The organism is Lacticaseibacillus saniviri JCM 17471 = DSM 24301, from assembly GCF_001311785.1.
Lineage (GTDB): Bacteria > Bacillota > Bacilli > Lactobacillales > Lactobacillaceae > Lacticaseibacillus > Lacticaseibacillus saniviri.
Map to the genome: position 1 here is coordinate 1 of NZ_BBBX01000016.1, position 55,992 is coordinate 55,992.

Annotated in this window: 69 protein-coding genes and 13 pseudogenes; 14 read left to right on the plus strand and 68 right to left on the minus strand. The window is 46.5% G+C overall.

Going from position 1 to position 55,992, the window contains the following annotated elements; all coding sequences use genetic code 11:
* Positions 1-63: 63 nt before the first annotated feature.
* The 6 genes and pseudogenes from JCM17471_RS08700 to JCM17471_RS08725 all read right to left on the minus strand — a co-directional run bounded on the left by JCM17471_RS08700 (position 64) and on the right by JCM17471_RS08725 (position 3,895).
* Positions 64-864 carry an alpha/beta hydrolase gene (locus JCM17471_RS08700; RefSeq protein ID WP_162208375.1) on the minus strand — a complete coding sequence of 267 codons (801 nt, stop codon included), beginning with the start codon at positions 862-864 and terminating at the stop codon, positions 64-66.
* 295 nt (positions 865-1,159) lie between these two features.
* Positions 1,160-1,402, minus strand: a complete 243-nt coding sequence (locus JCM17471_RS08705) for a DUF2187 family protein (RefSeq protein ID WP_054777567.1) — start codon at positions 1,400-1,402, stop codon at positions 1,160-1,162.
* A gap of 90 nt (positions 1,403-1,492) precedes the next feature.
* A complete protein-coding gene (locus JCM17471_RS08710) occupies positions 1,493-1,714 on the minus strand; it encodes a hypothetical protein (RefSeq protein ID WP_162208376.1) in 222 nt (73 codons plus the stop codon).
* Entirely contained in the window at positions 1,684-2,082 is a 399-nt protein-coding gene (locus JCM17471_RS08715; RefSeq protein ID WP_054777569.1) for a hypothetical protein, read from the minus strand. The genes JCM17471_RS08710 and JCM17471_RS08715 overlap by 31 nt, the downstream gene beginning before the upstream one ends.
* 92 nt (positions 2,083-2,174) lie before the next feature.
* Positions 2,175-2,969: an SDR family NAD(P)-dependent oxidoreductase gene (locus tag JCM17471_RS08720; protein ID WP_054777570.1), complete on the minus strand. Its 795-nt coding sequence runs from the start codon at positions 2,967-2,969 to the stop codon at positions 2,175-2,177.
* A gap of 108 nt (positions 2,970-3,077) precedes the next feature.
* Positions 3,078-3,895 (minus strand): annotated as a pseudogene (locus tag JCM17471_RS08725) (aldo/keto reductase).
* Positions 3,896-4,024: 129 nt separating this feature from the next.
* Between JCM17471_RS08725 and JCM17471_RS08730 the strand changes: the two are divergent.
* A complete protein-coding gene (locus tag JCM17471_RS08730; protein ID WP_054777571.1) occupies positions 4,025-5,149 on the plus strand; it encodes an Mbeg1-like protein in 1,125 nt (374 codons plus the stop codon).
* Here JCM17471_RS08730 and JCM17471_RS08735 read toward each other — a convergent pair.
* Both JCM17471_RS08735 and JCM17471_RS08740 read right to left on the minus strand, forming a co-directional pair.
* Positions 5,137-5,604 (minus strand): annotated as a pseudogene (locus JCM17471_RS08735) (DUF8821 family protein). The gene JCM17471_RS08730 and the pseudogene JCM17471_RS08735 overlap by 13 nt on opposite strands.
* A gap of 16 nt (positions 5,605-5,620) precedes the next feature.
* Positions 5,621-6,118: an NUDIX hydrolase gene (locus tag JCM17471_RS08740; protein WP_054777572.1), complete on the minus strand. Its 498-nt coding sequence runs from the start codon at positions 6,116-6,118 to the stop codon at positions 5,621-5,623.
* A gap of 50 nt (positions 6,119-6,168) precedes the next feature.
* Here JCM17471_RS08740 and JCM17471_RS08745 point away from each other — a divergent pair.
* The 7 genes and pseudogenes from JCM17471_RS08745 (at position 6,169) to phnW (ending at position 12,724) form a co-directional block, all read left to right on the plus strand.
* Positions 6,169-7,132 (plus strand): annotated as a pseudogene (locus JCM17471_RS08745) (S66 family peptidase).
* A gap of 343 nt (positions 7,133-7,475) precedes the next feature.
* Complete coding sequence (locus JCM17471_RS08750) at positions 7,476-8,498, plus strand: phosphate/phosphite/phosphonate ABC transporter substrate-binding protein (RefSeq protein WP_054777573.1); 1,023 nt, start codon at positions 7,476-7,478, stop codon at positions 8,496-8,498.
* A gap of 15 nt (positions 8,499-8,513) precedes the next feature.
* Positions 8,514-9,245 carry a phosphonate ABC transporter ATP-binding protein gene (gene phnC, locus JCM17471_RS08755; RefSeq protein WP_054777574.1) on the plus strand — a complete coding sequence of 244 codons (732 nt, stop codon included), beginning with the start codon at positions 8,514-8,516 and terminating at the stop codon, positions 9,243-9,245.
* A gap of 144 nt (positions 9,246-9,389) precedes the next feature.
* Positions 9,390-10,034, plus strand: coding sequence for an ABC transporter permease subunit (locus JCM17471_RS08760; RefSeq protein ID WP_225354227.1), 645 nt, complete (start codon positions 9,390-9,392; stop codon positions 10,032-10,034).
* The gene (locus JCM17471_RS08765) at positions 10,031-10,777 is read left to right on the plus strand and encodes a PhnE/PtxC family ABC transporter permease (protein ID WP_225354228.1); all 747 of its coding nucleotides are present in this window, start codon (positions 10,031-10,033) and stop codon (positions 10,775-10,777) included. The genes JCM17471_RS08760 and JCM17471_RS08765 overlap by 4 nt, the downstream gene beginning before the upstream one ends.
* A gap of 111 nt (positions 10,778-10,888) precedes the next feature.
* Positions 10,889-11,509 carry a phosphonoacetaldehyde hydrolase gene (gene phnX / locus JCM17471_RS08770; protein WP_054777576.1) on the plus strand — a complete coding sequence of 207 codons (621 nt, stop codon included), beginning with the start codon at positions 10,889-10,891 and terminating at the stop codon, positions 11,507-11,509.
* A 125-nt stretch (positions 11,510-11,634) separates the two neighbouring features.
* A pseudogene (gene phnW / locus JCM17471_RS08775) lies at positions 11,635-12,724 on the plus strand (2-aminoethylphosphonate--pyruvate transaminase).
* A gap of 85 nt (positions 12,725-12,809) precedes the next feature.
* On the opposite strand, the gene JCM17471_RS08780 reads toward phnW, so the two are convergent.
* Both JCM17471_RS08780 and JCM17471_RS14110 read right to left on the minus strand, forming a co-directional pair.
* A complete protein-coding gene (locus JCM17471_RS08780) occupies positions 12,810-13,685 on the minus strand; it encodes an alpha/beta hydrolase (protein ID WP_054777577.1) in 876 nt (291 codons plus the stop codon).
* A gap of 68 nt (positions 13,686-13,753) precedes the next feature.
* Positions 13,754-14,126, minus strand: a pseudogene (locus JCM17471_RS14110) (winged helix-turn-helix transcriptional regulator).
* A 139-nt stretch (positions 14,127-14,265) separates the two neighbouring features.
* Between JCM17471_RS14110 and JCM17471_RS08790 the strand changes: the two are divergent.
* Positions 14,266-15,447 (plus strand): NADH-dependent flavin oxidoreductase, encoded by a 1,182-nt coding sequence (locus JCM17471_RS08790; protein WP_054777578.1) that lies wholly within the window; start codon positions 14,266-14,268, stop codon positions 15,445-15,447.
* 385 nt (positions 15,448-15,832) lie between these two features.
* Here JCM17471_RS08790 and JCM17471_RS14580 read toward each other — a convergent pair.
* Together JCM17471_RS14580 and JCM17471_RS08800 are read right to left on the minus strand one after the other, a co-directional pair.
* A pseudogene (locus tag JCM17471_RS14580) lies at positions 15,833-16,787 on the minus strand (NAD(P)-dependent oxidoreductase).
* Positions 16,788-16,956: 169 nt separating this feature from the next.
* Positions 16,957-17,430 (minus strand): TetR/AcrR family transcriptional regulator, encoded by a 474-nt coding sequence (locus JCM17471_RS08800; RefSeq protein WP_054777579.1) that lies wholly within the window; start codon positions 17,428-17,430, stop codon positions 16,957-16,959.
* 137 nt (positions 17,431-17,567) lie between these two features.
* Between JCM17471_RS08800 and JCM17471_RS08805 the strand changes: the two genes are divergently transcribed.
* The 3 genes from JCM17471_RS08805 (at position 17,568) to JCM17471_RS08810 (ending at position 19,983) form a co-directional block, all read left to right on the plus strand.
* On the plus strand, positions 17,568-18,098 hold the full coding sequence (locus tag JCM17471_RS08805; RefSeq protein ID WP_054777580.1) for a YhgE/Pip domain-containing protein: 531 nt from the start codon (positions 17,568-17,570) through the stop codon (positions 18,096-18,098).
* Positions 18,095-18,232, plus strand: coding sequence for a hypothetical protein (locus tag JCM17471_RS13490; protein WP_082395273.1), 138 nt, complete (start codon positions 18,095-18,097; stop codon positions 18,230-18,232). Before JCM17471_RS08805 ends, JCM17471_RS13490 begins: the two co-directional genes overlap by 4 nt.
* A gap of 248 nt (positions 18,233-18,480) precedes the next feature.
* Positions 18,481-19,983 (plus strand): YhgE/Pip domain-containing protein, encoded by a 1,503-nt coding sequence (locus JCM17471_RS08810; RefSeq protein WP_054777581.1) that lies wholly within the window; start codon positions 18,481-18,483, stop codon positions 19,981-19,983.
* 67 nt (positions 19,984-20,050) lie between these two features.
* Here the strand turns inward: JCM17471_RS08810 and JCM17471_RS14120 are convergent, their stop codons facing one another.
* The 22 genes and pseudogenes from JCM17471_RS14120 to JCM17471_RS08875 all read right to left on the minus strand — a co-directional run.
* Complete coding sequence (locus JCM17471_RS14120; protein ID WP_156321659.1) at positions 20,051-20,212, minus strand: hypothetical protein; 162 nt, start codon at positions 20,210-20,212, stop codon at positions 20,051-20,053.
* A gap of 121 nt (positions 20,213-20,333) precedes the next feature.
* On the minus strand, positions 20,334-21,017 hold the full coding sequence (locus JCM17471_RS15345; protein ID WP_225354231.1) for a restriction endonuclease: 684 nt from the start codon (positions 21,015-21,017) through the stop codon (positions 20,334-20,336).
* Positions 20,978-21,709, minus strand: a complete 732-nt coding sequence (locus tag JCM17471_RS15350) for a hypothetical protein (protein ID WP_225354232.1) — start codon at positions 21,707-21,709, stop codon at positions 20,978-20,980. Before JCM17471_RS15350 ends, JCM17471_RS15345 begins: the two co-directional genes overlap by 40 nt.
* A 41-nt stretch (positions 21,710-21,750) precedes the next feature.
* Positions 21,751-22,203, minus strand: coding sequence for a hypothetical protein (locus JCM17471_RS15355; RefSeq protein WP_225354233.1), 453 nt, complete (start codon positions 22,201-22,203; stop codon positions 21,751-21,753).
* Positions 22,204-22,611: 408 nt separating this feature from the next.
* A complete protein-coding gene (locus JCM17471_RS15360) occupies positions 22,612-23,322 on the minus strand; it encodes a DEAD/DEAH box helicase family protein (protein WP_225354234.1) in 711 nt (236 codons plus the stop codon).
* Positions 23,323-23,343: 21 nt separating this feature from the next.
* Entirely contained in the window at positions 23,344-24,723 is a 1,380-nt protein-coding gene (locus JCM17471_RS08820; RefSeq protein ID WP_318630616.1) for a site-specific DNA-methyltransferase, read from the minus strand.
* Between the two features lie 25 nt (positions 24,724-24,748).
* On the minus strand, positions 24,749-25,198 hold the full coding sequence (locus JCM17471_RS16595; protein ID WP_238059667.1) for a hypothetical protein: 450 nt from the start codon (positions 25,196-25,198) through the stop codon (positions 24,749-24,751).
* The gene (locus tag JCM17471_RS15365; RefSeq protein WP_225354235.1) at positions 25,185-25,430 is read right to left on the minus strand and encodes a DUF4391 domain-containing protein; all 246 of its coding nucleotides are present in this window, start codon (positions 25,428-25,430) and stop codon (positions 25,185-25,187) included. The genes JCM17471_RS16595 and JCM17471_RS15365 overlap by 14 nt, the downstream gene beginning before the upstream one ends.
* A 131-nt stretch (positions 25,431-25,561) precedes the next feature.
* On the minus strand, positions 25,562-25,927 hold the full coding sequence (locus tag JCM17471_RS15370) for a DUF4391 domain-containing protein (protein ID WP_225354236.1): 366 nt from the start codon (positions 25,925-25,927) through the stop codon (positions 25,562-25,564).
* Between the two features lie 22 nt (positions 25,928-25,949).
* A complete protein-coding gene (locus JCM17471_RS15375; protein WP_225354237.1) occupies positions 25,950-27,974 on the minus strand; it encodes a C-terminal helicase domain-containing protein in 2,025 nt (674 codons plus the stop codon).
* Positions 27,975-28,003: 29 nt separating this feature from the next.
* Positions 28,004-28,888: an SNF2-related protein gene (locus tag JCM17471_RS15380; protein WP_225354238.1), complete on the minus strand. Its 885-nt coding sequence runs from the start codon at positions 28,886-28,888 to the stop codon at positions 28,004-28,006.
* A complete protein-coding gene (locus JCM17471_RS15385) occupies positions 28,885-29,205 on the minus strand; it encodes a phospholipase D-like domain-containing protein (protein WP_225354239.1) in 321 nt (106 codons plus the stop codon). Before JCM17471_RS15385 ends, JCM17471_RS15380 begins: the two co-directional genes overlap by 4 nt.
* Before the next feature lie 754 nt (positions 29,206-29,959).
* On the minus strand, positions 29,960-30,241 hold the full coding sequence (locus JCM17471_RS08835) for a hypothetical protein (RefSeq protein WP_054777582.1): 282 nt from the start codon (positions 30,239-30,241) through the stop codon (positions 29,960-29,962).
* Complete coding sequence (locus tag JCM17471_RS08840; protein WP_054777583.1) at positions 30,238-30,615, minus strand: DUF4435 domain-containing protein; 378 nt, start codon at positions 30,613-30,615, stop codon at positions 30,238-30,240. Before JCM17471_RS08840 ends, JCM17471_RS08835 begins: the two co-directional genes overlap by 4 nt.
* A 260-nt stretch (positions 30,616-30,875) precedes the next feature.
* Positions 30,876-31,781 (minus strand): P-loop NTPase family protein, encoded by a 906-nt coding sequence (locus JCM17471_RS08845; RefSeq protein WP_054777584.1) that lies wholly within the window; start codon positions 31,779-31,781, stop codon positions 30,876-30,878.
* A 340-nt stretch (positions 31,782-32,121) separates the two neighbouring features.
* A pseudogene (gene rpsI / locus JCM17471_RS08850) lies at positions 32,122-32,513 on the minus strand (30S ribosomal protein S9).
* 13 nt (positions 32,514-32,526) lie between these two features.
* Positions 32,527-32,973, minus strand: a complete 447-nt coding sequence (rplM, locus tag JCM17471_RS08855; protein ID WP_054777586.1) for a 50S ribosomal protein L13 — start codon at positions 32,971-32,973, stop codon at positions 32,527-32,529.
* Positions 32,974-33,082: 109 nt separating this feature from the next.
* Positions 33,083-33,866 (minus strand): annotated as a pseudogene (gene truA / locus JCM17471_RS08860) (tRNA pseudouridine(38-40) synthase TruA).
* Positions 33,867-34,000: 134 nt separating this feature from the next.
* Complete coding sequence (locus JCM17471_RS08865) at positions 34,001-34,750, minus strand: energy-coupling factor transporter transmembrane component T family protein (RefSeq protein WP_054777587.1); 750 nt, start codon at positions 34,748-34,750, stop codon at positions 34,001-34,003.
* A gap of 36 nt (positions 34,751-34,786) precedes the next feature.
* The gene (locus JCM17471_RS08870) at positions 34,787-35,653 is read right to left on the minus strand and encodes an energy-coupling factor ABC transporter ATP-binding protein (protein WP_054777588.1); all 867 of its coding nucleotides are present in this window, start codon (positions 35,651-35,653) and stop codon (positions 34,787-34,789) included.
* A complete protein-coding gene (locus JCM17471_RS16600; protein WP_369395849.1) occupies positions 35,629-35,934 on the minus strand; it encodes an energy-coupling factor ABC transporter ATP-binding protein in 306 nt (101 codons plus the stop codon). The genes JCM17471_RS08870 and JCM17471_RS16600 overlap by 25 nt, the downstream gene beginning before the upstream one ends.
* Positions 35,935-36,021: 87 nt before the next feature.
* Positions 36,022-36,575 (minus strand): annotated as a pseudogene (locus JCM17471_RS08875) (ATP-binding cassette domain-containing protein); the annotation flags it as partial.
* A gap of 63 nt (positions 36,576-36,638) precedes the next feature.
* Between JCM17471_RS08875 and JCM17471_RS08880 the strand changes: the two are divergent.
* Positions 36,639-37,406: an acetoin reductase gene (locus JCM17471_RS08880; protein WP_054777589.1), complete on the plus strand. Its 768-nt coding sequence runs from the start codon at positions 36,639-36,641 to the stop codon at positions 37,404-37,406.
* 59 nt (positions 37,407-37,465) lie between these two features.
* Here the strand turns inward: JCM17471_RS08880 and JCM17471_RS08885 are convergent, their stop codons facing one another.
* From JCM17471_RS08885 to rpsJ, 34 genes and pseudogenes are all read right to left on the minus strand, one after another.
* Complete coding sequence (locus JCM17471_RS08885) at positions 37,466-38,164, minus strand: SLAP domain-containing protein (protein WP_054777590.1); 699 nt, start codon at positions 38,162-38,164, stop codon at positions 37,466-37,468.
* Positions 38,161-39,189, minus strand: a complete 1,029-nt coding sequence (locus JCM17471_RS08890; RefSeq protein WP_054777591.1) for a leucine-rich repeat domain-containing protein — start codon at positions 39,187-39,189, stop codon at positions 38,161-38,163. Before JCM17471_RS08890 ends, JCM17471_RS08885 begins: the two co-directional genes overlap by 4 nt.
* Before the next feature lie 137 nt (positions 39,190-39,326).
* Positions 39,327-39,584 (minus strand): GlsB/YeaQ/YmgE family stress response membrane protein, encoded by a 258-nt coding sequence (locus tag JCM17471_RS08895; protein WP_054777592.1) that lies wholly within the window; start codon positions 39,582-39,584, stop codon positions 39,327-39,329.
* A gap of 125 nt (positions 39,585-39,709) precedes the next feature.
* Positions 39,710-39,937: a hypothetical protein gene (locus JCM17471_RS08900; protein ID WP_054777593.1), complete on the minus strand. Its 228-nt coding sequence runs from the start codon at positions 39,935-39,937 to the stop codon at positions 39,710-39,712.
* The gene (locus JCM17471_RS08905; RefSeq protein ID WP_054777594.1) at positions 39,934-40,806 is read right to left on the minus strand and encodes a hypothetical protein; all 873 of its coding nucleotides are present in this window, start codon (positions 40,804-40,806) and stop codon (positions 39,934-39,936) included. The genes JCM17471_RS08900 and JCM17471_RS08905 overlap by 4 nt, the downstream gene beginning before the upstream one ends.
* Positions 40,807-41,095: 289 nt before the next feature.
* Positions 41,096-41,475, minus strand: a pseudogene (rplQ, locus tag JCM17471_RS08910) (50S ribosomal protein L17).
* A gap of 21 nt (positions 41,476-41,496) precedes the next feature.
* Positions 41,497-42,434 (minus strand): annotated as a pseudogene (locus JCM17471_RS08915) (DNA-directed RNA polymerase subunit alpha).
* 73 nt (positions 42,435-42,507) lie between these two features.
* The gene (rpsK, locus tag JCM17471_RS08920; RefSeq protein WP_054777595.1) at positions 42,508-42,897 is read right to left on the minus strand and encodes a 30S ribosomal protein S11; all 390 of its coding nucleotides are present in this window, start codon (positions 42,895-42,897) and stop codon (positions 42,508-42,510) included.
* A gap of 18 nt (positions 42,898-42,915) precedes the next feature.
* Positions 42,916-43,281 carry a 30S ribosomal protein S13 gene (gene rpsM, locus JCM17471_RS08925; RefSeq protein WP_054777596.1) on the minus strand — a complete coding sequence of 122 codons (366 nt, stop codon included), beginning with the start codon at positions 43,279-43,281 and terminating at the stop codon, positions 42,916-42,918.
* Between the two features lie 31 nt (positions 43,282-43,312).
* Positions 43,313-43,429, minus strand: coding sequence for a 50S ribosomal protein L36 (gene rpmJ, locus JCM17471_RS13495; protein WP_003567518.1), 117 nt, complete (start codon positions 43,427-43,429; stop codon positions 43,313-43,315).
* A 26-nt stretch (positions 43,430-43,455) separates the two neighbouring features.
* Positions 43,456-43,674, minus strand: a complete 219-nt coding sequence (gene infA, locus JCM17471_RS08930) for a translation initiation factor IF-1 (protein ID WP_054777597.1) — start codon at positions 43,672-43,674, stop codon at positions 43,456-43,458.
* 147 nt (positions 43,675-43,821) lie between these two features.
* Positions 43,822-44,478 carry an adenylate kinase gene (locus JCM17471_RS08935; protein WP_054777598.1) on the minus strand — a complete coding sequence of 219 codons (657 nt, stop codon included), beginning with the start codon at positions 44,476-44,478 and terminating at the stop codon, positions 43,822-43,824.
* A gap of 30 nt (positions 44,479-44,508) precedes the next feature.
* Positions 44,509-45,822, minus strand: a complete 1,314-nt coding sequence (gene secY / locus JCM17471_RS08940; RefSeq protein ID WP_054777599.1) for a preprotein translocase subunit SecY — start codon at positions 45,820-45,822, stop codon at positions 44,509-44,511.
* Positions 45,822-46,262 (minus strand): 50S ribosomal protein L15, encoded by a 441-nt coding sequence (gene rplO, locus JCM17471_RS08945; RefSeq protein WP_054777600.1) that lies wholly within the window; start codon positions 46,260-46,262, stop codon positions 45,822-45,824. Before rplO ends, secY begins: the two co-directional genes overlap by 1 nt.
* Positions 46,263-46,295: 33 nt before the next feature.
* The gene (rpmD, locus tag JCM17471_RS08950) at positions 46,296-46,481 is read right to left on the minus strand and encodes a 50S ribosomal protein L30 (protein WP_054777601.1); all 186 of its coding nucleotides are present in this window, start codon (positions 46,479-46,481) and stop codon (positions 46,296-46,298) included.
* 17 nt (positions 46,482-46,498) lie between these two features.
* Positions 46,499-47,008: a 30S ribosomal protein S5 gene (rpsE, locus tag JCM17471_RS08955; protein WP_054777602.1), complete on the minus strand. Its 510-nt coding sequence runs from the start codon at positions 47,006-47,008 to the stop codon at positions 46,499-46,501.
* Between the two features lie 22 nt (positions 47,009-47,030).
* The gene (gene rplR, locus JCM17471_RS08960) at positions 47,031-47,390 is read right to left on the minus strand and encodes a 50S ribosomal protein L18 (protein ID WP_082395276.1); all 360 of its coding nucleotides are present in this window, start codon (positions 47,388-47,390) and stop codon (positions 47,031-47,033) included.
* A gap of 47 nt (positions 47,391-47,437) precedes the next feature.
* Positions 47,438-47,968: a 50S ribosomal protein L6 gene (gene rplF / locus JCM17471_RS08965; RefSeq protein WP_054777604.1), complete on the minus strand. Its 531-nt coding sequence runs from the start codon at positions 47,966-47,968 to the stop codon at positions 47,438-47,440.
* Between the two features lie 30 nt (positions 47,969-47,998).
* The gene (gene rpsH / locus JCM17471_RS08970; protein WP_054777605.1) at positions 47,999-48,397 is read right to left on the minus strand and encodes a 30S ribosomal protein S8; all 399 of its coding nucleotides are present in this window, start codon (positions 48,395-48,397) and stop codon (positions 47,999-48,001) included.
* A gap of 31 nt (positions 48,398-48,428) precedes the next feature.
* A complete protein-coding gene (locus JCM17471_RS13500) occupies positions 48,429-48,614 on the minus strand; it encodes a type Z 30S ribosomal protein S14 (protein ID WP_082395277.1) in 186 nt (61 codons plus the stop codon).
* Positions 48,615-48,628: 14 nt separating this feature from the next.
* Positions 48,629-49,171, minus strand: a complete 543-nt coding sequence (rplE, locus tag JCM17471_RS08975; protein ID WP_054777606.1) for a 50S ribosomal protein L5 — start codon at positions 49,169-49,171, stop codon at positions 48,629-48,631.
* Positions 49,172-49,194: 23 nt separating this feature from the next.
* Positions 49,195-49,506, minus strand: a complete 312-nt coding sequence (gene rplX, locus JCM17471_RS08980) for a 50S ribosomal protein L24 (RefSeq protein ID WP_054777607.1) — start codon at positions 49,504-49,506, stop codon at positions 49,195-49,197.
* Between the two features lie 27 nt (positions 49,507-49,533).
* Complete coding sequence (gene rplN / locus JCM17471_RS08985) at positions 49,534-49,902, minus strand: 50S ribosomal protein L14 (protein WP_054777608.1); 369 nt, start codon at positions 49,900-49,902, stop codon at positions 49,534-49,536.
* A 33-nt stretch (positions 49,903-49,935) separates the two neighbouring features.
* Positions 49,936-50,200, minus strand: a pseudogene (gene rpsQ, locus JCM17471_RS08990) (30S ribosomal protein S17).
* Between the two features lie 20 nt (positions 50,201-50,220).
* Positions 50,221-50,415 carry a 50S ribosomal protein L29 gene (rpmC, locus tag JCM17471_RS08995; RefSeq protein ID WP_054777610.1) on the minus strand — a complete coding sequence of 65 codons (195 nt, stop codon included), beginning with the start codon at positions 50,413-50,415 and terminating at the stop codon, positions 50,221-50,223.
* Positions 50,405-50,839, minus strand: a complete 435-nt coding sequence (rplP, locus tag JCM17471_RS09000) for a 50S ribosomal protein L16 (RefSeq protein ID WP_054777611.1) — start codon at positions 50,837-50,839, stop codon at positions 50,405-50,407. The genes rpmC and rplP overlap by 11 nt, the downstream gene beginning before the upstream one ends.
* A gap of 2 nt (positions 50,840-50,841) precedes the next feature.
* A complete protein-coding gene (gene rpsC, locus JCM17471_RS09005; RefSeq protein WP_054777612.1) occupies positions 50,842-51,507 on the minus strand; it encodes a 30S ribosomal protein S3 in 666 nt (221 codons plus the stop codon).
* Positions 51,508-51,520: 13 nt separating this feature from the next.
* A complete protein-coding gene (rplV, locus tag JCM17471_RS09010; RefSeq protein ID WP_054777613.1) occupies positions 51,521-51,874 on the minus strand; it encodes a 50S ribosomal protein L22 in 354 nt (117 codons plus the stop codon).
* A 17-nt stretch (positions 51,875-51,891) separates the two neighbouring features.
* Positions 51,892-52,173, minus strand: a complete 282-nt coding sequence (gene rpsS, locus JCM17471_RS09015; RefSeq protein ID WP_054777614.1) for a 30S ribosomal protein S19 — start codon at positions 52,171-52,173, stop codon at positions 51,892-51,894.
* A 40-nt stretch (positions 52,174-52,213) separates the two neighbouring features.
* On the minus strand, positions 52,214-53,047 hold the full coding sequence (gene rplB, locus JCM17471_RS09020; protein WP_054777615.1) for a 50S ribosomal protein L2: 834 nt from the start codon (positions 53,045-53,047) through the stop codon (positions 52,214-52,216).
* A gap of 32 nt (positions 53,048-53,079) precedes the next feature.
* Positions 53,080-53,364 (minus strand): 50S ribosomal protein L23, encoded by a 285-nt coding sequence (rplW, locus tag JCM17471_RS09025; RefSeq protein WP_054777616.1) that lies wholly within the window; start codon positions 53,362-53,364, stop codon positions 53,080-53,082.
* On the minus strand, positions 53,364-53,987 hold the full coding sequence (gene rplD, locus JCM17471_RS09030; protein ID WP_054777617.1) for a 50S ribosomal protein L4: 624 nt from the start codon (positions 53,985-53,987) through the stop codon (positions 53,364-53,366). The genes rplW and rplD overlap by 1 nt, the downstream gene beginning before the upstream one ends.
* A 23-nt stretch (positions 53,988-54,010) precedes the next feature.
* Complete coding sequence (gene rplC, locus JCM17471_RS09035; protein WP_054777618.1) at positions 54,011-54,643, minus strand: 50S ribosomal protein L3; 633 nt, start codon at positions 54,641-54,643, stop codon at positions 54,011-54,013.
* 27 nt (positions 54,644-54,670) lie between these two features.
* Entirely contained in the window at positions 54,671-54,979 is a 309-nt protein-coding gene (gene rpsJ / locus JCM17471_RS09040) for a 30S ribosomal protein S10 (RefSeq protein ID WP_003567567.1), read from the minus strand.
* A gap of 440 nt (positions 54,980-55,419) precedes the next feature.
* Between rpsJ and JCM17471_RS09045 the strand changes: the two are divergent.
* Positions 55,420-55,967, plus strand: a pseudogene (locus JCM17471_RS09045) (cysteine hydrolase family protein).
* Positions 55,968-55,992: the final 25 nt, after the last annotated feature.

A 55,992-nucleotide genomic window follows, 5' to 3' on the forward strand; every position in this document is an offset into this window, starting at 1 on the left:
GCCGCAACACCTCTTTTCAGAGTGTCACGGCTTCCTGCTTGCGAACAATATTGACGTTAATAATTAGCCCAAGAATTCATCAAAGAAGGCCAATGTTGGTTCTTGCGCACGATCCATGTACGCCTCACCGTGGCCGTGACCACTGATTGTTTTGACTGTGGTTTGAATGTTATTCTCAGTCAATTCATGCAACAGGCGTTCAACGCCATCCATTGGAACCAATTCATCGAGTGAATTAGCGATGAACATCGGGCCAGCCTTTGGTGTGATGCGGTGGATGAGGGAGGCATCCTTGAGCAATGCCATGTCGGAACCAACATAATTCAGGACAAACCACTTGTAATAAGAGTCATTGGCGCCGACCTGATTAATCTGGCCCACCGGTGTCCCCGGTACAGGCGCGTTCTTATTGGAGGAAATCACGTCAGGATGGTTCTCAATCCAGGCATCGAGATCAACAATTCCCGACCAAGATGCAATCGGAATCCCGGTACGAAGACCCAGCTCAATTGCCAGGTTGCCACCGGATGACATCCCGACCGCACCAATCTTGTCACGGTCGAACCGATATGGCGAGGACTTGATCCAGTTATAAACACTCTCGACGTCATCAGCACCTGCAGGATACAGATAATCTGGTGCTAAGCGATAGTTAGGAACAAAGACGATGTAGCCAGCTTCGACAAACTTCGTGGCCCAATCTGTTTCTTCTTCCTTGTAGCCTAACCACCAACCACCACCGTGAATATCAATAATTGCCCGCCGAGTATCATCGGTGGTGCGACTTTCATCCTGATAGACATCTAACTTCAATGCATACTTTGTGTTGTATTCAACATCCTTATCGATTGTTACTTTCACCATGTCAATTGACCTCTTCTCAAAATAGTTGTGATGCACAGTGCTAGGCTGAAAAAATCCAATCATGAATCGGGTCGTGCCGGTTGAACGCGGCATATTCGTGATGTCTTGTTTACCCGTGCAACCGCCTCCTCATGAGAAATAAAATAACACGAGGTCAAAAAATCTGCAAGCAATTCGGTTGGTAAACGAGTAAACACAACAGCTTTCACATGACACACTTGCCAGATCAAACACAAAAAAGAGCCGCGACCTAAGTCACGGCTCTTTTTAACCTTTGCGATACAAAATCACCAGGTTACTTGCCTTCTTCTAACTGAGGTGGTTCAACGTTCTTGCCACCCTTACGAATATTCTTATAGTTAATCACAGTCTTTTGCTTGAGGTCGTCCACCAATTGGGCATCGGCGTCATCGAATTCATCGATTGACAACAATGCTGAATTAGCATAAAACTTCTCAACCGTACCCTTGAAGCTCAATGGCACGTCACCATTCTTCTTGACTGAAACCTTGTCACCTACAGCAATTTCAACAGCCATCGTGGTTCCTCCTTCATGTCAGTCGGACTCATATCTATTCATGAGACACCAATCCATTTTAAGGGTTTTAGCCCGCAAAAGCAATACACACTACTTCACGTATTGCTGCTCAATCCATTGATTACCACCGAGATTATAAAGCACGCGACCCGTTGGCGTGACCGCTTGCCACCAAGTACACCAATGACTGCCGGTTGGTAATGTTTTGCCCGCAATCACAGTGCGCCCTGTTGGCACGGCCTGCCACATCGCGATGCCGTACCCTTTGCGATAATTAATCGTCACGGTTTTTGGTAAGGCGTGATATGCCAACTCATCGGCAGTTCCAGATTCGTATACGTCATCGAGATCCACTGATTCTGGCCCACACGTACCCACCAGCCAACGTAATCCACATAGATTGCCGAGTAACGCCAGTGCGTGCCAGTCATCAACTTGTGTGGTGTTGCGACTTTGCGGCCTTCAAGTGGTGTATCCCAAACCGCAATGCCATAGCCTGGGTGATACTTAATCGTGAGGACGCCATTCAGTGGCGTGAGTTCATCATTATTGAGCTGATGCTGCTCGGGTGTTGGCACCCCAATCAAACTATTGGGTGCAGCTTGCACCGCATGTTGCTGAGCCATGGCAAAACCTGCTGTTATCGCCAATAACATTGCCGCCTTGATTCCCCACTTCATCTGTATCACCCCCGAGTATCTTCAATAGTCTCAGTATACGCATTCATAAATATTACGTCAATGTTACAATGACACAAAATGAAATATTGCTATCAGAAAATTGTGGGTACCAAGCCGCCATCCATCCGTAAGGCTTCACCAGAGAAGGCACCGGCGAGTGGACTCGCCACAAAAGCAACAAAATGACCGATTTCTTCAGGCCGAATCAAGCGCTGAATCTGGGAGAGTGGTCGATGCACCTTCATGAAATCCGCCTCACGTTCTTTGGCCGTGAGCGGTGAGCCTGCGTACATCTCATCGAGCATCGTCTGAACGCCTTCTGTGAGGGTTGACCCCGGCATCACCGTGTTCACCGTCACATTCGTTGCCTTGGTCAGCTTCGATAGGCTCTTGGCCAGTGACAGGTTCATTGTCTTGGTCATCGAATACTGTGGCATCTCACCGGATGGCATCAAGGCTTCCTCGCTGGCAATAAAGATAATCCGGCCAAAATCATGATCCAGCATCTGTGGCAGATAGTGCTTTGCGAGGCGATTGCCGGCCAACACATTGACCTCAAAGAAGTGCCGCCAAGTCGCATCATCAATATCCGAATAGGCCATTGGTTGGAAAATACCCATGTTGTTGATCAAGATATCGACATCCGGATAGGCTGCCATCAATGCATCTGCGGCTGCCTCATCGCTCAAATCAAAAGGCGCGGCCATGATATCAACAGCGGAATGAGCTGCCTGCAATTCATTCACAACCTGGGTGACAACGGCCTCCTTGCGCCCATTAATAATGACGTTGGCGCCTTCTTGTGCGAGCACATCCGCAATCGCGCGACCGATACCCTTGGTTGAGCCGGTCACCAGAGCCGTTTTACCTGTTAATTCCAAATCCATCCTGTGATCCTCCTTTATCTCGTGCCATCAGTATACCGCAACTCTGTGCGCCACCACTGCGGCTGCGCTCACAAAAAAGCCGCCCATTTTCGGCGCGGCTTTTTCTTTTTAATTGCGAGTTCCCGTCAATGCATTCATTTTGGCCATATCGGCGTCACTGATTTCAAAATTCAGTTGCGCGTTATTGGCAATATGGTCCCGTGACGTTGCCTTTGGTAGCGGCAAGACACCATTTTGCACACAGAACTGAATCGCCAATTGTGCAATGCTGACACCGTAATGCGCTGCCAAACCATTGAGCACCTGGTTGTTCAAGATACCACCAGTTGCCAGTGGTGAATAGGCTTCAACCAACAAGCCTTGCTCTTGCGCAAACTGGGTAATGGTGGGTTCTGTGTAGCCGACATAATATTGAATCTGGTCGACCATCGGCTTGACTTTGGCATCCTTGAACACGTTTTGTAGATCGTGCACATTGAAGTTCGATACCCCGATTGCCTTCACACGGCCCGAAGCATAAATTTCTTCCATAGCCCGCCACACATCGCGATTTTGCGTGTCATAATTGCCACCCATCTCGCGCCAAGGCCATGGGGCGTGAATCAAGTAGAGATCCAAGTAGTCGAGCTCGAGATTGGCCATGGTCGTTTCAAAATCACGTAATGCCCCGTCATAGTCCTTAGTTTCAGCAGGCAACTTCGAGGTCACAAAGAGATCTTCGCGTTTCACATCACTGTTGCGAATACCAAATCCGACAGCGCGTTCGTTGCCATACACGAGTGCGGTATCGATGTGTCGATAACCGAGCGCAATCGCATTTTCAACAGCAGGTGTGGCGTCTTCTGGTGCCATCTGCCAGGTTCAAAACCAACTTTTGGAATTTGAATCCCGTTTGCTAATGTGTATACATCTGTTAATGCTGTCATCTTATCAGTCCCTTCATACCTCTATCATACACTTATTGAAAGCGATTTACGCGAGTGAAACCCTCACAAGAATCACAGGGACCCGTGCTACAATAAATTAAGTGAGTGTTGAACGTGAGGAGGTGCCCCATGGCCAATATGATTCAATACGCAACGCAAACCAGTCAATTCACATTTGAAAGCAAATCTCTGACCGAAGTCGATGCCGCCATCTTTGCTCAGGCTGCCTACTTCGACTATTCCTATTTGAATCGACATCATTTTCAGCGGTTCGGTGAGCTGACCGATACCAACGTCCAGTCCCGGGTGACGGAACGCAATTGGTTCCCACCCAAAAGTCATTCACTGGTGATGGCCATGAGCCACGCTGCTCGCTATCGAGATGTTGCTTGGCAACGCTATGTTCAGCGCACCCGACAAGATACGCAAGAACAGTTCGCCGCGATTACATTTGCGCTAGGCAACCAGACCTATGTCGTTAGCTTCCGTGGCACGACCAATTCGTTGGTTGGCTGGAAGGAAGACTTCAATATGACTTTCTTGCAAACCGTACCGGCCCAGATCAGTGCGGCGAGCTACCTACAAGAACAAATGACGCAATTTCCGGGACAGTACTATCTGGTGGGGCATTCTAAGGGCGGCAATCTCGCGGTTTATGCGCTTCAGCAACTTCCCATTGCGCTGCAAGCTAACGTGCAACACGTGTACAGTTTTGACGGACCTGGATCACTGCCACAACAACCCTTGCTTGAAGCCCGCATCACGAAATTAGTGCCACAGACCGCCATCATTGGCATGCTGATGACCACACAGAATAACTTTGGCGTGGTTCACAGCGACGCCAGCATGTTCTATCAGCACGATCTTTTCTCTTGGCAGGTGGTGGGCCAAGCCTTTGAGCGCTTGCCACAAACCGATTGGCTCTCACAGTACACACAGCGGATGTTGACCGCCTGGCTCGCCACGCTCCAACCTGATGTCCGAGCCAATATCCTCAATAATTTCTACGATATTCTCAAAGTAGGCAATGCCACCACGGTCGCGGAGGTGAACAAGGGACTGCCACGAAACCTGCCTCGCTACCTGCAGAAGCTCCGCAGCTCCGATCCCCTGATTCGGCAACAAACTCGCGCTGCCACGCTGGATATGCTCAATGCCCTCAGGCAATCGATTCGAGCACCTAAAAACGACAAAATAGGAAGTGATGCCCAGTGTGGCGTCACTTCCTCTTCTTTTAGTTATCAGTCTGGATAATCGCCCTTAATCACAAAGAACGATCCGCGAATAGTGCCAGCAAGTTTTGATTTCTGACGGGCAAACTTGAACTTGCCTTCAAACTCTTCTGGAATTGGCATGCCATCACTCAGCTTAAAGCCGACTGCACGCTTGCCACCCTCTTCTAAGGTATAGAGCACATTCACCACAAGCCCGTTTTGATAAAAGACATACGACTAGCGCACGCCAGCCACTTCAAAATCACTGACCTCGAGCGGCGCTGTCTCAAAGTGCGTGTCGCGTTCACCGAGAATGGTGTTGACGCGGGCCACGATTGCTGGATTGTTGGCAGCTGGTTCGGTCACAAATTCGTGTTTGTATTTATTCCAGAAATACCGCGCTTCATTGGCCCGTAAACCAGCTAATGCCTGTGCCACGGGTGAGCTTTCTAACCCAATCGTTGAAACGGTTTTAAAATCCACTTGATATGCTATTGATGTCTACTCCTTTTTACCACACCGGTTTCTCTAGAACAGACCAGTTCGCAAACGTGGTATCGGTGGGATCGAATTGTTGTGTCTGCAGGTATTCCTTGGCCTTGAGCACCAAGGGCGAGGCATTGTCGATGGTGAGGGCATTTAGCGGCAAACGCACCGCGCCTAAAGCATCTTGACCGACAAACTGGGCCACTTGTGCGGCCACGGTGCCTTGATAATCGGTTACGGCATAGAAAACACAGATGTGCTGATTCATGCGCCATTCCTGATAGGCCCATGGATAGCGAAACGAGGTGATACCCAATTGTTGAACGGCTTTCACCGTCAAATCGGTTTCCTCGTGAATCTCTCGTAGAATCGCCTGATCCAATGGCTCGCCTGATTCAAGGCTGCCCCCTGGTAGGTCGTAACGATTGATGTACGGGCCACCATTCTTGCGAATCACAACCAGACTGTCACTGTCGCCGACAATGCCATAAACCCCAAATGCACGATGAAATTCCTCACTCATCCAATCCCTTCTTTCTGTTATACTCAGCTGTAACTAAGGAGATGACCTCTATGGTACCACTTATTCCCGCGCGGTTGCGGCCGGGCGATGAAATCCGCATCGTTTCACCCTCAAGCTCACTCGCCCATATTGGTGGCATGCAGGCCAATCTCGCCGCCAAAACGCGCCTTGAAAAAATTAGGTTTCACGGTCACTTTTGGCCAACACATCGCTGACAATGACATTCTTGAATCCGCCAGTATCGCTAGTCGCGTGGCAGACTTGCATGAAGCGTTCCGCGATTCGCACGTGAAGGCGATTCTCACAACCATCGGCGGTTATACGGCCAATGATTTGTTGCCATACATCGACTGGCAACTGATTGCCGATCATCCCAAAATTTTCTGTGGGTACAGCGATATCACCATTCTCTGCAACGCGATTTTTGCACGAACGGGTCTGGTCACCTATTACGGCCCGAGTTACTCGAGCTTCAAGATGGTTGCGCTCCAAGATTATCAGACTCAGGCTTTCTTGAACGCGGTCAGTGCTGATTACCCGCAGCCTCTCACCGCATCCACCGAATGGTCCAGTGACGCTTGGTTTCTGCCACAACCACGGAAGCTGCACCCCAACCGATGGGGTGTCTATCACGCCGGCCAAACAACCGGTGTCTCGATGGGCGGCAATCACGCCACACTGCCGTTGCTCTTTGGTACCGCCTATCTCCCATCTGTCCCCGATCCTGTGCTCTTCTTCGAGAGTTCAGAAGGCAGTGCTGTTCAAGACTTCAATCGCGACTTGGCCCAGACATTGCAGGTGTTGCCGCATCTCAAGGCGCTGCTCATCGGTCGTTTCCCCAAAGAAACCGGCATGACCGAGGCCAAAATGCGCTACATTCTCGACAAGTTTCCACTGCTCCAAACCATTCCCGTGATTTATGACCTCAATGTCGGCCACACCCAACCCATTTTCACCGTGCCGATTGGGCAAGCGCTGACGGTCGATACCGACAAGTTAACCCTGACATTCTAAAAACAAAGTTGTGACAAAAGACGCCCTGAGAATGAGGATTAACAGGGATTGATGCTAAAGCCCGAACTTAGGCTTTGAATCAATCCTAGTTAACCGGAATTCTCAGTCTTTTGGAACACGATTAATCTATTTTGTTCGGAAATTGAAGCAGGGGGTATGACAAAACGTAGTTTTGTCATACCCCCTTCCTTATTTTGTCTGAATATCACCATTTTTATGTAACCCCTGTCAGCTTCACAGCTTTAATACATAACAAATACATAATCCGTTAATCAATTTTACACGCGCTCGCTAGACTGAAAAGTGTTCGATGATATCAAGCAACCACGAGGAGGATTTTTGAATGAAGAAGCAATTGATGGTGACAGCAGCGACATTAGGATTATTGACCCTGGGCCTGGCAGCATGTAGCGCAACCAAGAGTGATGCCCAGACCAGCAAGCCCAAGGATAAGTTGACGGTGGTCTTCCTGCCATCCGACTCCACCAAGGAAGCCGGCCCTGTCCGAAACGATCTCAGTAAGCTGATTCAAAAGGCGACTGGCCGACCAGTTGAAGTGCAAACCACCACCGATTACAACATGGCCATCCAAGCCATCAGTTCCAATAAGGCCCAGATTGCGGTCATGGGACCCGATTCTTATATCGAAGCGCGCAACCAGAACAAGCACGTAAATCCTTTGGTCACCTATTCCGGCGCTTCCGGTACGTTAAAAGATGCCTTCTATCACAGCTACTTGATGGTGCCAAAGGATAAAGCCGACAGGTATCGTGAAGGCGGCGAATTCTCATTAAAGGCACTGAAGGGCAAGTCAATCTCATTCGTGGCCGCAACATCCACATCGGGTTTCGCCGTGCCAGCCGGTGCGATTGCGGCCGCGAACCACGTCAAAAAGACCGACCTGCAACAAGGTGGCGCGTTCTTCAGCAAGGTTCTGTATGGCCAATCTCACCAGGGCTCCGCGGTCAATGTGCTCAAGGGTGACGTCGATGTGGCGGCCTTTGATGATGTTGACTTGGTGCACTATGGTAAGTTCGACGGCGACATGTCCAAGGCCGGCACAACATTCACGGTTGATGCCAAGGCCGAAGCCCCATTTGACGCAGTGCGCGGCAAGTCCACGGTCGCGATTGGGACATACTCGGTTCAAAACGGTCCGATTGTCATGAACGACAGTGGTTTGAGCAAGTCCGAAATCAGCGCGCTCACGAAGGCACTGACCTCCCAATCCACCACGGATAATCCGCACTTCTTCGCCCTTAAGGATTCCAAGGTCCACGGACTCACTACACAAACCGGTAAGGTGCACTACATCGCCATCACCGATGACTGGTACGCCCCAACGCACAAAATTCTGGACAAATAACGAAAGGAGCCACTTATGCTTGTCGTCAATTCACTGGCTAAGAGCTACACCCACGACAAACAATCCCTGCAAGCCGTCTCGTTCAAGGCGGCTCCAGGTACCGTGACCGCGGTTATCGGGCCATCCGGTGCGGGTAAAACCACCTTGTTGCGTAGCCTCAATCAATTGATCAGCGATGATGCGGGCCAAGTCTTACTCGATGATCAAGATCTCCGTCAACTCAATAAGCGCGCCCTGCAACGCGTGCGGCGCAACATCGGCATGATTTTTCAGAACTACAATCTAATTGAACCGTTGACCGTGTTAGAGAACGTCCTGCACGGCTGTCTGGGCGCCAAATCGATGATCAGTGGCATGTTATCGCTCTATACCACGGCCGAACGCGAAGAAGCACTGGCTCTGATCGATGAGATGGGACTCAGTGATTTCGCCTACACTGCCTGCCGACAGCTCAGTGGTGGTCAGAAGCAACGGGTCGGTATCGCACGGGCATTGATGCAACATCCCAAAATGTTGTTGTGCGATGAACCGATTGCCTCACTCGATCCCAAATCCGCAACGCTGGTGATGCAGACGCTGCGCCAGCTCGCGGATGCTAAGCAGTTGATTGTCATTGTGAACTTACATCAGGTCGAGATGGCTCGCGACTACGCGGACCATGTCATTGCCTTGAATCAAGGTCAATTGGTCTTTGATGGCACCCCCGATGCCCTCAGCGACACGCAGATTCAAGCGATCTATGCTTAGGAGGTTGCCCATGACTTTTTCTATCGCAAACACCTGCGCCTCGCACTGACGCTGGCTGGGCTAGCGACACTCTATCTGATAGCAAGCCTGGGACTGGGCTTTCAGCAAGCGACTCTACTGCAGGCTCACAACGGGATTGCCTGGATGCTGCAACACTTCATACCAGACGCTGCGGCATTCACCAACTTGGGCAGTATCGGCTATCAGTTGTGGCGCACCTTCGTGATTGCCACGGCAGCTACCGGTCTCGCTGGACTCGTGAGCTTGATACTGGCGTTGCTGGGTGCGCGCAATATCGTGACCCACAGTGCCACGTTGAGCTGGTTGATCCGCGGATTCGCCTCACTCATGCGCAACATCCCCGTCATCGCATGGGCGCTGTTACTGCTCTTCTCCTTCAAGCAAAACGAATTGACGGGTTATCTCGCCTTATTCCTCATGAATCTGGGCTTCTTGACCCGGGCATTCATGGAGACCATCGAGGACTTCAATCCGGACAAACTCGAAGCCTTGCGTGCCACCGGCGCCACTTACCCGCAAGCACTGGCGCAAAGTCTCCTACCCGAAATCAGTGTGCCCATCAGCGAGTGGTTGCTTTACAGCGTTGAAAACAACCTGCGCGACGCCACGCTGGTCGGCCTACTCACGGGCACCGGCGTTGGGTTCTTGTTTGATCTCTATTTCAAAAGTCTCAACTACCCGGCAGCCGGACTCGTGGTCCTGACCTTAGTAATTCTGGTCATTGCGCTCGAGATGGTTGCTAATCTTATCAGGAAGGTGATTGCATGATTCGTGCCAGTAAACCAACTTATCCACAAACACTGCCGCAATTGCGCGTGCCCCGCACACGAATCAGCACACGCAAACTCACATTGTTGCTCGTCATCGGTAGCATCGCGGTGCTATCCGGTTATGGCCTCATCTCGGTGATTCCCAACCATTTCGATTTTGCGGCGGCCTTCACGAGCTTCTGGGCTAACCTCGCCGCCATGTTCTTCACGCCCAATGTCGGCAATGACTCTTGGGCCAAGTTGTTAACGAGCTTACTCGCCAGTATTCAGCTCGCCTTCATCACCACCATTTTGGGCGCCGTGTTGGGTTTACTCTTTGGCTTAATGGCCTCGGCTAATCTGGCACCGCGCTGGCTCGCCACTTCTGTCAAAGGGCTCATGGCCTTGATTCGAGCGATTCCGACGATTCTATGGGTGCTGATCTACAGTGCCGCACTGGGACTTGGCCCCAACGCTGCCGTAATCGGACTCACCTTCCACAGCATGGCCTATCTCGCCAAAGTGTACGCCAACAGTATTGAAGAAATTCCAGCGGATACACTCGAAACCTTGCGGGCCAGCGGTGTCAGCTTCCTGCCACTGCTCACGCAGGCCATCATGCCAACGCTCGCGGCTCGCTTCTTGAGCTGGACCTTCATCCGTTTTGAAATTAATTTTGCTAACGCCATTGTGGTGGGTGCCGCAGCCGGTGCGGGTGGCATCGGCTATCAGCTCTATGTCGCCAGCAACTTTTACTTTTAACTTCCATGAGGTCGGGCTCATCATCTATCTGATTCTAGCCTTTGTCCTTGTCTTAGAATTAATTTCAACTCGCCTTCGGAAACACATCATCGCTTAATAAGGAGACCTATTGTGATTCAAGCCGTTATTTTTGACTGGGCCGGCACCACGATCGACTACGGAAGCCGCGCCCCGATTATTGCGTTTCAAGCTGCTTTTGCGGCATTCAACATTCCGCTCGAAGAAGCCGTCATTCGCCAAGACGTCGGGCTGGACAAGAAGATTCATATCGAAAAAATGTTTGCGGATCCCGCAATTTGGACTGCCTGGACGGCACAGGGCCACACCACGGATCGTGACGCCGCCATCGATAAGGTGTACGCCCAATTTCAAACCAGCATTACCGCGATCTTAACGCAGACTGCGACCCTCAAACCGGGTATGGCGGCACTAGCGGCCTATCTCACCGCCAAAAACATCACGATGGCATCCACATCGGGCTACACGCGCCAGATGATTGCCCAGCTCTCCCCGCTGGCCGCTGAACAGGGGTACGCCCCTGTTTTGAATGTGACGTCAGAGCTCACCGATGGCGTTGGCCGTCCCGATGCCGCCATGTTGCTGAAGGCGATGCAACGCCTCCACCTCGATAACCCACAAGAGGTGATCAAGGTCGGGGATACCGTCAACGATATTTTGGAAGGCAAAACGCCGGTGTCATCAGTATCAGTGTGCTTGAGGGCAGCAATCTGATTGGCTTATCCGAGGCCGAATGGTTGGCCTTATCACCGACTGAACAGCATGCACTGAAGCAAAACGCGCGTGACGTCTTTGAGACCGCTGGTGCCGATGCGGTGATCGACACACTGGCAGACTTGATGCCATTGATTGAGATCTATAACCAACAACAAGCGGCCCTACTTCTGACGCCCGGCCCGCTCACCACCAGCCTATCAGTAAAAACCGAATGCTGGTTGACCACGGCACTTGGACGATGACTACAAAGCACTCACTCAGGATATCCGCCAACAACTGCTCGCTGTGGGCCATGCCGACGCCGAGCAATACAGCACAATTCTCATGCAAGGCAGTGGTAGTTTTGGTGTCGAATCCGTGCTGCAAACTGCCGTGCCAAATCGCAAGGGGCGCGGTACCCTACTTATCGCCATCAACGGTGCTTACGGTCAGCGCATGGCGGAGATGGCAGACCACTTGGCCATTGACTACCTCGCGATTGACTTCGGTGAGACTGAACCGGCGAACGCAGATGTCATTTTAGAAGCGCTCACCCAACATCCCGAGATTACTCACTTTGCCATGGTGCACTGCGAAACCACAACGGGATTGCTGAACGACCTCTCAGTCATTCCCATGCTCAATGCGTTGGGCGTTGTCACGATTGTGGATGCCATGTCCAGTTTCGGTGGCGTGCCCATCAATATCGATGAACTGCACGTCGATTACCTGATTTCCAGTGCCAACAAGTGCATTCAAGGCGTCCCCGGTTTTGCCTTCGTCATTGCCAATCGGGAAACTCTGATGCAGACGGCGGGCAACGCCACCTCGTTGAGTCTTGACCTCTACGAACAGTGGCGCAGCTTCGAAGATTATGCTGGCAAGTGGCGCTTCACCAGCCCGACCCACACTGTTTATGCGTTCCACCAAGCCTTGCACGAGTTACAACAAGAAGGCGGCGTGACAGCCCGGTTTGAACGCTATCAGGACAATCAAGCGCGACTCAGGCTTGGTATGCGCGCGTTGGGTTTTGACCCCCTGCTACCAGAAACGCTTCAGTCCCCGATTATCACCAGTTTCAAGTATCCCACACCGGATTTTGATTTCATGGCGTTCTATCGCGCACTCAAAGACCAAGGCTTCATCATTTATCCCGGCAAAATCGCGGCAATTGACAGCTTCCGCATCGGCAATATCGGTGAAGTCTACGCCGGTGATATCTCGCGCTGTTAACGGCCGTGGCATCGATTATGGACGAGGCACCGGTTCTAGCAAAATAAGCACACAAAAACCCGCGATAATTGTCGCGGTTTTTGTGCTATTCGACGAACTGCCGGAAAAAGGCCAATGTTTCATCATTACAGATTTTGGCGATTGGACTGCGCTGATCGAGATGGAACACGTGCATCAGTTTTGAACCATCGGGATTCGCATACAGATGATAATCAACGCCCACGCCCTGTGCCGCAATCAAATCGGCAAGTGGTTTAGCCAGTGGCTTCAAGAAATCATCGGAAGCGGTCATCACGAATGCGTGATGAAAATCGCTGGTAATGAATGGCTCTACAGGGAACTGTGCTGCTACCGCCGGGGTCACCGTGTCGCCGATGTAATACGGAAAATTCTCATTGGCTGGACCGTTTTGGCCAGTGAAGTAGACGCCACAATTGAGCGCGACTGCCTTGGGCTTGACCGGCGCCATGGCAAAATCAAACTTGGCCGCATACGTCGGATTCGTTAACATCACCGCATATTGTTCTGCGACTTGCCCACCAGCGCTGTCGCCCACAATGAAGAGGTTGTTCATGTCGACATGATACGTTGCTGCATTGGCCGCTAACCAATTCATCAGATTATTGGTGTCTTCCAGCGGTGCGGGATAATGCGTCTTGGGCGCCAGGCGATAGTTGAAGTTCACAACGGTAAATCCCTGGCTCGCCAAGTACATCGTATAGAACCGGTACAGCTCCTTGTCGCCATAGATAAAGCCGCCACCATGAATGCTCACAATTGTGGGTAGTGCTGTGGTTGTCCCCTTTGGAAAATAAATATCGGTCAGATTCTCAACACCGTGTGGCCCGTACGCGAGGTCCTTCACTGCCGTCACGGTATCGGGTTCGACTAAACCAGCGTCACGCTTTTGATCAGTGGCCGACATATTATCAATCATTGTTTGTAAGTCTTCTTGTGCCATCATTGCGCCTCCATAAATGTAATCGCATACATGATGAGTGTACCACGATATCACCATAAAGGGACATCTCAGTAATTCAGATAGCCACTGTAATCCATATTTTTCAACTCAACGGTTTCGCCCTCAGCGGCACGCGCCTTGATTGAGGCCTCGCCCCACTCAGACATCGCCACCAACACATTGCGCAGACTCTTGCCGCGTTCGGTGAGCCCGTACTCAACTTTGGGTGGCACCTGCGCATAGACCTTGCGCGTGATGATGCCGTCTGTTTCCAATTCTCGTAGCTGCTGCGTCAACATTTTGTGTAATACCATCGACTTTGCGATGCAATTCACCGGGACGTTGAGGCCCGTTTCCCAGGTGACAAAGCAGTAGCGGTTTCCACTTGCCACCAATCACCGCCAGCGTCTCTTCAATACCCAAATGATAAATTCTCGTCATGAATCCCGCTCCTATCCAATTCTTACTTTTGGTGCCTATCCCACAAAAAGTGGGTACTAGTTAAATCTATCCATCCCGCTATACTAGGAACTACTCGAGTTACACTAACAAAAATAAGCTCGAAGACAAGGAGAGAAACATGGCAAACGAATTTCTGAATGGTTACACTTTTAAGTCCGGTCTCACAGTGAAAAACCGGATCGTCATGAGTCCAATGACGACGATGACCAGCTTCTATAACGGGATGGTCACATCAGACGAGGTCGCTTACTATAAAAAGCGTGCTGGTGGCCCCGGCATGATTGTGACCGGTGTCGCTAACGTGTCCGAGAACGGTAAAGGATTTGAAGGTGAGCTCTCCGTTGCCAGTGATGATATGATTCCTGGTCTCGCTAAGGTTGCCGCGGCCATCCATCACAATGGAACCAAGGCTATTTTGCAGATTTTCCATGCCGGACGCAAGAGCACCACAAAAATTCTGCGCGGTGATCAGCCTGTCAGTGCGAGTCCCCTCGCGGCCGCTTATCCACCCGACTCAGAGACACCGCGCGAGTTGACCAGTGACGAGGTCGAAGCCATCATCGATGATTTTGGTCAGGCAACACGCCGCGCAGTGACAGCCGGCTTCGATGGTGTTGAGCTTCATGGGGCTAACACCTATCTGTTGCAGCAGTTCTTCTCACCTAACTCAAACCAGCGAACTGATCAATGGGGTGGCGATCGTGCGCAACGTCTTGCCTTTCCACTGGCCGCCATCGCAAGCGCGCGGGCAGAAGCGGACAAGGCCAACCGACCATTCATTATCGGATATCGGCTGTCACCCGAGGAAATCGAGACACCAGGGATTCGCATCGATGACTCACTCTTCTTTGCAGCGCAGATTCGTGATTTGGTTGACTATTTGCACATCTCAATGGGTAGTTACAAGCGCAGCTCCCTGAACGACAAGTCAGACACAGAGCCATTACTGGCCAAGTTTGCCGCTGTTGTCAGCGACCATACCCCATTAATCGGTGTCGGTTCCGTTGAGACACCTGAAGATGCCGACAATGTCCTCGCTTTAGGCGCTGACTTCGCTGCCATGGGCCGTGAGCTCATCCGCGAACCACAATGGGTTCAAAAGGTGGAGAACAACGACCGGACAAGCATTCGCACCGCGCTCAGTCCTTATGACATGAGTGATCTTGCGATTCCAGCCGTCATGCAGGTTTACTTGAGTGAATCCTTCAAGCCTGTTATGCACTTCACCACGGACACCGATCAGGCACAAGATTATCAGAATCAACTCGCACCAATGGAAGGCTTCGAAAAGAAGCTCTAATCCCAACACGATTTCATCCTTCTTAGTTTGCACACTGTTGCCAGCAGTGATTCAATTGCGATTAAATTCAATAAGTACCTGTATATAAAATAAGAGCCAGCAACAAATCATTCGATTTGTCGCTGGCTCTTTTGTGTGCGAATTTGGAAAGATGAAACGCGCTCAACCACACTGCCTGTTCCGCCTAACCCAACTAGCGCAAACGCGCTCCAAAGGGCAAAACACTCCGGTTAGCTCATCTTTGACGAATCCAAAGCCCGGATTCTAAACGCGCTCAACCACACTGCCTGTTCCGCCTAACCAAACTAGCGCTAATTGCACAGACCGCAATTATTGCGCTAGTTCCGTTAGTACTCACAGCCAACCCGTGTGGTTTCGCGCTCTACTAATTAACCGTTGTGATTGCTTCGCCGTTCAATGTCTTAATCACATTATTAGCGACAATCATCGCCATCTGGTCGCGAGCCTCAACCGTCGCGTTCCCAATGTGCGGTGTGAGAATCACATTTTTCATGGTCTTCAATGCTGGTTCCACTTCTGGTTCGTGTTCATACACATCGAGTGCTGCGCCGGCGATATCGCCATTTTGTAAGGCCGTGACTAAGGCCGCCTCGTCCACAATTGGCCCACGCGCCGCATTGATCAACCACGCTGTTGACTTCATGCGCTTGAATACATCCGCATTGAACTCATGCTGGCTCTCCGGCGTCAACGGAATGTGCAGTGAGATGAAGTCGCTGTCACTCACGATGGTATCAAAATCAACAAATGAACCGCCAATTCAGCTTCCTTGTCAGCAGCCAACTGGTGGCGTTGTGTGTAATTGACCTGCATGCCAAACGCGACGGCTAACTTGGCGACGGCTTGGCCGATACTGCCAAGGCAACGATGCCCAGTGTCTTGCCGCGCAATTCATGTCCCAAGAAGAACAGTGGCTGCCAACCGTCGAAGCCTTCTGTGCGCATCAACTGGTCACCCTCGACGATGCGGTGACTGGCAGCCAGCATTAAGCCTAAAGTCAATTCAGCTACCGCGTTGGTCGAAACGGCGGGCGTGTTGGTGACGCCAATATGCCGCGCTGTGGCCGCGTCGATATCGATGTTGTTAAACCCTGCACCATAATTGGCAATCAACTTGAGGTTTGGTGCGGCTGCAATCACATCCGCATCAACCTGCGTCGATAGTGTTGCGATTAAGAAGTCCACATCTGCCACTTGCTTGACCAGTTCAGCATGTGAAATCAAACCGTCGCCGTCATACGCGCTAACGGTTAGCCCCGCCTGCTTCAAGGTGTCCGCAGCTGCTGTTGGAATTCGATCACTAATGAATACTTTTGCCATGATAGTCACTCCTCCTGATTCATCTATATTCTCTTCATTATGGTACCGAAAAGATAATTTTGCAAAAATCACTAATCGGGAATCTCCAGCCCCATACCCTTCAACCCATCCAGGGTCAACGTGAGAATCTTCTTCCGCGCTTCTTCTGGTGGCATGTGGGTATCCCCGTTCAACTGAAGCCGCAACATTGCCACCATGTTATTGACCGAAACGTCGCAATCATCAAGGCATCGTCCGCTGTATAGTGCCGCTCTCGTTGCAGCACTTTTGCCATTGCACCAGCGACTTGACGCAAAATTTGACTGATCAGGCCACCATATTCATTGCTGGTCAGCAGGAAACTCGCAAATTTGCGATTACTGCTGAAGAAGTCCGCAAATACCGTCAGTAACAGTCCTCGTTCCCGTAAGTACACATCAGACGGACGTGCGGTCAGTCGGGAGAAGAGATCATCACTGATTTCATCGACATAGGATTGCCACAGGTCATCAATCGAGTCGTAGTGCAGATAGAATGTTTTGCGATTGATATTGGCCTTCTGTGTCAGTTCGGACACACTGATGCGCTTCCCCGGGTTGGCCATGACTAAGTCCTCAAAAGCCGACTTGATTGCCGCATGTGTTTTCTCAATACGCTTGTCCATTCAGTTCCCCTCTTGATCTATTTAGCCCCAATTTTACTACAAGTGTGGCATAAACCCCACTCGTAAACTTTTTGGGTTGGGAAGTTTTTCAAAACGCGTTAGATTGAGAAAATAAATTTTCAATCCGAGGTGGCGTCATGTTAAAAGCAGAATTCAAATATCTAATGAAAAACAAACTCATGCTTGTCGTATTATTTGTCATTCTTTTCATTCCATCGATCTACGCCGGGACCTTCCTGGCATCGATGTGGGACCCTTATGGCCAACTCGACAAGTTGCCCGTCGCCGTTGTCAATCAGGATCGTTCCGCAACCATGAACGGCAAAACACTCAAACTGGGCCAACAACTCAGCGATAATCTCACGGAACAGCAGGCGTTGAAGTTCACCGCGGTTTCCGCTAAAAAGGCGGATGATGGGTTAAATTCGGGCAAGTACTACGCCATTTACACCATCCCCGCTGATTTTTCTAAGGATGCTACCACGATTTTGACCGATTCCCCACACGCCATGCAGCTGAAGCTTGAGACCAGCTCGGGCCACAATCTGATGGCTGGTAAAATGGCGTCCGGTGCCGCAACCACTATGCAGACCAAACTCAATGGCCAAGTTGCCAGCACCTATGCCAAGGTTCTGGTCAGTGCTGTGACCAACTCGAAGGCGGCATGACACAAGCCGCCGATGGGAGCCAACAACTCGCTAGCGGTTCACAGAAACTCCGCACTGGTGCCAATACGCTCAACACCAACATGCAGAAACTCGCCAATGGGTCACTCGAATTAAAAAAGGCGGCCAGACACTGAGCACCGGTATCGGTAATTACGTTGCAGCAGTCAGTGACGTCAAAACGGGTACCAATCAACTCGCCACTGGTCTCAATACCGTCAACACCAAGCTGCCGGCACTCGGTAACGGCTTAACCCAACTACAAACCGGTAGCGGCAAGCTCGCTCAAGGACTCCAGACATCCACCAACGGCCTCACCCAACTCCAAGCGGGTGCACAGAATCTCAACACGGGCCTACAACAGTATCAAAACAGCACAGCAACATTGGCCACCAAGAGTACCGCTTTTGCTCAGCAACTCGATCAATTCGCCACCCAGCTCAATACTGCTATGAGCGATTCTTCGCAACAAGCACAGCTGCAACAGCTCGCGACACTGATTAAGGCCACGCAAACCGCCCTGCAAAACGTCAGTGCCAGTCAAACTGCGACCGCTTCAGCCGTCAATAGCGCCATCGCGGCGGAAGCCAAGTCACTCAATCTAACCACTGAACAGACACAGGCCTTACAACAAACCACCAGTGCGACGATGACCGCCAGTGCTGATAAGCAAAGTGCCGCGCTCTCACCACTGCTCACGCAACTGCAGCAGGCGCTGACCCAACTCAGCTCTCCAACCACAGCACAGGGCTCACAGCAACTCACTGGTGCCCTCACCCAACTCACGGGTGCCGCAAATCAACTTGCGAGTGCCAATACGCAATTAGCTACAGCTGGTAGTAAACTCACTTCAGGCAGTCAACAGCTCGCTAATGGCATCGACAGCGCGTTGGTTGGTAACCAACAGCTGACCCAAGGCGCTAACACGCTCAATCAAGGCATCTCAAGTGCCTTACCACAGGTCACCACCCTGACTGACGGTATCGCAAAGCTCAGCGACGGTGCGAACACCCTCAACCAGGGTGTGTCCACATTGAATAGTAAGAGCGGTCAATTAGAAAACGGTGCCGACACTCTGACAAATGGCCTCGACACCGCCGCTTCAGGCACCAGCCAATTGGCGAGTGGCACTACGACTTTGAACAACGGTGTCACCACGCTCAACAACGGCACCACTCAGTTGAGCACGAAACTGGCCAGCGCCACCGCACAGTTACCAAAACTCAATTACGACAAGAAACAATCCAAGGCATTCGCATCTCCTGTTGATCTGAAGCAAATAGACAAAGACAAAGTGCCTAACAACGGGACTTCCATGGCCCCTTATATGCTAGGCGTCTCCCTCTACGTCGGCGCAATGATTGTGAACCTGATGTTCGATGCCTACACCCCACGCAAGCGCCCAACCAGTGGTATCTCATGGTGGGCCAGCAAGGCCGCTATCATGGATGGCTTTGCCGTTCTCGCGGCCACGATTGCCTTCTTCATCCTAACCGGCTTGAACCATTTGTCGCCAATTAACATGTTCCAAACCTGGCTTATGTTAGTACTCGCGGCAGTGGCCTTCATGTCACTGGTCACCTGGCTTAACCTCTTGCTCGGTAAGGCGGGATCATTCATTGCCATGGTATTGTTGGTCGTCCAATTGGGTGGCGCTGCCGGTACCTTCCCAATTGAACTCAGCAACGGCTTCTTTGAAGCAATTCATCCGTTCTTACCGATGAGTTACGTGGTCTCCGGCCTACGCGAAACCGTCATGATTGGCGGTTCAGCTGGCAGCTCGATGCTCGTCCTGCTGGGCATCATCGTGGTCTTCTCGCTCTTCAACATCCTGCACTACACCCGACTCAAGGCGCGGATGACAGATATGGATTTTGAGGAAGCTTGACAGCATATAAAATAGGCACTGACAAAACGGAATGTTTGTCGGTGCCTATTTTTGTGTGCTGCCTTGTTTATAGGGTGTTTGCTAACCACTCGAATACTTGTTGGTTGTAATAATTCAGCGCCCCCATGTGGCAGTGTTCTTCCGCGTGATTCTGCTCATCAAACACCATCAATGTCTTAGGTGACTGAATCGCTTGATAAAGCATTTCTGGTTGGCCCTTGAAAAACATATCATTCGTTGCCTCGCAAAATTGCTCCAATAAAAAGAAAAAAGTCGACAGAGTGGTAAAAATTTAGAATCTGCAGACTTTTATTTTTTCTCTCACGGAATGATCTTTACTGTCCAACCATTTAAGCATCCAAATCCGATTCCCTACTGAGGCGTCGGAACTTAATGTCCGTGGAAATTGCCTGGAAGTGCTTTTCACCAGATTTAATCTTGGCATATTCGTGAGGACGCAACTGCTCTGAACTGATGTCTCCTTTAGTTTCAACAACAAAATAGAGTTCTTGTTTATCATCCTCTTCATAAAGGAGGGCCCAGTCCGGGTTATACGGTCCAAGTGGGGTCCGAATTGTAAACCAATCTGGAAGTTTTACGTAGAATTTGACATTCTCGTCTTTCTCTGCCGAACGGGCGAATTCCCGCTCAACTTCAGAATCGGTAACCACGTAATCATAGACAGTCTTGCCTTTTTCTTCATCAACCTTGACCGAGTTGCCGTTTGGACCAAGGTAGGCATAAAGCGTCTCTGTGGAAAATAAACTCTGATCATAATACTCATCCGTTTTTGTGTATTTAATGCCATCCACGATTAATTGATTCTTATGGGCATTGATGATCTTAGCTGCCTGTGTCATATATGCCAATGGATTATTTTTAAACATGTCCAAATTATCCACAGAGGTTAAAATGCCGACAATTGTTTTGCGAGTTAAGTTGGTCTCATTCTGTAGAAATGTGATGATATCGGGTAATTGATATGGAGCATCATCTAAAGAGCCAACGCTATATTTCGCATCTTCATCCGACAAATACCGGCTTGATTTATCTGCAAATTGGCTTTCGAATAGATAAAACTAGCTTTCTTAGTTTTTATGGCGTTCAAGCTCTCAAGGCCACCAGTTCCTTTAACGACTTCTTCAATCAGCTTTTGGGAATCAAAATTAATCTTGTAAGAAGTCTTGTATTTGACCTTATCCCAAAGCTTTAAGAAATTCTCAGGTAGCGCTTCTTTCAGTGGCTTAACTTGAACACGCTCATCTGCATTCCGAATTTCAAGATTCTTAATTTTACTTGCGGCCACTTCAAGGACCTGGGGTGCGATATCTTTAAACTCATCACTTAATTCAATTGATTTTTCTTTAACGGCTGTTCTCAAAAAATCTGTTGCCCGTCCCGCGTTATTAATATACTCGCGTTCCTTGAGTTCATTGAACAGTTGTTTTGATTTAGATTTACCGAGAACTTCAATATCTTCGGTGATTTCATCGTATCTCAAAACAATCGTGGCAAAACTGTCGCTCTCGAACAGACCAAAGATTACACCATCTTCCTCGTACTCTCGTTGTAAACCCTCTGCGAAATCCTTATAACTCTCGTTAGCCATAACTGTCAAAGTGTTGACATCAAATCCTGGCACACGCGTACCGGTTTCATCTACAGCGATTCGAAGCCCTCGACCAATCTTTTGCCTCTTAGTAATAGTGTCTTTTGACTCTACCAAAGTAGCAATCTGAAATACATTTGGATTGTCCCAGCCCTCTTTTAAAGCGGAGTGCGAAAAGATGAATCGAATTTATTTGCCTTAGATGTATGTCCTTTTGAAGGATCATAAAACGTCAGTAATCCTTCTTTATTCTTCATAATCATCGTATAAGTAGATTCATCCGCTTGCGTTGCTCCACTGGTATCTTTCAAGACACCTTTTTTGTCCACGGAAAAATATCCGTCGTGAACTTCCTCTACATGGACATCAATATCATTTAATGAACGATATTTTGGCAGTCGAATAAGCCTGCGATATTCATCCTCAAAAATCTTGGCATACCGGCCTAAATGAGGAACTCCTTCTTCATCGTACCAGCAATAATTCTCAACCTTATCTAAGAAGAACAGGCTTAAAACTTTAATTCTACGTCCTTCTTTGGCAAATCGTAGTTCTTTATCCAGGTGTTCTTCAATAGTCTTCGATATCTGTCCGCGTTTTAACAGCTTCATCTTCTTGCGTTTTGAGAGTTTAGGGAAATTATGTCTGGAAATCCAGAAAAATAACAGTTTCGTTTCCGGGCGTAGCATCCATGTCTTGGATGAATCCAACCTGCTCGTAAACTTGGAGTTTTGTCTTTGTGTAAACGTCGTCGCCGGGCTTAAAAGTTATCACCTTTTTATCTGCATCATTTTTCGTCCTCTTATATACCTCAATTCTAGCTGAGAAACCGTTCGAGTTTGAATTTACGGAGATTAACTTCATGTATGCCCTGTTTCCATCCTCGTCAGTCTTTATGCCTGCAACTTCAATTTGTTTGACCAGTTGCTGTTCATAAGCATCAACTGCTGTTAGCCGATAAATTGTCGGGTAAGAGGTATCTTTGTGAGTCGCGGAATATCTAAAAGCTGCTGACGGTTTTAGCCTTGATAACGCCTCTTTGGCTGATCAGTATTATCCACTGATTGGGGCTCATCAATAATCAGTATCGGCCTGGTCTCCGCAATTAAGTCAATAGGTTTAGCACCTGATAATTGGTCATTCTCACGATTCATGACATTTAGATCCTTATTAAATGACTGAATTGTCGTTACCATAATCTCAATTGTGTTAGCAGACGCATACGACTGAATCCAGCCTAGATTGTTGCTGTCAAATTGAAATAAATGGTTTATAGTCCCATTGTATTGCTTTGAAAGATACTCTTTTGATATTTCATAAAACTTCAGTACGCCTTCCTTGATGGCAACACTTGGCACCACTATCACAAACTTTAGGAAACCATACTTTTTATTCAACTCAAAAATAGTCTTTAAATAGACAAATGTCTTTCCTGTACCGGTTTCCATCTCAACATTAAATTGAGGAAAGACTTTGTTGTTCCCGTAAAGGCTTTCACTGGGTAAAATGTGATTCGAAATCTGAATCTTATTGACATTGCTCAGCATTTGCTCTTCATTGATAATGACTCGATTCCCAATACCAATGCCATCTTCGGTGAGTAAGCTGCCTTGAGGAAACGTATTGCTGATAGTGAAGTTCGACTTTCTAAATGTCTGTCCCTCGAAAACGTTCGTTGCGCTGTTCACAGAATCGTTCTGATAATCAAGAGTATCAAACTGTATCTTCAATGCTTGGCCGCCTCCATTCAATTAAATGCTCAAAATATCGTCGTAGTGTATGCCTCGCGCATTTAATTGCTCGATCGTATTCAACTTTTCACTATCATTTATAAACTTTTCGTCTTGGAATACGACCACAGAATTTTCAACTTCGTCATTACATATCTGCTTAATGATGAAGTTAGCAATGCCACTTGCAATTTCTTCTCCTAATACGACAAACATGGATCCAAACGCCACATCATAGATATTTGCTTTTCCGACGACCGCTTCACTAATTGGGTAGGCCAGATCAAGTCCTTGTTTTATCATTATTTCGTAAACGATATCAATCGGCTCTGATTGTTCCACAAAGTTACTTTCTGACAGTGCAATCTGTGAACTTATGTCTGTACTCTCTGGAGTCACATTCCACTTCTTGATATTTGATTTGGAAAGTTCAAACACCTTAAATCCAATATCTAAATTCTCGACGGATACCGGCTTCGTTTCAATTATTCTTTCGCCTGCTCTACGGATACGTTCCTCAGCAATTTCCGGTATTGTTCTAAAACCTGCGATGAACGCGTCCGTCTTTTTCTCTATCAGTTCCGGTAATTGTACAAGTATATATCGTCTATGACCTGCATCTTCTGAATTAAACTTCATCACCGCCTCAGCAGTCGCTGCGGACCCAGAAAAGAAATCAAGTATTATCGAATCTTTATCATCTCTGGTGAAGAGCCGTAGCATTTTCTCAATTAACTCCACAGGTTTTGGTGTATCAAAAGTCTTTCCTCCCATTAAATTAATCAACTGTTTTGTGGCGTTACTTGTATATCCACCATCATCCCACCAGCTGGTATCAGTCTTCCTGGAGTTCTTGGCGTCTTTCAAAAAATATTTGCGTTGTAAGCCATTCTTGGTCCTTACAATCAGGTTATCCTCATATAATTGTTGCATTTTTTCCTTGGAATACCGGAAATATCCTTTAACCCCCATAAAATCGTAATAAGGATTCCCCTTTTTGGCACCTCCAGGGCCATCTGCCGGTGTGCCTTTCCAATCTCCACGAGGATCGTTGTCTGGATTACTAAACCCTTTTAATACGGGATCCAGTCCGATTGTATTTCGCTTACTAAAGATCACATCAATATTCTTTGCGTACAACAGGATGATATTATGATTTTGACTAATAATTTTGTCATTCGAAACCGATGCTCGTGCCTTGTGCGCAATTTGAGTAATTAGATTTCTTTCCCCAAACAGCTCATCACAGACCTTTCTCAGGTTTGCTTGCTCCTTATCATCTATGCTTATAAAGATAACACCGTCCTCAGTTAAAAGGTTCCTTGCAAGTTTGACTCTGGGAAAGATCATATTCAACCAGTCCGTGTGATATCTGCCATTTGTTTCTGAGTTAGTCGTCATCTTATTGCCTTCAGCGTTAACTTGGCTAGTTTGTTCCAAATAATTTTTCCAGAGAGCTCCTGAAGCTATCCTTATAGACAAAGTCCTTCCCTGTGTTATATGGCGGATCAATATAAATCAGCTTTACCTTATTAGCATAGGACTTTTGTAATACCTTCAACACCTCAAGATTGTCGCCCTCAATATATAAATTCTTCGTAGTATCCCAATTCTTTGACTTCTGCTTGTTTGGTTTCAAAGTTGCTGTCGTCGGCTGTTGCGCCAACTTCACGGCTTGTTTCTTTCCGTTCCAAGTAAAACTGTACCGCTCGGGAGAATCATCTACCGCATCCCCTAGAAACAGGCGCAATTTATCAAAGTCAATCTTGCCTTCTGTCATAACTTCTGGAAACAGCCGGCTTAATTGCTCGATATTATCTCTAGTGATATCTTCTGACTCACCATCCATAGGTTTTATGTCTTTATTTTCGCTCATCGTTACCTCTCCCGGTTTTCTTAAGTACACTTTGAAGCTCATCTTTTCGTTTTTTTAATTCCATCTGCATTTCTATTTTACGATTAAGCTGCCGCTCACCTTTGATTTTCTTTCTCAATGTTTCAATTCGTTTGCTTAATTCATCCAATCGGTCTTTCTCATATGTTGTGACCGTTTCAGCTCGTACTCCGAATTGGACAGCGGTTAATTGTTGAGTGATTTCGCTCTGCAACCCATCATATAGCGTTTTAGTGAACTTCTAGGAAGTTTGGACACCGCCAAATTTTCTAAAATTTTGGGTGCTCTTTCGACGCTGTAACTTGGAGATGGATAGATTCTAATCAATTTTAAAAAATCTGTTGACTACCGGACAGAACGTCCCGTATACAGCCTAAATTCATCCTGAAATTCAGTAAGTACGACAATAGGATATGGGATTATCTTAGAAAGCAATCGATAGATTTTTTCTGATTTTTCATTTTCTTTAGTTTTAACATAATAAAACCAAACTTCGCTGTACAGCTCCTCATCAGATTGAAACGCCGGAATATTCGTATTTTCAGGTTTGAAATCGGCTAACATATAAATGCTTTGCACAGCGTCTGTCAGCAGCTTTTTATCCTTCGCATCTCTAATATGTGGAAATACCTGAGTCTTTGGTAAATTTTTGTTAATGACTGTCGCAGCTGGAAACTGCCACCACCTTACAATGTCTTTCGTATCCATCATGACTCCTATCTCATTGCTAGACCTACCTGATAATTAGAAAAGAAATCAGTTCTATATCTTCAAGATCATCAACTAATTCTGTTTGGACACTCGTTCCTCCCGGTGAAAACATTGAAGCAATACCAACCTCGTCCCGCTTCCCTCTTATTGCTTCAATGGCGGATGAAAGAAGCTCCGAATAGGAGGACATATCTTTACCACCGTCTGTCTGCCGATAGAAGTCATCCACTAACGGTTGATTGATATCTTTGTGACCCAGACTAAGTTTCTTGAAATAATCTAGCACTTGCTTGGCATACATATAGTTCAATTTAACACTGCCGTCCGAACGCATATAAATCACGATGTAGGGCAGAATACCATTTTCTTTACCAATATCCTCTGTTGCTTGTTTCAAAACTAAGATAACGCCAGGTTCTGCTTCAGGCAGTTCTCTTGAAGATGCAACAGCGAACATTCCTAAAGGCGCTTCATTTAGATCTTTTTCACGATCTTTGAGGGCATTTTGCAGATCGGCCTTAAAATCATTAAACGTCATATCTGTAATAGAAATTGTCCCACTAACGTCTTCCAAATCAATGACTTCATTTTGTAATTGCTGTAACTGTTGCTTTCGGTACTTAAGATCGTTCATCTCGCGATTCTCTTGAATGTTAAGTAAATCATCTTCACCTGTCGCTGCAGTATTTAACATAACCATTCGGCCCTTGACACGCTGCTCCAAATTTAAGTAGGTGTCCAAGTCAACATTCGGCCAAAAATTAACCAGTTGAATTCTAGCGTTGCGTGATCCAATTCGATCTATCCGGCCAAAACGCTGGATTACTCTAACAGGGTTCCAATGAATATCGTAGTTCACCAAGTAATCAGCATCTTGCAAATTTTGGCCTTCAGAAATGGTATCAGTCGCAATCAACAAGTCAATTTCTTCAGTCGCATCAGGATTAATCTGATCTCTTCCTTTAGAAATAGGAGAAAAATTAGTCAAGATATCATTCATATCGCTCACATTCACGCCTGGCATTGTCGACTGATTCGATTTAGCCCCTCCCGTTATTAACGCCGAATTAAGGCCGTGCCGCGCTTTAACAATTGAGGCCAAGTGCTCATATAGATAATTTGCAGTATCTGCAAATGCTGTAAAGATGATAACTTTCTTATTATTGCCGTTAATTGGGTGTCCATATTTGGCCCTTAGAAGTTTCTTTAAATCAAGTAGTTTTGCATCTTTATTAGCTGTCACCTTAGCAGAAGCATCTTTTAGCCATTCTAAAACTTCAAGATCTTCTTCAAGGTCCTGTGACCATCTAATTAGATCCATATCGCCAATAAGAATCTTTGTCTTTTTTCCGACAGACGAGTCTTCAAATGCCGAATCCAGTTCTTCATCATCGAAATCAGAAATACTTTTAAAACGTGAATTATCAATGTTTCTTGACTTTGCTTTTTGTAAAATCGATTTGCTTTCATCAACCATCCGTTCAATGGTTAACCCAAAAGAGTAAATCGAACTTTCTAATCGCTTAAATAGGTTAGCCTGAATCAGCTTGGCAAGCGCTTGTTCCCGATCAGCTTGTTTAAAAGCAGACTTTCCTCCCTGAACCTTTGTATCATAGAGATCCTCATAATATTTCCGCTTTGCTGGTAAAACATACTGTAATGGCTGATACATTGCCATCGTTAAGCCACCAACCTTGTCATACACATCTTGGAGTGGCGGAAACTTACCAGTTGCATCAATATCAGATTTTACAGTGATTGGCTTTAGGCGTTCCGGAAAGTCGCCCAAAGAATCCGTATCATAGTATTTCTCAATATGTTTTCGGCTTCGGGCAATTGTTAACATATCTAGAAGCTTGAAATATCCTGGGTTCACACTATCAAGAAATTTTTGAGTTGTTCGCTCATTTTCTTCTAGTTCCATCCAATCGTTGAAAGATTTCTGAGCGAGTCTTAATTCCGTATCAATATCTTTAATCCCGTAATCTGCTAATGCAGTCGTATCACCTTCAGTAATGAACCCAATCTGATTCTTCAGATCTTTCATTCGGTTGTTTACAGGCGTAGCAGATAGCATCAATACCTTTGTTCGGCGACCTGCTTGATAATATCATCCATCAAGCGTTCATAACGGGTCTTCGTCTCGCGATTGACATTCGTATCATTGTTTCTAAAATTGTGGGATTCATCAATGACGACCAAATCAAAATCTGACCATAAAAAAGTGTCGAGCTTAATTTCTCCACTCATGCCTCGATACCGGCTCAAGTCAGTGTGATTTAGTACCGTGTAATTAAAATAATCATCATTAAGGATATTTCTCTTGTCAGGGGTCGTATAGACTGTCCAATTATCTCGTAATCTTTTGGGGGCCAGTACTAAAACTCTTTTACGTTGCAATTCATAGTACTTAATGACGGCTAATGCCGAAAAAGTTTTCCCTAGTCCGACTGAATCGGCAAGAATCGCCCCATTGTACTTTTCGAGTTTCCGGATTAACCCCATCACGCCATCTTTCTGAAATTGATACAGTTTATTCCAGATTACTGAATCCTTAAAACCTGAACCGTCAGGGGCGATATCTTGCTCATCAAGTTCTTCTAACTTATCGTGGAAAATGTGGTACAGAGAAACAAAATAAATCCATTCAGGAGAGTTTTCTTGATATATGGTTCTAACTTTTTCAAGGACCTTCTCCGTCGCATCCTTGGATTTCTTTGGATCACTCCAAACCTGATCAAAATCCGCCTTTAGTAACTTTAAGTGATCTTCTGCGCCAATAATGCCTGTCATTGAAGAGACATTATTAGATTCCGTAATTCCCAGCCCATCAGAAGTGAATTTGAACATGGACGGCACAATTATGTTCTTCTCTGGTTCTTTATTATTCTCAACTAGCAACTCATCTAATGCATTCTGATTAGAGTTCAATTGATGAATTTTAACTTTTTCGGTAATCAACTTGGCAATCTCCCGAGCGATAAAAGCGGTGTCCATTTTATTGCGAAGTTTGATTTCATAGTGATTCCCCGAAATGTCCTCTTCGCTTTGGGCAATTTCGTATCGTTTAAGAAAACCAGTCTCTTCCCTCTCAAAAATGACTTTGTAAGAATAACACGCAATTCTTTGGACCGTTTCAATTCCTTCTGTAAAGCGTTAAATGCAAAAATTGAGAATGCTGCTGTCTGAATACTGATCTTTGAATCAGATGTCACATTCTCCTTGATTAATTGTTCAAGTGTGTTTGTCCCTTTGTTATCGATAAGCTTTAAATCCACAATATTCCTCCAGAATCCCCATCGACTCATTTCAGTCTTATTTCATAAGATGCTATCACTTCAAAAGAAGTAAAATCGTAATCTTATCCTTAAAAAGTGTAGCATATGGATGCCCATTTGAGGGAGATAGTTTTTGAAACTCGAGCCTCAGAAAAAAGTCTCATCGATGTATCGCTGGCACCAAGCAAATCCAGTTCGAGCTGTGCGAACATCAGCCAGATTCTATTCACTTTACCCTGCCTCCCGGCGATCATCACACGGCTCTACCACGGGCAACTGTGCTTGGTCTATTTTGTGACAGATTAATCGATATGTCGAGAGCGAAATCAGTCATTGACTTTCTCATGTCATGCTTCATGTTGAGACTAAAAGAGACCTGAATCGCATGTACGGCACCTCGCGGAATTTTATTTATTTCGTCAGATCACCTTAATTCCAACAAATCGAGCAAATTCAAATCGTAAAACGTAGGGACTGACTCATTGACCTCATATAGTCTAAAAACTGGTAATTTTTCAGATTTGCTGATGCTAGTTTCACTGCAATTAAAATAATGTAGAATAAATCATCATCAACTATCTCTTAAACCATTGCCTTGCTCTACCAGTATCTACTCTCTACTTCTATCGGAGTATCTCAGTAACAGGCATGTTACTTAAGGTTCACAAAGAATGCCATTACTGGAAGAAGCGGTTTGACTCTGCAGCTGTCTCTTTTAAGGACGGAACGTGATTGAAGTCTAATATTTCCTCCCTCAAATTTTTTGCAAAGTAGCCGAAATGGCTATTCGATCGATTGCGAACTGAGCATATCCTTTCATAATTTTCACATCCGCAATCTCTGAGAACAGGATTTGCTTCAAAGTTGATATCTTTAATGCTTTTTCATAAGAGTCCGTTGTTAAGGCCGAAGTTACGTCTTCTGTTACCCGTTTTATAATTTCGGACGTTTTGATTGCGCCAGGAATCTCATCAACCTCAGCCGTTAACGAGGTCAAATTTTTAGCATTTTTTGAGTGGATAAAGCTTTGTCTCAATTTGTTATCGACCGTCTTTTTGTTAGGTCATAGATGATGCTCTCTTTCTCGTCAGAGATTTTACGCAGAACAGCTTCTTTTACTACCTTCAATTTGTTATCAATCTCATTTTTATCTGTTTTACTTTCCAAGACATTTCTGACTACGTACTGCGATAAAAGTAACATTTCAATTTCATTGTAGGGCAAAACAAAAACCGCTATCGAATTAAGTTTCTCTCTTTCAGCCTCTGTGAGCGCATCACCGTCAACTATTCCAAATGCTCTTGTGTCATTAAATACAGCCGACTGATTTATGGCTTTTGTGTAAGTCACTACATTATCATGGGAATCTACGGGAAGCACTGTGAAATCAGAAAATACATTTGAATACACTTGATAATCTCGGCTGTTTTTTTGCCTTCGCAGACAGAATGTCTCGTGTACTGCCCACTAATTCCGTTATCAACGATTCGGGTAGTGAATCATTCGAGTCCACGCGCACAAGTTCTATCGTTGTCGGCGGTAGGAAACTCTTACACCAAAAGAGGCTGATATTTCTCCGGGCGGCAATGAAATCGATCGTATGAGAAGCAAAGATGAATTGACAATCAGGGCGCGCCTTAATTAACTCATCCCAGAGGCGGTTGTAGGAGTCAGGATTTAAAAAAAGTTTCTGGTTCATCTATCACAATATAACTTTCTTCTTTAGCCATAATCACATTGCCAATATAAAACAAGATGCTCTTCTCACCATCGCTCAACTCATTTATTGAATATTCTTTATAGTTCTTTACAGGAATTGGTTTTCTGTCATCGGGATCTTCTATAAATTTGATATCAGGGATAATCTTGGTCCAGATTTCTACAACTTTATCCCACTTAGAAGGCTGTCTGTCTTTAACATCTTTCTGTCTTTCCTCGGTTGATTGCCTGGCCAAGTCCTTTATTAAAGCTGTCAAAAGCAAGGTGAAGGGTTTAACCAGTTTATCAACCTGTATACCATCCTGTTTAAAGTCTAAATTCACAGACTTCTGATTTTCCTCTAAATAACTTTTCACATTGACATCGTTTCTCCTATAGAGATTACTCTCGAAGAAGAGCACTTTTTGCGCGGGCAAAACAACAAGATTAGAAAGACCTGAGTTTGTTAATTGGTTTACAAAAGTAGATTTTCCACTACCGTTTCGACCAACTATCACGATATTTTTCTTTTCCTCTGAAATTGATTCTAGAACTGACAAATTTTGTGCTCCTAAAACCAATCCCGGCAATAAAGATTCATAATATCCTGGATCGACATTTGGCTCTAGAATTGGTAACTGTTCAAAATATTGCTCCAAAAGGGATCGGAAAGATGGAGAAAGATTTCTGCCCTCTTGCCTGTTAATTAACTTATCAATCAGGATGCTGGCTTTGTCAGTCTGTTCGAGAACTCTTTGCCTTCTTTCCTTTCTATCAATCGGGTTTAGGCCCTTATTGTCTGCCATTGCCTCCCAATTTTGAATAACGTTGTGAAGATAATTGCTAATTTTTTCTAGCGTTGTCTCATTTACTTCCACCTTTATTTCCCCCTATAAAATGAATATTGCTTTTGCAGGATGAACCAGAATTTGTCGAATTTTTTGATAATCACCCATCTGAGTTGAGATTATAATCTATAAATAAAAGAGTATCCTGTTTCTACAGAGTACATGACTAACTAACACTACTGATTCAATTACGGAAGCCCGCAACGAGCCTCAAATTAATATTCTCCCATCTTGAAAAAATAGAGTTAATTTTATTCGATTATACTCCGAAATCTATTTAAAAAGGACCTAAGCAACGCTTATATACAAAAACCCCTGCGGACACATTGTCCACAGGGGTTTTCCTGTATCCCAAATTGTAATCTCTCGATTAACGCTTTGAGAATTGTGAAGCTTTACGGGCCTTCTTGAGACCTGGCTTCTTACGTTCCTTCATACGTGGGTCACGTGTTAACATGCCCGCACGCTTCAAAGGACCGCGGAAGTCTGGATCAACAGTTAAGAGTGCACGCGCAATCCCATGACGAGCTGCACCTGATTGACCAGAGAAGCCACCGCCAACAACGTTAACTAAACGTCGTAGCTATCAGTAGTTTCTGTGATACCGAATGGTTGAACCATATCAGTAATCAAGTTTTCGTATGGAAGGTATTCGCGAACATCCTTACCATTCATAGTAATTTTACCGGTACCAGGGACTAAACGTACCCGAGCAACGGAGTTTTTGCGACGACCAGTGCCGCTATAAGAGACTTGTGCCACAGTGGTATCCTCCTTAGATTAAGTTGGTAATGTCGAGTACTTCTGGGTTTTGTGCAGCATGTGGGTGATCAGCGCCCGCATAGACATGCAGCTTTAAGAATTGTTGGTGACCAAGAGTGTTCTTGGTAGGCAACATCTTCTTAACAGAGTATTCAACCAAGCGAGCTGGGTTGTCCCGTAAGAGATCGCCAGCTACTTCATGCTTCAAACCACCTGGATGTTGGCTGTGACGGTAGTAAATCTTGTCTGTGGCCTTTTTACCAGTTAACTTGAGTTTGCCAGCGTTGATGACGATAACATTGTCACCGGTATCAACGTTTGGTGTGAAGGTAGGCTTGTTTTTACCGCGTAAAATAGAAGCAACGACGGAAGATAAACGACCTAAGGCGATATCTGTTGCGTCGATGACATACCACTTACGTTCGATTTCGTTTGGCTTTGCCATGAAAGTTGTACGCACGATTTGTTTCCTCCAATAATCTGTGTTTGTTTGACACTCAATAAGTTTCCGGGGCCTATCGTGGGGCAAACAATACCAGCTACTAATGTATCAAGTTTTCAGCTCAATGTCAATGCGATTTGCGTGTTTCCTTCGCGATTTCATCGAGGGATGGATAATAAACTTCCTTAAGATACAGTCCGGATGCCGGTGCGGTCCCACGCGCTTGTTGTCGGTCTTTGACTTCAAAGAGCCGCAAAAATCGTGTTGATCACGGCGCCCATTGCCGATTTCGAGTGCTGTCGCGACTAGAATCCGCACCATGTTATACAAAAACCATTGCCGTAGAACTCAAATGTGAGTTCATTGTTCGCTTGGTCTTCCGTCACGGTGGCCTCGTAAATGGTGCGCACCTTATCCACAATCACCCCACCGCTTGCGGCAAAACTGGTGAAATCGTGCGTACCTTCGAGATCTTTGAGCGCGATTTTGATTTTATCCACATCCAATGGGTAGGGATAGTGCCCTGTGTACAACCGCTTAAATGGGTCCGTGTAACGGCCGCGTGCAACCTTGTACATGTATCGCTTACCTACCGCTGAATACCGCGCATGGAACGCCTCAGGGACAATCTCGGCGTTCAAGATCTCAATGTCCAGTGGCATCAGACTGTTCAGCGCACGCAACATGCTCGGCGCCGGAATCATGCCAGGATAATCAAAACTGATTACCTGCCCCAGCGCATGTACGCCAGAATCGGTCCGTCCAGAGCCATCCACATGTACATGTGTCCCCTTGGTCATCTTCGTCAGTGCCTTTTCCAACACGCCCTGAACCGTGCGCTGCTTGGGCTGCACCTGATAACCCGCAAAATTCGTGCCATCATAGGCGAGTGTCACTCTATAAGTTGTCATGGTGTTTCCTTTCAATTGCTTTATCCACAGTGGCTTGGCTATGCACAGGTGCATAACTCTTATTACCGCAGTTATCCACTTGTGTCCCGTAGCCACATAAAAAGGTGCAACCTGCGTCGCACCTTTTTCTTTGATTATCGACGCAGGATCACCAGTAATACGGTCAAAACGACCATGGCGCCGCCTGCGAGCCAATCGGCATTATGATAGTGTAGCACACGATACTTGGTCCGGCCATCGCCACCTTGATAACCACGCGATTCCATCGCTGTGGCTAAGTCATCCGCCGTCGAGAAACTGCTGACGAACAGTGGAATCAACAGGGGCACAACGGCCTTCATCTGTTGAAAAATATTCCCGGTCCCAAAATCGACCCCACGCGCACGTTGCGCATTCATAATCTTGCTGGTTTGATCCATCAAGGTTGGCACGAAGCGTAAGGCGATTTGGAGCACCAGCGCGAGTTCGGTAACGGGCACTTTGATCAGGCGCAGTGGTTTCAACAGGGATTCCACCGCATCCGCCAGTGATAATGGCTGGGTCGTCAGTGTCAGCAGGGTTGAGACGAAGATGATCAATACAAAGCGCATGAAGATGTATGCCCCGTTGATCAATCCTTGTTGCGTAATCCACAACCAGCCCCAATGCCAGTAGACCGTCCCACCGCGGGCAAACAGCACCTGCAGTGCCACTGTGAACAGAATCAGCCAGAGCAGTGGCCGCACACCGCGTAAGAAGAAGCCCATTTTGATTTTGGACGCCCAGATCATGACCATCGTGGCTAAGAACATCACCAGATAGGTCTGCCAGTTGTTGGCCAGGAAAATAATCCCGATGTAATAGAAGCTGGCCATCAGCTTGGTCCGTGGATCCAACCGGTGAATCCACGAATCTCCTGGTAGGTAACGTCCGAGTAAAAGTTATTCACGCGACGCACCTCCTAGTTGTGGCACCAATTGATCAGCGAGTTCCGCTTCCGTTAATGGCATGGGATCGAACACGAAGCCGCGACGCTTCAAGCGATTGGCCATGCGCGTCGTGGTTGGCACACCCAATTGCTTCTCGTTCAACCAATCCTCATCACTGAAGATTTCACGTGGACTACCGCTCTTGACCAGGTGTCCAGCTTCCATCACCAGCACATGATCGGCGTAATCCGCCACATCATCCATTTGGTGAGTCACCAGCACAATCGTGAGGCCCTGTTCCTTGTGCAGCTGATCAAACATGCGCATCATTTCTTGGCGCCCAGCGGGATCAAGCCCGGCTGTGGGTTCATCTAAGACCAAGACTTCCGGTTGCATCGCGAGCACGCCGGCAATCGCCACGCGCCGCATCTGCCCACCGGAGAGATCAAAGGGCGACTTCTCCAACACGTCATCGGGTAAGCCCACCAGTTTGACCATCTGTTCGGCGAGCTTGGCCGCATCTTCTTCGCTCACACCAAAGTTCTTAGGCCCAAAGGCGATATCCTTGGCGACAGTTTGTTCAAATAATTGATTTTCAGCGAATTGAAACACCATGCCGACCTTTTGGCGCAAAGGTTTCAGGTTCTTATTGCTGGTTTCATTGGTGATTTTGAAGTCGCCAATCGTCACTGTGCCCTTGGTGGGCTTCAGCAACGCGTTCAAGTGTTGCAAGATTGTGGATTTACCACTACCGGTGTGTCCGATAATTGCGGTGTAACTGCCATCATGAATGGTGGCCGTGACGTCTTTGATCCCGTCACCCGCAAACGGTGTCCCCGCTTGATACGTGAAATCTACATGGTCGAATGTAATGTCCACAGGTAATCCACCAACCTCTCGTCATCCATATAGTCTTTAGGTAATGTCACACCGCGCTCAGCTAGTGCCGTCTTTAGCTTCTCAGGATACGGCACATCGAGTCCTAGCGCGATTAATTCGGAACCGTAAGCAAAAATCTCAGCGGGCGTGCCAACTTGCTTGATCTGCCCATCGTTCAGCAAGATCACACGATTGGCCGCCGCTGCTTCGTCGATATCATGTGTGATCGACAACACGGTTAAGTTCAATTCATCTTTGAGCTGGTGAATCGTTGCGAGCACCTCAGCCCGTCCAGCGGGATCGAGCATCGATGTCGATTCATCCAAAATAATGATGTCTGGGCGTTGCGCGATAATACCGGCAATCGCCACCCGCTGCTTCTGCCCACCGGACAGACGTGAGGTTCACGATCACTGAACGCCGTCATCTTGACCCGTTCCAGTGCCGCGTCAACGCGTTGAATCATTTCGTCGCGGGGGACCCCGTGATTCTCCAGACCAAAGGCGACATCATCCGCCACCGTTGCCCCGACAAACTGATTGTCAGGATTCTGGAACACGATACCGACCTTTTGGCGAATCTGCCAGACGGTCTCTTCAGACAGCGTCATTCCGGCCACAACCACTTCACCAGATTCAGGTGCCAGTAAGCCATTGATGTTCTTGGCCAGTGTACTCTTACCGCTCCCATTGTGACCAATGATTGCGACCCACTCGCCCTTTTGAACCTCAAAACTGACATCCTTCAAGGCGAACGCTTCGGCATCGGCGTAACGATAATTCAAATGTGAAATTTTAATGGCGTTCTCCACAAAGGTCACCCCTTCTATTCCGTTTGCATAACGCAATAATGATACCATAAACGCTACCCAAAATGGATAGATTTGCTGGAAATAACAGCGTTTACCCTCCGCGAGTGACATCGCTTCCTTTTTCACAACTGGCGTGTTAGTCTAACTTCGAATTACAATTTGGAGGGGATAATCATGGCACAAACAGCAATTGTGACAGGCTCAGGACAAGGCATTGGTAAGGGGATTGCACTACAACTGGCAAAGGATGGCTTCAACATTGTTGTGGCTGATCTCAACGAAATCACAGCCGCAGACACCGTCAAAGAAGTCGAGGCACTCGGCGTCAAAGCATTGGCTGTTGTGACCAATGTTGCGGACGAAACCAGTGTCAAGAATCTGATTGCGGCCGCTAATGAGCACTTTGGAAGCGTCGATGTCTTGGTGAATAATGCCGGTATTGCCCAAGTGGGTACCATCGAAGAAGAAAGCGCAGAAGACTTCGACAAAATTTTCCAGATCAACGTCAATAGTGTGTTCTATGGTATTAAGGCTGCGGCCCCTGTCATGCGGGCACAAGGACACGGCAAGATTATCAATGCCAGCTCGATTGCAGGTCATACTGGGATGGAACTACTCGGACCTTACTCCGCAACCAAGTTTGCGATTCGCGGCTTAACACAGGCTGCCGCGCAGGAACTCGCTAAAGACCACATCACCGTCAATGGCTATGCGCCCGGCATCGTGTTGACGCCAATGTGGGATCTGATTGACAAGCGCATGTCGGAGATTCACAACGTTCCCATTGGTGATTCCCTCAAGCAATACATGAGCGGCATCGCATTGGGTCGCGGTGAACAACCACAAGACATCGCCAACATGGTCTCCTTCTTAGCCAGCGACAAGTCTGACTACATCACCGGCCAAACCTATATCGTTGATGGCGGAATGCTGTACAACTAAAAATAATCATAAAAAAGACGACACCCAGAATCAATCAGGTGTCGTCTTTTTCGCGTAAATTATTGGCTGAAACGACCATATTCAGCAGCTACCCACTGATGATGGCCACCAAGAGAATAATAAACACGACCATTAAGTTGCTTCTTAGCAAAGACCTTCCATCGTGTTCCTGCCTTCAAGAAGCGATTAGTCGCTTTCCCATAATTATCCCATAGAACTGTGCTCCAGGTTGGGTAACCAGGTACTCTGACCGTGAAGATACCATTCAGACGAGTTACACTTTCGCCTTCTGGTGGCTGAACAACCTGTCCGCTATCATCGCGGATTAACACATCATCCGCTTTGATCCATTGATTACCACCAAGATTGTACGCCAATGTATTTCCTTTGACCTGTCTCACCCCAAATACACGCCACTTACTTCCGATTTTTAATGTGCGGTTGGTTGCTTGTGTTGTTTCGGCATTGCGGTAGATCCGAGTTTCATCCATCACCTCGGCTGTGCCGGACATTTCCTTGATTTCAGGGGTCGGCGTTTCGGTTGAACCTCCGGGATTATTGCCAGATGGTGGTGTCTCAGGTTCGGAGGGAGAGTCGGATTTGAGTTGCAGATATTCAACTGCAGCATTTATCCACTGGGCCTGTTGATTCACCGCTGCTTCATATTCCGCCAAATTTTCTAGAATATCGATTCCCTTCGTGAGTTCTCTTTCGACCTTACTTACACTCTCATTTGTATATTTATCTTTATCTTTCAATTTTTCCTGAGCTTTTTTACTGCCGCTTCAAGCGCAGAATAATCGAAGTGACCAGCATAAGTTTGTGAAAAATAAAACCGTCCTAACATATTACCACTTATTCTATCAAAAACATTAACAGATGCGTGGATAGATTTTACTTCGGAGCTAATTATGAACTCCTTATTAATATTGTCGAACTCTATATCATCGAACGTTTCTATTTTATATCTAACATCCAAATTAGGAGTGAACTTTATTACATCCACAACAGGTAGCCTGACCTCTTCTCTTTTTGTATTAATTGGTAAAAGTTTTCCACACGAAAAGGCTTCCTGACCACTCCAAATATCAAAAGTATCTAACCGAAAATTTTCAATGTTTCTCAAAGGATTTTCATTAAAAGCAGCAGATTCAAAAATTTCCAAAGATAAGGGAAGGTTGATTTCTTCGATTTTATTTGATAAAAAGGCGCAACTCTTAATTTCTCGAACTTGACTAGGTAGATTTAGCTGGGTAATTTCATTATTGGCAAAAGAATAACTTCCAATTACATTTAATGCCGTGGGTAGAACTACTTTGTTTAGTTTGTTCCCAGAAAAAGCATTTGACTCAATCTGTATAATCGAATCGGGTAGTTTAATGGTCAGTAATCTATTTTCCTGAAAAGCCCCAGATCCAATATTATCCAGAACATTATTATCTTCAAAATCCACTTGAGTCAGTCCACGACGAGAAAAAGCTTCTGACCCAATTCGCCTTACAGGAATCTCTGCCATTGCACCGTCCTCTGAAGACACTTTGGCAGGAATGGTTAATTGCTTTTCTGGAAAAATGATATCCGGCGAGAATCCCGTTAAAGTTGCCTCACCATTTTCAACAGTAAATGTAAACTTGCCTGAATCATATACCGGTGAAAGTTGTTGAATCGCCGCATTAACAGTTTGCGGCTGACTATATGATTGAATGCCCACAGAAACACCACTCAAGACAGCTATAACTAAAACCGACTTCAGTCCTGTACCCCAAAACTTCACACGCTTCATCCTGATTCCCCCTAAGCTTTATTTGTAATCCTTCACTTACTAATTTCAGCTTAACAGGATGATTTTTGCACGTGCAATTAGAACGCAGTAATAAAAAAGACTATTCAAAATTGAATAGTCTCTCTATCAAATTATTCTTACTTGCGTGTCTTCGTTGTGCCCATAATGGCTGAAACAATCAATACAAGAATAATAGCACCGATTAACGCAGGGAAAATTGCGAGATCAGCCATGTGTGGGCCCCAGTCGCCCAGCAGACGCGTCCCAAGCCATGCCCCGACTAAACCAGCCAAGATATTACCGACCCAGCCAAATGGCATGTTACGGCCGACAATCATTTGCCCGATAGCACCGATTACAGCACCGACAATAAGTAACCAAATAAAATGTAACATATTACTTTCCTCCTTTTGTGTGGCGTATATCTAGCATATCGCATTCAATATGGTGAATGCACATTTCCGGCTCAAGACACAAAAACACCTTCCGCATCACTGACAGAAGGTGTGCTTGAGTTCATTTACTTAACAGCGACAGCGTATTTCGCTTGAATCCATTGATTACCGCCTAAGTTGTACCAACTGATCACGCCATCGATTGTTCGGTAAAGCGATACACGCCATGTGGTGCCATGCTTCAATGACTTTGATGTCATCGTTGCCTTGTTGGATGGTGTGTTGCTGGTCGTTGTCTTTTTGTGGTTGTGAACGTCCGCAAACCGTAACCATTGGTCGCCACCGATATTCAACCATTCATTGGACGCCGCTTTGGTTGACCAACTGCTCCCCTTCGGTAAGACACGGGATGTTGCCACAAATTATTATTCACAGTACTGTAGACATGCGCACCACCATTGCGTGTAACAGTAGAAACAGGATAGAAACTAACGAAAGAACCCAAGACGGCCGAACCGTCAAACAGTTTATAGTTACGCAACTTCAACCAGGTGTTTTTCCCTGCATTCAACCAATTGTTGCCATTATCACTACTCAACATTTGTGTGATGCGCCACTTGGTACCTTTGACCAGCTTCTGACTCGTAGCAGTGATATTTTCATTTTTATCCATCGTATAAACTTGGCCGTCAGCCGCACTTGGAATCGTATAGGTGACCTTGGCGAGCTGATTATTCAGATACCCGCTTTCCGTACCCAACTGTGGATCGCGCGCTGGCATTTCAGGATGCTTATACCCAGGAGTGAAATATTGCATCATCGAGACATCTTGAAATAATTTTCCGTGATAGGTGGTATTGGGCCCAAATAAATAAATCCGCATTGGGTTGCCACCAAATGTTGTGTATCCTGCAAACTTAGGCGCATTGACCAGCGCAACATTGGGACTATCGGGAACAGCCTTCACATTCTTGATGGTGACATCTTTCGTCACGCCATTGAAGTTTAATCTTGCAACAATAGTACGTGTTACCATTAAGCTAGGATCATTAAAAGTTGCTGTATGTTCTGTATCCGCTCGTACGACATTCCCATCTTGTGCAACCGTATTAATAACGCTACCTGTTCCCAATAATGCGAGTGCAGCGATAGTAGTGAGCAATAATTGCTTACCAGATTTAAAGACTTGTTTCTGACAATTAAATGTCCTGAATCGCGCCATAACAATCATGCTGGACCGTATAAAAGTCCTATTCGTTTTTATTCTTCAATAAACAAAAACAGGTCACCGACAATCAATGTCGGTGACCTGTTCATCATGCAGTATGTAAAAAATCATTTAATGATGGAGACACCAGGTTGCCCTGATTCTCGCAAGCTAGACTAAGCCAGTGAGTTTAACGTCACCGCGAAAGATCGTACCTCAGGAATGAGATAGCCATCATCGTAACGCTCCATCGATCAAATGATCAAAGTGAATTCACCACGAGGGCGAACTCGGTTTTATTTAGTTAGACAAGTTCAATGATAACCATTGGTGCGCCATCGCCGCGACGAGGTGCTGTCTTCATAATCCGTGTGTACCCACCATTACGATCGGCATACCGTGGTGCAACATCGCTAAAAGCTTTTGCAGAACGGATTGAACAACAACACTATCGCCATCTTCGCGAATGTCAGCAACTTCATTACGAACGAATGCAGCTGCTTGACGACGTGCGTGAAGATCGCCGCGCTTACCCAATGAGATCATCTTTTCTGCAGTCTTGCGAATTTCTTTTGCACGAGCTTCAGTAGTGATGATACGTTCATTGATGAATAAGTCGCTGGTTAAATCACGTAACATTGCCTTACGTTGAGAGCTTGTACGCCCTAATTTACGGTAACCCATGAGTTGGCCTCCTTTGCTGTTTTAGTCTTCGTTACGTAAACCTAAGCCCAAGTCAGATAACTTGTTCTTCACTTCTTCAAGTGATTTACGGCCTAAGTTACGCACTTTCATCATATCGGCTTCTGTTTTGTTGGTTAACTCTTGAACTGTGTTGATGCCAGCACGCTTCAAGCAGTTGTAAGAACGAACAGACAAGTCGAGCTCTTCGATAGTCATCTCAAGCATCTTTTCCTTGTGTGTTTCTTCCTTTTCAACCATGATTTCAGCGTTCTTAGCTTCATCGGTCAAGTTCACGAAGATATCCAAGTGTTCTGTCAGAATCTTCGCTGCCAAACTGATTGCCTCGCGTGGATTGATTGAGCCATTGGTCCAAACATCCAACGTCAACTTATCAAAGTCGTTTCGCCGACCAACACGGGTGCTTTCAACTTGGTAGTTAACCCGACTAATTGGGGTGAAAATCGAGTCGATTGGTAAGACGCCAATTGGCATGTCATCAACTTTATTTTGATCAGCTGCCACATACCCGCGACCTTTTTAATCGTCATTCGGACGTGGAAGTGACCACCTTCAGCAACAGTACAGATATATTGCTCAGGATTTAGTACCTCAACATCGCCATCAGCGACGATATCAGCAGCTGTCACAGTTGCAGGACCTTGGACATCAATTTCGACAGTCTTATCATCATCAGTCAGTAGCTTCAATGCTAACTTCTTAATGTTAAGAATAATTTGTGTAACGTCTTCTAGCACGCCATCGACAGTAGTGAACTCATGAAGCACACCGTCGATTTGGATGCTACTTACGGCAGCACCGGGCAGAGAAGATAACAAAATCCGTCGTAATGAATTCCCAAGCGTTGTCCCATAACCACGTTCGAGCGGCTCAACAACGAACTTACCATAGTTCGTGCCTTCGTCAACTTTGGTGATGTTTGGCTTTTCAAATTCGATCATCTAGTTTGTACCCCTTTCAAAACGAGAAGTGAAGTTTTGTCTACCCGGCCGCCAAGCAGTCGTAGGGTAACAATTAAACACGACGACGCTTTGGAGGACGAGAACCGTTATGTGGCACAGGTGTCACATCGCGGATCGCTGTCACTTCAAGACCAGTTGCTTGGAGTGAACGAATAGCTGCTTCACGGCCAGGACCAGGGCCCTTAACCGCAACTTCAACAGACTTCATGCCATGTTCCATGGATTCCTTAGCAGCAGCTTCAGCAGCCATTTGTGCAGCAAATGGTGTTGACTTACGGCTACCCTTGAAACCCAATGTCCCAGCAGAAGACCAAGAAATTGCATTCCCGCGAGGGTCTGTGATCATCACTAACGTATTATTGAATGTTGAGTGGATGTGCGCAACGCCGGATTCGATATGCTTACGAACACGACGCTTACGACTTGTCTTACGAGTTGCCATCGATTATACCTCCTTTAATTATTTTTTCTTACCAGCAATGGTAGTCTTCTTACCCTTACGTGTACGAGCGTTGTTCTTGGTATTTTGACCACGAACAGGCAAGCCACGACGGTGACGGATACCACGGTAAGAACCGATTTCTTGAAGACGCTTGATGTTCAAGCTAACTTCCCGACGCAAGTCACCTTCAACACGGTAGTTGTCGACAGCTGCACGGATCTTATCTTCTTGATCTGGAGTTAAATCTTCTTGGTGGATCGTTTCATCAACGCCAGCTTCGGCGAGGATTTTCTTTGCCGTCGTCTTACCAATACCAAAGATATAGGTTAAAGCGATGACGATTTGCTTACCACGGGGTAAATCTACACCTGCGATACGAGCCATTTCACAAACACCTCCTATTTAATATTTAATCTTAACCCTGGCGTTGCTTATGCTTAGGGTTTGCTGAACAAATGATCATAACCCGACCTTTACGGCGGACAACTTTACAATGTTCACACATCTTTTTAACAGATGGACGTACTTTCATGTTTTATAGCCTCCTCAGGTTGGCAACTACTTGAAACGGTAAGTGATTCGACCCTTTGTCAGATCGTATGGTGACAACTCAACAGTCACCCGATCCCCTGGTAAAATCTTGATGTAGTGCATCCGGATTTTGCCAGAGACATGGGCCAGAATTGTTGCCCCATTTTCAAGTTCGACTTTAAACATCGCATTGGGTAATGTATCCACTACGGTGCCTTGAATTTCAATTACATCGTCTTTTGCCACGTAAAATATTCCTCCTAAAATTCTGGATCAATGCAGATCGCGCGAAAAGGGTGAGCACACTGGTACTCACCGCACATACCGCGCTATTGTACCATAAATATTCGGCTTTGAAAATAGCCGTGAGGACGGTGCAAAAGACGAGGTCATCTACTTTGCAACGGTAGCCAGAATCTTTTGAATCTCGGCGAATACATCATCAATGGCTTGATCGCCATCAACTTCGAACAACAGGTTCCGTTGCTTGTAGAAATCAAGCAATGGTGTGTTCATTTCGATATTCACTTTCAAACGATTCTTTACGGTTTCTGGCTTGTCGTCTTCACGTTGGAAGAACTCATGACCGCCGCAACGGTCGCAAGTGCCGGCAACCTTTGGGGGATTGTATAGCTTATGATACGTTGCCCCACAGGTCTTACAGATAAACCGCCCAGACAGGCGATCAACCAAGATTTGCGGTTCAACAGCGATGTTGATGACCGCATCCAAAGGCTTGTTCAAATCAGCAGTGATTTGGTCAAGCGCTTCAGCTTGTTGGATGGTCCGGGGAAAACCGTCAAGCATGTAGCCCTGATCAGTGTCAGGTTCGCCTAAACGGTCTTTTACGATCCCATTGGTGACTTCATCAGGGACCAATTGGCCCTGATCAATATACCGCTTTGCTTCCAGACCGAGCTCAGTTCCGGCAGCCATAGCCGCGCGGAACATGTCGCCCGTACTGATATGAGCAATTGGGTAGGCGTCAACAATGCGCTCTGCCTGAGTCCCTTTACCTGCACCGGGAAGTCCCATTAAGATGAGATTCACGTTGCATCCTCCTCATTTATAACAACTGTCCTAGTCTTTAACCAAATCGCCCTGAATGAAGCCGACATATTCGCGCTTCATCAGTAACCCGTCTAACTGGCGAACCAATTCGATGGCTGTCATAACGACAATCAACAGACTGGTACCACCAAGACCGATGGATTGTGGCAAGCCCCAAATATTAGCAGCCAGTTGTGGGAGTAATGCGATCACCCCGAGGAAAATTGCCCCGACAGTGGATAAACGCATCAGCACACCTGAGAGATACTTTTCAGTACCCTTACCCGGCCAAACACCTGGAATGTAGCTTCCCTGCTTGGTTAAGTTTTCTGCGACCTTTTCTGGATTTACTTGCACGAATGCGTAGAAGAAGGTAAACAGAACAATCAAAATTGTATAAATCGCAGTTCCGGCTGGCTTTTGCAGATTGAAAATATTATTCAAGGTGATGAACCAACCGTCATCAGCGTGCGTTGCCTGGAAGGCCATCAAGATGGTCTGAGGTGTCACGATGAATGAACTTGCGAAGATAACTGGGATAACCCCAGCCACATTAACTTTAAGTGGTAAGTAACTGTTAGAACCAGCACTCGTCACACGGCGCGTGTATTGAATCGGAATTTTCCGGTTCGCTTGTTGCACCCAAGTTACAAAGGTGACAACCGCAATCACGGCAACAGCGATAGCAATCAGGACTAAGACGCCCTTCCAGATATCGCCAGCTGGCACGTTAATGATGTTGTCACGAACTAATTCGTAAATCCCATTTGGCAGGCGAGCGATAATCCCGGCGAAGATGATCAAGGAAATCCCGTTCCCAAGACCCTTATCCGTTATCTGTTCACCCATCCAAGTGAGCAACATGGTCCCACCGGTCAGGATAATCCCGATCGTGATGTAGGTTTCCATATTTGGATTTTTAACCAATCCCAAACTGCTGAGCTGTTGGAACCCGGCAGTAATACCGAGTGCCTGGAAGAAGCCCAAAACGATGGTGAGGTAGCGTGTCCACTGGTTTAATTTCCGGCGACCAACTTCCCCTTGCTTACTCCATTCAACAAACTTAGGCAGAATGTCCATTTGCAACAGTTGCACAACAATCTGTGCCGTGATATAAGGTGAAACCCCCATGGAGAAAATCGAATAATTCGCAAGTCCCCCACCACTGACTGTGTCGAGCAACGGGATTAAACCTGTCTGACCAATCTCGGTCAATGCTTTCGCGTTGACACCTGGGACAGAAATTTGCGCGCCTAACCGATAAACCAGTAAAACGCCTAAGGTAAAGAGAATCTTATTACGAATTTCTTTAACCTTGAGCGCGTTTTTGAGGGTTGATAGCATTAAATCACCTCAATCGAACCGCCTGCAGCGACAACTGCTTCTTGAGCAGCAGCAGAAGCCTTGCTTACCTTAACAGAAAGCTTCTTTTCAAGCGAACCGTTGGCAAGTAACTTGATGCCATCACGTTCGTTCTTCACGAGACCTGATTCCACCAATAATGCAGGTGTTACTTCTGTACCGTCTTCGAAGCGGTTTAAGTCAGCAACGTTAACAACTGCAAAGACTTTACGGTTGATGTTGTTGAACCCACGCTTTGGCATACGACGGAATAATGGCATTTGGCCACCTTCAAAACCAAGACGAGTCTTACCACCCTGGCGAGCCAATTGACCCTTTTGCCCACGACCAGCAGTCTTACCTTGACCGCTAGAAGTACCGCGACCAAGACGCTTACGGGAGTGACGTGAACCAACACTAGGTTTCAATTCATGTAACTTCATTATTCAGGGCACCTCCTTGTTAGTTGATTATGATTAGTCCTTAATCTCTTCAACAGAAACTAAGTGTGAAATTTGGAAAATTGCACCACGAGTGGCTGCATTGTCAGGCTTAACAACAGAGCTGCTAATCCGACCAAGACCTAATTCCTTAACAATCTTACGTTGCTTAGGAAGACGGTGGGCAGCACTGCGGATCAAAGTAATCTTTAATTGAGCCATGTGTGTTCCCTCCTAAATTAGTCTTGTAATTGGGAAACAGAGATCCCACGAAGATCAGCAACTTGTTGAACAGTCTTGAGTTGAACCAAGCCGTCCATAGTTGCACGGATCATGTTGATCGCTGTGTTCCGACCGAGTGACTTACTTGTAACGTCGTTGATCCCAGCTAATTCCATAACGGAACGAACGGCGCCACCAGCAGCAACCCCAGAACCTTCAACAGCAGGCTTAAGTAAAACTTCACCTGCGCCAAAGTGACCAATAACTTCGTGAGGAATTGTTGTGCCGACAATAGGAACTTCGATTAAGTTCTTCTTGGCGTCTTCAACAGCCTTACGGATTGCTTCTGGGACTTCTTGAGCCTTACCGGTACCGAAGCCAACGTGACCATGCTTGTCACCAACGATTGCAATTGCTGCAAAACGAAGGCGGCGACCACCCTTAACAACTTTGGTAACACGGTTGATTGACACAACGCGGTCTTCTAAGTCCAATTGAGCTGGATCAATGTATGATGATGATGCCATGTGTAGGTTATCCTCCTTTGTATTAGAATTCGAGGCCATTTTCACGTGCAGCTTCAGCTAAAGCAGCAACGCGACCATGGTACAGATAACCACCACGGTCAAAGACCACAACTTTGTGACCATCAGCAACAGCGCGCTTGGCAACTAATTCACCAACAGCAGCAGCTGCTTCAGTCTTGTTTAAATCATCAGAAACTTCTTTATCAAGAGTGGAGGCACTTGCTAGCGTCACACCCGCTACGTCATCAATTAATTGCGCGTAGATGTTTTTGTTAGAACGGAAAATGTTCAAGCGTGGGCGCTCGCTCGTACCAGAGATCTTACCCCGGACGCGTGAGTGACGCCGCTGCCGAGTCTTGTTCTTATCTGGTTTTGAAATCACAATGTTCACCTCTTGTTTAAATTTGTAGTTAAGCGACGAGTAAGCGACTACTTACCAGTCTTACCTTCCTTACGACGAACTTGTTCGTCCGTGTAACGAATCCCTTTACCCTTATAAGGTTCTGGGGAGCGAACAGCACGGATTTCAGCAGCGAATTGTCCAACAGACTGCTTGCTGATCCCACTGATCAAAATGTTAGTGTTACTTGGCACTTCGATGGTAATGCCTTCTGGGGCATCCATTTCAACGGGGTGTGAGTAACCAACATTTAAAACTAACTTCTTACCTTGCAATTGAGCACGGTAACCAACCCCAACCAAGGTCAATGACTTTTGGTAACCTTCAGTTACACCAATGACCATGTTGTTCAAGTTAGCACGTGTTGTGCCGTGAATTGCCTTGTAAGAATCGTCTGGGCGAGTGAAACTAATTTCACTGCCTTCTTGATGCATTTCGATTTCAGGAACAAAGGTACGCGTTAATTCGCCCTTTGGACCCTTAACAGTGACATCATCACCATTGCGAGTAACTGTAACGCCTGCAGGGACGTTAATGACTTTATAACCGATACGACTCACTTATAGGCACCTCCTTTGTGATTAGTGATATTACCAAACGTAAGCGAGAACTTCGCCGCCGATGTTCTTAGCGCGTGCTTCTGAATCGGTGACAACACCTTCAGAAGTAGAGATAATAGCGATACCTAAGCCATTTAAGACCTTTGGCACGTCATTGCTCTTTACGTATGAGCGAAGACCAGGCTTGGAAATCCGCTTCAGGCCAGAGATAACACGTTCGTTATCCTTACCATACTTTAAGAAGACGCGGATCATGCCTTGCTTGTCATCTTCAATGACTTCGTAGTCACGGATGAACCCTTCACGCTTTAAAATTTCAGAAATGTCTTTCTTCATCTTGGAAGCAGGTACAAGTAGGGATTCGTGGCGAACCATGTTTGCGTTACGAACCCGGGTCAAGTAATCTGCGATTGGATCGGTCAGGACCATTGATTTAACCTCCTTTTAACTTGGTAGTGCTTTACCAGCTAGCTTTACGCATGCCTGGGATTTGACCGGCATGTGCTAATTCGCGAAGGCAAATCCGGCAAAGTTTGAATTTACGGTAAACAGAATGTGGACGACCACAACGTTGGCAGCGAGTATATTCTTGCACTGCGAACTTTGCTGGCCGCTCATTCTTAACGATGAGTGACTTCTTAGCCAAGCAGTGGACCTCCCTTATTTTGCGAAAGGCATCCCGACTTGCGAAAGCAATTCGAGAGCTTCTTCGTCAGTGTTTGCAGTAGTAACGATAACAACATCTAAACCACGAACGCGATTTACTTGATCGAAATCGATTTCTGGGAAGATGAGTTGTTCACGAACCCCTAATGTGTAGTTTCCGCGACCGTCGAAGGACTTAGCGGAAATACCATGGAAGTCACGAACACGTGGTAATGAAACGTTGATTAACTTATCTAAGAAGTCATACATACGTTCGCCACGCAATGTTACTTTGGCCCCGATAGGCATACCTTCACGAAGACGGAAGCCAGCGATGGACTTCTTAGCCTTGGTGATCAATGGTTGTTGACCGGAGATTAATGCGAGTTCTGCAACGGCTTCATCCAAGTTTTTGGCGTTTGTTGTTGCGTCACCAACACCCATGTTTAACACGATCTTTTCGATCTTAGGTGCTTGCATAGAACTCTTGTAGTTGAACTTGCTGATTAAAGCAGGTGCAATTTCTTTGGTATAGCGTTCTTGTAAACGATTAGCCATAAAAGCGTTGTCCTCCTTTCTTATTACTTGTCGATTGCGGCGCCAGACTTCTTAGCGATCCGCACTTTGTTGCCGTCTTTAACATCCTTGCTTACTCGAGTAGGCTTGTTGGATTCTGGATCTAACAACATCACGTTGGACACGTGAATTGGAGCTTCCATATCCATAATCCCGCCTTGAGGAGCTTGGGTTGATGGCTTTTGATGTTTCTTAATCATATTGGCACCTTCAACGATGACACGGTCTTCCTTAAGTAAAACCTTTGTCACAGTGCCTTCCTTGCCAGCGTCTTTACCACGCATGACCCGGACTTTGTCACCTTTTTTGATAAGCATGTCGCACCTCCTATATGGTCAGAATGATTAAAGGACTTCGGGTGCTAAGGAAACGATCTTCATGAAATCGCCGTCACGTAATTCACGTGCCACTGGTCCAAAGATCCGAGTCCCGCGTGGGCTCTTGTCAGCATTGATGATAACAGCTGCGTTTTCATCAAATTTGATATAAGAACCATCAGCACGACGCGCACCAGACTTAGTCCGGACGATTACAGCCTTAACAACATCAGACTTCTTGACAACGCCACCTGGTGTAGCTTGTTTTACAGTTGCGACTACGATGTCACCGATGTTACCAGTCTTGCGGTATGAACCCCCAAGCACTTTGATAACCAATAATTCGCGAGCACCAGAGTTATCTGCTACTTTAAGACGACTTTCTTGTTGAATCACGGGTTGGTCCTCCTTTCATCACGTTCAAATAATTTAGATGATAACTGCCTTTTCGACAACGTTCAATAAACGGAACCGCTTATTGCGTGATAAAGGACGAGTTTCCATGATCCGAACAATGTCGCCAACGTGAGCGGCATTTTCTTCATCGTGAGCATAGTACTTCTTTGAGTACTTCACACGTTTTGCCATATACAGGATGTGTCTTATAAGTGCTGACCTCAACTGTGATGGTCTTGTCCATCTTATCAGAGACCACACGGCCTTGATAAACCTTACGATGATTACGTTCTTCCAAGGTAAATGTCTCCTTTCCGTTTATTTATTGACTTCTTGCTGCCGAAGGACGGTTTTAATCCGAGCAATGTTTTTGCGAACTTGCTTTAAGCGAGCGGTATTTTCAAGTTGACCGGTAGCTTGTTGGAAGCGCAGGTTAAACAGCTCTTCTTTATATTGCTTTTCCTTGTCGAGCATCTCAGCAGTGGTTAATGCAGTAATTTCCTTAGCCTTCATTTGATTGCTCACCTACTTCCTCGCGTTTCACAATCTTAGTCCGAACTGGGAGCTTGTTTGATGCCAAGCGTAATGCTTCACGAGCAACGTCTTCTGGCACACCAGCAACTTCGAACATGATCTTTTCGCGCTTAACTACAGCGACCCAACCAGTTGGTGCCCCTTTACCATTACCCATACGAACACCAACACCCTTTGTGGTGTAGGACTTATGAGGGAAAATACGAATCCAAACTTTCCCACCACGCTTCATGTAACGAGTCATAGCAATACGAGCAGCTTCAATCTGACGGTTGGAAATCCAGTGTGATTCGAGCGATTGAAGCCCGAATTCGCCAAAGTTTACTTCTTTGCCACCTTTGGCAGCACCACGCATCTTACCACGGAATTCGCGGCGATGCTTTACACGCTTAGGTACTAACACGATTAGTTTCCTCCCTTCGCATTATTGTTACGATTAGGCTTATCAGGTAATACTTCACCCCGATAAATCCACGTCTTGATACCGATCTTACCATATGTGGTGATCGCTTCTTGCCATGAGTAATCAATGTCAGCACGCAATGTGTGCAATGGCACTGTCCCATCAGCATAGTGTTCGCGACGAGCAATATCTGCACCGTTCAAACGGCCAGCAGCTTGCGTCTTGATACCCTTAGCACCGGCACGCATTGTCCGTTGCATTGCTTGACGCATAGCACGACGGAAAGCAACACGTTGTTCGAGTTGACGAGCAATGTTTTCACCGACGAGCTTAGCATCTAAGTCAGGCTTCTTGATTTCAACGATGTTAATGTGAACCTGACGGCCAGTTAACACGTTTAATTGCTTACGTAAGTTTTCAACTTCCGCACCACCCTTACCGATAACCATCCCTGGCTTTGCAGTATGGATAGAGATGTTGACGCGATTTGCAGCGCGTTCGATTTCAATTCTTGAAACAGAAGCATCAACTAACTTTTCGTTGATGTAGTTCCGGATCTTTAAGTCTTCGTGTAAGAAGGTAGCAAAGTCTTTATCAGCGTACCACTTTGCATCCCAGTCACGAATGACACCGACACGGAAACCAACTGGATTAATCTTTTGACCCACGCGTTATCCCTCCTTATGCTTCTTTTTCGGAAACAACCACTGTGATGTGGCTAGTCCGTTTGTTGATTGGTGATGCACTACCCTTGGCACGAGGACGGAACCGCTTGAGGGTTGGGCCTTCGTTGACATAGGCTTCACTTACGTATAAGTTTTGCGCATCTAAGTCATAGTTATGTTCTGCATTCGCAATAGCGGACTTGAGAACGTTAGCAATGATTGGTGAACCTGCCCGTGGGGTAAATTCAAGAATTGCTAATGCTTCAGCAACGTCGCGATCACGGATTAAGTCGATTACCAAACGCGCTTTGCGAGCAGCAATCCGAACGGTTTTAGCCGTTGCTGTAGCGGATGTAATTTGATCAGCCATGATTTATTGCTCCTTTCTTAGCGCCCTTTTGACTTCTTATCGTCATTGGCATGTCCGCGGAATGTACGAGTTGGTGCGAATTCGCCCAACTTGTGACCAACCATGTCTTCAGAAACGAAAACTGGGACGTGCTTACGACCATCATACACGGCGATGGTGTAACCGATGAAACTTGGGAAAATGGTTGAGCGACGAGACCAAGTGCGAATGACTTGTTTCTTTTCGCTGTCTGCCTGTGCGTCAATCTTATTTAAAAGATGCGCATCGGCGAAAGGTCCTTTTTTAAGACTGCGACCCATTGTGTGACCTCCTTTATTTCGCGTATTAACGCAAGGTTAATTACTTGTGCTTACGGTGACGAATAATGAACTTCTCAGACTTAGCTTGATGACTACGAGTCTTCTTACCAAGAGTCTTCTTACCCCATGGAGAAAGAGGAGAAGGACGACCGATAGGAGCTTTACCTTCACCACCACCATGAGGGTGATCGTTAGGGTTCATAACTGACCCACGAACTGTTGGACGGAAACCTAACCAACGCTTGCGACCAGCTTTACCGATATTGATCAATTCGTGTTGTTCGTTACCAACTTCACCGATTGTGGCACGGTTGCGGGCTAAGATCATACGAACTTCACCAGAACCCAGACGGACTGTAACGTACTTGTCTTCCTTACCCAATAATTGAGCAGAAACACCAGCAGCACGAGCAATTTGGCCGCCCTTACCTGGCTTCAATTCGATGTTATGGATTGTTGTTCCATCAGGGATGTTTGATAATGGCATTGCATTACCAATCTTGATATCAACATCTTCACCACTGACAACCTTGTCGCCAACTTTTAAGCCTTTAGGTGCGAGGATGTAGGCCTTAACCCCATCTTCATAATGTAATAATGCAATGTTAGCTGTACGGTTTGGATCGTATTCGATCGCTGCAACTGTAGCAACAACATCGTCTTTTTGGCGCTTGAAGTCGATCACACGGTAGAATTGCTTGTGACCACCGCCACGATGCCGAACTGTGATATGACCATGCGCATTACGACCAGCGGTATGGTTCTGGCTTTCAAGTAAAGTCTTTTCAGGCTTTTTCTTGGTGATTTCAGCGAAATCTGAACCAGACATGTTCCGACGGCCGTTTGTCGTTGGTTTGTACTTAATAATCGCCACGATTTTTCCCTCCTATGTGCAAATTTTTGATACTAGTCTTCAAAAATCTTGATGCTGTTGGAATCAGCAGTCAATGTAACAGTTGCCTTACGGCGCTTACGGGTGTAACCCACAAAGTTACCTTGGCGCTTCTTCTTACCGCGAACATTTGCGATGTTAACGTTCTTAACGTTGACGTCGAAGATTTCTTCAACAGCCCGACGAACTTGGGTCTTATCAGCGCGAACGTCGACTTCGAAAGTGTACTTGCGGTTATCCATATTAGCCATAGATTGTTCAGTTACAATCGGGCGTAAAATGATGTCGCGTGCTTCCATTATGCAAGCACCTCCTCAATCTTTTGGAGTGCAGCAGATGTCACGATTAACTTGTTGTAGTTAACAACATCTAATACGTTAACACCGTCTGCAGGGATAACTTTCACGTTAGGTAAGTTCCGTGCTGCAAGTGCTGCAAAGTCATTGCCGTCTTCAAGGACAACTAAAGCCTTTGTATCAACATTTAAGCCGGAAAGTACTTGTGCGAATGCCTTTGTCTTAGGTGCGTCGAATGCTAATGCATCAACAACAACTAAGTCAGCGTCAAGCACCTTTTGGGAAAGAACGGACTTGAGAGCCAAGCGACGAACCTTCTTAGGTAACTTGTATGCGTAACTACGTGGGGTTGGTCCGAAGACGATCCCACCGCCACGCCATTGTGGAGAACGGATTGAACCTTGGCGGGCACGACCTGTACCCTTTTGACGCCAAGGCTTGCGTCCACCACCAGAAACGGCTGAACGATTCTTAACAGCGTGTGTACCTTGACGAAGGGAAGCGCGTTGCATCACTACTGCGTCAAACACGACGTTTTCGTTTGGTTCAATTGCCCAGATGGTATCGTTTAATTCAACTGTCCCGTTTTGGGAACCATCTTGCTTAAATAAAGTAACGTTTGCCATGCGTATATATCCTCCCTTCTAAACTATTTAGCCGCTTTAACAGCGGTACGTACGGTAACAAATGACTTGTTGGCACCTGGCACATTACCCTTGATTAAGAGTACGTTGTGTTCGAGGTCAGCAGAGATCACTTCAAGATTTTGCATTGTACGGGTGTTGTTACCCATCCGACCTGGTAATTTCTTACCCTTGAAGACTTTGTTGATGATAGCCCCAAGAGAACCAGGACGACGGTGATAACGAGAACCGTGAGCCATAGGACCGCGAGATTGGCCATCCTTCTTGATGTTACCTTGGTAACCGTGACCCTTGGAAGTACCGGTGACGTCCACGATGTCGCCTGCTGTGAACTCATCAGCCTTAACTTCTGCGCCTACTTCATATTCACTAAGCGCAACATCGCGAATTTCTTTAATGAAGCGCTTAGGGGTTGTGCCAGCCTTTTTAGCATGGCCTTGGGAAGGCTTGTTGGTCAGAACTTCACGCATGTCGCCAAAACCTAATTGCACTGCTTCGTAACCGTCAGATTCAACAGTCTTAACTTGCATTACAACGTTAGGTGTGACGTCGATAACGGTAACTGGAACTAATTCGCCGTTTTCGGTGAAGACCTGAGTCATGCCAACCTTCTTACCTAAGATTCCTTTTCGTGTCATGGGTACACCTCCAATTTCTATTTAGAATTATAATTTAATTTCGATGTCGACACCGCTTGGCAAGTCGAGCTTCATTAAAGCATCAACTGTCTTTGGTGTTGGGTTAACAATATCAATCAACCGCTTGTGTGTACGCATTTCGAATTGTTCCCGTGAATCCTTGTACTTATGTGGAGAACGGAGAACAGTGTAAAGTGTACGTTCGGTTGGCAGTGGGATCGGACCAGAAATTGTAGCACCTGTGCGCTTTGCAGTTTCTACGATCTTATCTGCAGATTGATCTAGAATCCGGTGTTCGTAAGCCTTAAGCCGGATCCGAATCTTTTGTTTTGCCATTGTGTGACCTCCTTCGTCTATTATCAGTTAGTAGACTAGCTCCGTGAAAATTACCAACTCGCCCCCGTGGCAAAGCGGCCGGGCGTGTCGCAACCTTTCACATCCACGCTATCGATGTCTTCCATCTTCAGTGCATACTATTCCCGTAAGAATCAGCACTTTAGATAGTATACAAAAAAGGCTGTTAAAACAAGCTTTTTGCCAATTATGTGGATGATTAACCAACGATTGCTAGAAAACAACTTGCTTAGCTTATCATGAAAAGAATATCGGCGCAAGCACAGGGTTCACATCACAGCCTGAATCAAGCCCTTGATGATACTGATTGCTTATGAAAATCGCGCGATGAAAAATATTTAGCCGCTACCTCACCCTATCACTTGACGCACACGGCTGAAGCCAGTATGGTTAGGCTATTCCATATGAAGGGGTGTCAAGACATGAATGAAGCATTAGTGATCATCGACTACACAAATGATTTGTTGCTACAAACGGTGCACTCACCGCGGGCCGACCTGCGCAAGCCATCGAGGACGCCATCGAACAGCTGGCTGAGCAATACGCGCGCGCCGGGAAATTTGTTTTTCTACCGACCGATGTGCACACGCCCAATGATCCGTTTCATCCGGAGACCAAGCTCTTCCCACCTCACAATGTGCGTGATACTTGGGGCCGCGAGCTTTACGGCCAGTTAGAACCTTGGTATCGCAGCCAGGCGGACAATGACAAGGTGATTCAATTCGATAAGACACGCTACTCCAGTTTTGCTGGTACGCCGTTTGATCTGCTGCTGCGTGAGCGCAAGATCGATCACCTACACTTGGTTGGTGTCTGCACGGACATCTGTGTCCTGCACACGGCAGTTGATGCCTATAATCTGAACTATGACCTAACTATTCACCAAGACGCTGTGGCCACATTCAAGCCAGGCGGCCAGGAATGGGCACTGGATCACTTCAAGACGGTCCTGGGTGCATCCGTGGTCTAATGCAATAAAAGAGCGTTGCGACAAT

Bases quoted from the DNA above. Each gene is read 5' to 3' on its own strand.
- JCM17471_RS08895 (WP_054777592.1), bottom strand. From the start codon at position 39,584: ATGTTACATTTTATTTGGTTACTTATTGTCGGTGCTGTAATCGGTGCT.
- JCM17471_RS14120 (WP_156321659.1), bottom strand. From the start codon at position 20,212: ATGTTTTTCAAGGGCCAACCAGAAATGCTTTATCAAGCGATTCAGTCA.
- JCM17471_RS08800 (WP_054777579.1), bottom strand. From the start codon at position 17,430: ATGGACAAGCGTATTGAGAAAACACATGCGGCAATCAAGTCGGCTTTT.
- JCM17471_RS08790 (WP_054777578.1), top strand. From the start codon at position 14,266: ATGGCAAACGAATTTCTGAATGGTTACACTTTTAAGTCCGGTCTCACA.
- rpsS (WP_054777614.1), bottom strand. From the start codon at position 52,173: ATGGGTCGCAGTCTTAAAAAAGGACCTTTCGCCGATGCGCATCTTTTA.
- rplD (WP_054777617.1), bottom strand. From the start codon at position 53,987: ATGGCAAACGTTACTTTATTTAAGCAAGATGGTTCCCAAAACGGGACA.
- rplE (WP_054777606.1), bottom strand. From the start codon at position 49,171: ATGGCTAATCGTTTACAAGAACGCTATACCAAAGAAATTGCACCTGCT.
- JCM17471_RS08720 (WP_054777570.1), bottom strand. From the start codon at position 2,969: ATGGATTTGGAATTAACAGGTAAAACGGCTCTGGTGACCGGCTCAACC.
- JCM17471_RS08890 (WP_054777591.1), bottom strand. From the start codon at position 39,189: ATGAAGCGTGTGAAGTTTTGGGGTACAGGACTGAAGTCGGTTTTAGTT.
- JCM17471_RS08805 (WP_054777580.1), top strand. From the start codon at position 17,568: ATGTTAAAAGCAGAATTCAAATATCTAATGAAAAACAAACTCATGCTT.
- JCM17471_RS16595 (WP_238059667.1), bottom strand. From the start codon at position 25,198: ATGAGCGAAAATAAAGACATAAAACCTATGGATGGTGAGTCAGAAGAT.
- rpsE (WP_054777602.1), bottom strand. From the start codon at position 47,008: ATGGCATCATCATCATACATTGATCCAGCTCAATTGGACTTAGAAGAC.
- rplV (WP_054777613.1), bottom strand. From the start codon at position 51,874: ATGGCTGATCAAATTACATCCGCTACAGCAACGGCTAAAACCGTTCGG.
- JCM17471_RS15370 (WP_225354236.1), bottom strand. From the start codon at position 25,927: ATGATGGATACGAAAGACATTGTAAGGTGGTGGCAGTTTCCAGCTGCG.
- JCM17471_RS08730 (WP_054777571.1), top strand. From the start codon at position 4,025: ATGGCCAATATGATTCAATACGCAACGCAAACCAGTCAATTCACATTT.
- rplW (WP_054777616.1), bottom strand. From the start codon at position 53,364: ATGGAAGCACGCGACATCATTTTACGCCCGATTGTAACTGAACAATCT.
- rpmJ (WP_003567518.1), bottom strand. From the start codon at position 43,429: ATGAAAGTACGTCCATCTGTTAAAAAGATGTGTGAACATTGTAAAGTT.
- JCM17471_RS15375 (WP_225354237.1), bottom strand. From the start codon at position 27,974: ATGAAAGATCTGAAGAATCAGATTGGGTTCATTACTGAAGGTGATACG.
- rpsJ (WP_003567567.1), bottom strand. From the start codon at position 54,979: ATGGCAAAACAAAAGATTCGGATCCGGCTTAAGGCTTACGAACACCGG.
- rpsK (WP_054777595.1), bottom strand. From the start codon at position 42,897: ATGGCAACTCGTAAGACAAGTCGTAAGCGTCGTGTTCGTAAGCATATC.
- rpmD (WP_054777601.1), bottom strand. From the start codon at position 46,481: ATGGCTCAATTAAAGATTACTTTGATCCGCAGTGCTGCCCACCGTCTT.
- JCM17471_RS08715 (WP_054777569.1), bottom strand. From the start codon at position 2,082: ATGAAGTGGGGAATCAAGGCGGCAATGTTATTGGCGATAACAGCAGGT.
- JCM17471_RS08700 (WP_162208375.1), bottom strand. From the start codon at position 864: ATGGTGAAAGTAACAATCGATAAGGATGTTGAATACAACACAAAGTAT.
- rplX (WP_054777607.1), bottom strand. From the start codon at position 49,506: ATGCTTATCAAAAAAGGTGACAAAGTCCGGGTCATGCGTGGTAAAGAC.
- rpsM (WP_054777596.1), bottom strand. From the start codon at position 43,281: ATGGCTCGTATCGCAGGTGTAGATTTACCCCGTGGTAAGCAAATCGTC.
- JCM17471_RS08740 (WP_054777572.1), bottom strand. From the start codon at position 6,118: ATGAGTGAGGAATTTCATCGTGCATTTGGGGTTTATGGCATTGTCGGC.
- rpsH (WP_054777605.1), bottom strand. From the start codon at position 48,397: ATGGTCCTGACCGATCCAATCGCAGATTACTTGACCCGGGTTCGTAAC.
- JCM17471_RS13490 (WP_082395273.1), top strand. From the start codon at position 18,095: ATGACACAAGCCGCCGATGGGAGCCAACAACTCGCTAGCGGTTCACAG.
- rpmC (WP_054777610.1), bottom strand. From the start codon at position 50,415: ATGAAGGCTAAGGAAATTACTGCATTAACCACTGCTGAGATGCTCGAC.
- JCM17471_RS08880 (WP_054777589.1), top strand. From the start codon at position 36,639: ATGGCACAAACAGCAATTGTGACAGGCTCAGGACAAGGCATTGGTAAG.
- rplC (WP_054777618.1), bottom strand. From the start codon at position 54,643: ATGACACGAAAAGGAATCTTAGGTAAGAAGGTTGGCATGACTCAGGTC.
- JCM17471_RS08760 (WP_225354227.1), top strand. From the start codon at position 9,390: ATGCTGCAACACTTCATACCAGACGCTGCGGCATTCACCAACTTGGGC.
- JCM17471_RS08820 (WP_318630616.1), bottom strand. From the start codon at position 24,723: ATGACGACTAACTCAGAAACAAATGGCAGATATCACACGGACTGGTTG.
- JCM17471_RS08905 (WP_054777594.1), bottom strand. From the start codon at position 40,806: ATGGCGCGATTCAGGACATTTAATTGTCAGAAACAAGTCTTTAAATCT.
- JCM17471_RS08780 (WP_054777577.1), bottom strand. From the start codon at position 13,685: ATGGCACAAGAAGACTTACAAACAATGATTGATAATATGTCGGCCACT.
- phnC (WP_054777574.1), top strand. From the start codon at position 8,514: ATGCTTGTCGTCAATTCACTGGCTAAGAGCTACACCCACGACAAACAA.
- JCM17471_RS08765 (WP_225354228.1), top strand. From the start codon at position 10,031: ATGATTCGTGCCAGTAAACCAACTTATCCACAAACACTGCCGCAATTG.
- secY (WP_054777599.1), bottom strand. From the start codon at position 45,822: ATGCTATCAACCCTCAAAAACGCGCTCAAGGTTAAAGAAATTCGTAAT.
- JCM17471_RS15355 (WP_225354233.1), bottom strand. From the start codon at position 22,203: ATGAAGCTGTTAAAACGCGGACAGATATCGAAGACTATTGAAGAACAC.
- JCM17471_RS08705 (WP_054777567.1), bottom strand. From the start codon at position 1,402: ATGGCTGTTGAAATTGCTGTAGGTGACAAGGTTTCAGTCAAGAAGAAT.
- JCM17471_RS08750 (WP_054777573.1), top strand. From the start codon at position 7,476: ATGAAGAAGCAATTGATGGTGACAGCAGCGACATTAGGATTATTGACC.
- rplO (WP_054777600.1), bottom strand. From the start codon at position 46,262: ATGAAGTTACATGAATTGAAACCTAGTGTTGGTTCACGTCACTCCCGT.